Here is a 52,751-nt window from a genome sequence, read left to right as displayed (position 1 = left end):
GGGCACGCTCATCACCCACACATACGTCACAAGAGCCGGATATCCGGTGACCGCCCCGCTGGGGTCGGTACGGTCGGGGCGTGCCCCTCCACGACCTGACCGCGCTCGCGCAGGGTGGCGCCGTCCGCCGGGGCGAGGTGTCGCCGCTCGAGCTGGTCGAGCACTACGCCGACCGTGCCGACCGGGTGGGTGCGTTCGTCACGACCACCCACGACCGGGCGCGCGAGCACGCGCGCCGACTCACCGAGACGGGACGCCCCGCGGACGCAGGTCCGCTCTGGGGCGTCCCGACCGGCATCAAGGACCTCCACGCCACCGCGGGGGTCCGCACGACCTTCGGCTCGGCGGCGTACGACGACTTCGTCCCCGAGGAGTCCGACGACCTCGTGCTGGCCGTCGAGGCCGCGGGGATGCCGAGCCTGGGCAAGACGAACACCCCGGAGTTCGGCTCGCCCTGCTACACCGAGCCCGACGTCGCGCCGCCCGCGGTGACGCCCTGGGACACCACCCGCACCGCCGGCGGCTCGTCGGGCGGCTCCGCCGCAGCCGTCGCCGCCGGCCTGCTCCCCGTTGCGCCCGGCTCCGACGGCGGCGGGTCGATCCGGATCCCCGCCTCCTGCTGCGGGCTGGTCGGCCTCAAGCCGTCCCGCGGCCGGATCAGCGGCGCCCCGCGGTACGGCGATCCCGTCGGCCTCGCGACTGCCGGCACGCTCGCCCGCACGGTCCGCGACGCGGCGGCCCTGCTCGACGTGCTCGCCGGCCGTCGGGTCGGCGACCCGTTCTGGGCGCCGCCGCCCTCCGGCTCGTTCCTGGCCGCCTGCGACCGCCGACCCGGACGGCTCCGCGTTGCCCGCTTCGTCGCGCCGGTCATCGCCGACGTCGAGGTGCACCCGTCGTCGGTGACCGCGTGGGAGGACGCCTCGCGCCTGCTCGAGCGGCTCGGCCACGACGTCGAGGACGTCCCCGTCCCGATCCCGCGCGAGGCGGTCGCCGACTTCGAGACCTGCTGGGCCGTGCTCACCGCGCTGTCCGAGGCGCCACCCGGGCGCGAGGACAGGCTGCGCCCGCTGACCCGGTGGCTGAGCGCCCGCGGACATGCCGTCAGCGGTCCTGAGTTCGGGCTCGCGATCGCCCGCCTGCGCCAGCACGCCGCGGCCGCGCTCACCGCGCTGGCGGCGTACGACGTCATCCTGACGCCCACCCTCGCGATGCCGCCGGTCGAGGTCGGGGCGCTGCGCGAGGACGCCGACCCCGCACGGGACTTCGAGGCGCAGAAGGCGTTCACGCCGTGGACGTCGGCCTGGAACGTCACCGGGATGCCGGCGATGTCCCTGCCTCTGCACTGGACCGACGAGGGGCTCCCGGTCGGCGTGATGGTCGCCGCCCGGCCGGCCGAGGAGGAGCTGCTGCTCGCGCTCGCCGCGCAGGTCGAGGCCGCCGCGCCGTGGGTGGACAGGCACCCGCCCGGCTGGTGAAGTGGCGCCATGGGTGAGCTCACGCCGTACCTCTGCGTGGCCGACGCGCGTGCCGCGCTGCAGTGGTACGTCGACGTGCTCGGCGCCGCGGTCGTCCTCGAGCCGATCGTGATGGACGACGGGCGGATCGGCCACGTCGAGCTCGCGGTCGGCGGTGGCCGCTGGATGATGTCGGACGAGTTCGACTCGGCCGGCGTCGCGGCACCCGACACGTCCCGCGGATCGGCGGTCTCGCTGCACCTCGAGGTCGACGACGTGGACGCGCTCTGCGAGAGGGTCGTCGCGTCCGGCGTGACGCTCGACCGCGGGCCCGAGGACAGCCCGCCGGCCGGCCGGGTCGCGGTGTTCCGGGACCCCTTCGGGCACCGGTGGTTCCTCAACCAGCCCAGCCCCAGCTGACCGGGCACTTCGTTCCGGTCCGGTCCGTCGAGCGGGCACTTCGTTCCCGTCCAGTCGGCGTGCGTGACGGGGAGGAAGTGCCCGGTCAGTCGTCGCCGATCCCGCGCGCGTGGAGCGCGTCGCCGGACTCGTGGGCGCGGGCGACGACGCGGATCACGAAGGGGGAGAGGTACGCCCGCGGGTTGCGGTCGAGGCCGCGGGCGCGGGCCGCGTCGCGGGTCTCGCGGGCGATCGCGATGGTGCCGGGAAGGGCGCCGATCGTCAGCGCCACGGTCAGCGCGACCCGGTCGGGGTCGATGCCCAGGAACCGCAGCGGCCGCGCCCAGCGGGAGAGCGCGTCGACCATCTGGTTGACCGACGTGGTCGCGGTCAGCGAGAGCGCGGCGAGGCCGAGGCTGAGCAGGTCGAGGAACGTCTCCGCTGCCTTCTCCGCGCCGTACCACCACCACTGGAAGGCGCTCGCCACCACCGCGATCAGCAGCACGCCGCGGGCCGCCCGCCAGACGGACCGCAACGGGACCCGCGCCAGCGCGGCGAGCAGCAGCGTCACGACCAGGAAGACGGGGGCGGCCCGGACGTCGCGCACCACGACGATCGCCAGGCTGAGCACCGCGAGCCCCAGCACCTTGGCGCCGACCGGCAGCCGGTGCAGCAGTGTGTCGCCGGGCTGGTGGAGGCCGGCCATCAGGTCGCTCATCGGATCGCGTCCACGAGGTCGGTGTAGTGGGCGATCGCCGTGGCCGGCCGGCCGTCGGCGACGACGCGTGCGTCGTCGACCACGATCACCCGATCGCACCGGGCGGCGAGGTCGAGGTCATGGGTGACGAGCACCAGCTGCTGCTCGAGCCCGAGCAGGGCGTCACCGACGCGGCGGGTGTTGGCCCGGTCGAGCAGGGTCGTCGGCTCGTCGGCCACGACCACCGCCGGGGACGTGGCGAGCACGCCGGCCAGCGCCAGCAGCTGTCGCTGGCCGCCCGAGAGCGAGTGGACGGAGTCGTGCGCGTGGTCGGCGAGGCCGTTGGCGGCCAGCACCTCCATCGCCCGCTCGCGCCGCTCGTCGGCGTCCTTCACCGTGCGTCGCAGCGAGAGCTCGATGTCCTCCACGCAGGTCGGCATGACCAGCTGTGCGGCCGGGTCGGTGAAGCAGAAGCCCACGCGGCGGCGTACGGCGGCCCCGTCGCGCACCACGTCGAGCCCGTCGACGGTGACCCGGCCGGACGTCGGCCGGACGAGCCCGTTGAGCATCCGCGCCAGGGTGGACTTGCCGGAGCCGTTGGCGCCGATGACGCCGATCCGCCACTCGGTGAGCGCCAGCGTGGTGGGTGCGAGGATCTCCCGCTCGCCCCGTCCGGGCAGGGGGACCCGCACGGAGGCAGCGTCGAGGTGGATCTCCGGCAAGGTCAGTCGCGCTGCAGCAGCTGCGGGAACGCGCGGTGCACCTCGGCGGCGATCATCGCCACGAGCGAGGTCTTCACCAGGTCGCCGATCCAGAACGGCATGTCCCACGAGCCGGCCTCGCGCCACGAGACGTCGGCGTAGAGCTTCATGCCGACGATGCCCATCGTGTGGATGACCAGCACGCTGGCGGCCAGCGAGCAGAAGAAGACCACGATCGCGCGGGTGCGGCGCTCGCGGGCGACGTACTTCACGAGGAAGCCGCCGAGGGCTGCCGCGATCGGGAAGGACAGCAGGTAGCCGCCGCTGATCCCGGTGAAGACGCCGATGCCCGAGGAGTGCTCGGCGAAGACCGGGAGGCCGACGGCGCCGAGGGCGAGGTAGAGCGTGACGGCCGCGAAGCCGCGCATCGGCCCGAGGATGCAGCCGGCGAGCATGACGGTGAGGGTCTGGAGCGTGATGGGTACGCCGGCGCTGCCGACCGGGATCGCGCCGACGTAGGCGCTCGCGGAGATCAGGGCGGCGAAGGCCGCGATCAGCGCGATGTCGCGCGAGGGGGACGCGGAGCCCGAGGTGGTGGGGGTGGCCTCGGGCTGGGTGGTGGCAGTCATCGGGGGGTCCTTGCTGACAGAGCTTCGGTTGACCTGAACAGTGTTCAGGTTAGGGTGGTCACGAACAGGCCGTCAATGCCGTCCAGCCACCGGGAGGGTGCGTGCGCCACCGCCGCAGCGACGTGCTCGCGCACGCTGTCGCGCTGCTCGACACGCACGGTCTCTCGGCTCTGACCATGCGCCGCCTCGGCTCCGAGCTCGACGTGCAGCCGAGCGCGATCTACCACCACTTCGCCAGCAAGCAGGCCCTGCTCGCTGCCGTCGCCGACGAGATCCTGGCCCGCGGGGCCCGGCCGCGGACTGCCGACGAGTGGCCCGACCAGCTCCGCGAGGTGTGCTCCGAGCTGCGGCACGCGATGCTGGCCTGCACCGACGGGGCCGACGTGGTCGCCACGGTCTGGGCCTTCGGGCTGGGCGCGGCAGCGCCGGTGGCCGAGCTGGAGAAGATCCTCACCGACGCCGATGCTCCGGCGGAGCTGGTCGCGGTGGCCTCCCGCACGCTGGTCCACTACGTCTTCGGCCACGCCTTCGAGGAGCAGACCGCCCGCCAGGCCGTCAGCCTCGGGGCGGTCGACCGGTCGCTGGAGTCGCTGCCCGACTTCGACCTCGGCCTCGACCTGGTGATCGACGGCCTCCGCGCCCGCCTGTCCTGACCCTGGCCTGCCGCGGTAGTTAGGGACGTATTGGTAGGCCGACAGGGCGTTTCACCTACCAGAACGTCCCTAACTACCCCGGATCCAACGAGGCAGGTCTCAGGCGGAGGTGTCGACGTCCGCGCCGTGCAGCTCGGCGAGCAGCACGGCGCCGGCGAGGTCGAGCTTCGTCTTCCTGAGCGTGGCCGCGGTCAGGTCGACGCCGTCGAGGCTCGCGCCGCGGAGGTCGGCGCGGTCGAGGGTGGTCTCCCGCATCACGGCGCGATCGAGCCGGGCGCGCGTCAGCGTGGCGAGGCTCAGGTCGGACATCGACAGGTCGGCCTCGCGCAGGTCGAGGCCGGACAGGTCGAGCCGCGAGAGGTTCGTGCCCCGGATGGTCACGCCGAGCCACGAGCCGCCGAGGACGGTCAGCGGCCGCAGCACGCACTCGGCAAAGACGCTGCCGACCATCTTGCAGCCGTCGAGGGTCGCGTCGAAGAAGGACACCCGACGGAAGTCGCACCCCACGAACGCCGTCGCCGAGTGCGTCGAGGCGTTGAACCTGCCGCCGTGGAACGTGCACGACTCGAACGTCGCCCCGACCGTGGTCGCCTCGGAGAGGTCGACGTCGGTGAAGGTGCAGTCGGTGAACCGGGCGGCGCCGAGGTCCTCGGCGTACCAGTCCTCGCCACGGAAGTGCTGCCCGGTCGCGTCCATCGGCTCGCTCACGGCGGACACGCTAGCGAGGGCGTACGACGCTCAGGCGAGGAAGCCGCGGAGCAGAGCGGCCGACCCGGCGAGGTGCTCCTCGACGGCCGCCGCGGCGGCGTCGGCCTGCCCGGCCAGGATGGCCGTCACGAGCGTGCGGTGCTGCTCGTCGGAGTGGGCGATGTTGCGCTCCAGCAGCGGGATCTCGTCGAGCAGGCGGTTGAGCCGCATCCGGCTGTCGGCGACCAGGGTGACCAGCGAGCGCACGCCGGTGATCTCGGCGATCACCAGGTGCAGCCGCGAGTCGAGCCGGCGGTAGTCGGCCGGGTCGGCGCCGGTGACCTCCTCCAGCGCCCGCCAGAGCAGGTCGCGCTCGGGCGCGGGCAGCGTGCGCGAGGCGGCCAGGCGTGCGGCCCCGACCTCGAGCACCTCGCGGAGCGCGAGGACCTCCTCGAGGTCGGCGGCGTCGAGGGCGGGGGAGTCCTGCGGCTCGGGGTGCGGCAGCGCGTCGGCGACGAACGTGCCGCCGTAGCGCCCCCGCCGCGACACGACGTAGCCCGCCTCGCCCAGCGAGCGCAGCGCCTCGCGCACGGTGTCGCGGCTGACACCGAGCCGGACGGCCAGCTCGCGCTCCGAGGGCAGCGAGTCACCGGGCGCGACGACACCGAGGCGGATCGTCTGCAGCAGTCGCTGCACGGTGTCCTCGAAGGCGTTCCCCGGCCGGACGGGCCGGAAGAACGTCTCCTCCGCGAGGCGGGACTCGGTCATGGCAGTGGCCTAGAGGGGGGTGACGTACGCCGCGTGGATGCCGCCGTCGACCAGGAAGCTGGTCGCGGTGATGAAGGAGGCGTCGTCGCTGGCCAGGAACGCGACCGCAGCCGCGAGCTCCTCGGGCTCGGCGAAGCGGCCGACGGGGACGTGGATGAGGCGTCGCGCGGCCCGCTCGGGATCCTTGGCGAACAGCTCCTGCAGCAGCGGGGTGTTCACCGGTCCGGGGCACAGTGCGTTCACGCGGATGCCCTGGCGGGCGTACTGCACGCCGAGCTCGCGCGACATCGCCAGCACGCCGCCCTTGGACGCGGTGTAGGAGATCTGCGAGGTCGCCGAGCCCATCACCGCGACGAACGACGCGGTGTTGATGATCGAGCCGCGCTGCTGCGGCCCCATGTGGCGCAGCGCGGCGCGGCAGCAGAGGTAGACCGAGGTGAGGTTGACCAGCTGCACGCGGTCCCACGCGTCGAGGTCGGTCGACTCGATCAGGTCGTCCTCCGGCGGCGAGATGCCGGCGTTGTTGAAGGCGATGTCGACCGAGCCGTGCGACGACGCGACGGAGTCGAAGAGCGCGTCGACCTGCTCGCGGTCGGACACGTCGACGGCCACGAACGTGCCGCCGACCTCCTCGGCCGCGGCCTGCCCGGTCGCGGGATCGAGGTCGGCGACGACGACCCGCGCACCCTCCGCGGCGAGCCGGCGGGCCGAGGCCAGCCCGATGCCGGAGGCCCCGCCGGTGACCACGGCCACCCGGTCGCGCAGCCGCTGGGTGAGGTCGACGGGGGTGACGGTCATGAGGACTCCTCGGCTGGCTCGATGGCGATGAAGACGTTCTTGGTCTCGGTGAAGGACAGCGGCGCGTCGGGCCCGAGCTCGCGCCCGATCCCCGACTGCTTGAAGCCGCCGAACGGCGTGGCGTAGCGGACCGACGAGTGCGAGTTGACCGACAGGTTGCCGGCCTCGACCGCCCGGCTGACCCGGACGGCGCGGGACAGGTCGCGGGTCCAGATCGACCCCGACAGGCCGTACGCCGAGTCGTTGGCGAGCGCGATCGCGTCGGCCTCGTCCTCGAAGGGCAGCACCGCGACCACCGGGCCGAAGATCTCCTCGCGCGCCGTGCGGTCCTCACGCGACGGCGTCAGCACGGTCGGCGGGAACCAGAAGCCCGGCCCCTCGGGCGCGTGCCCGCGGAACGCCACCGGCGCGTCGTCGGGGACGTACGACGCCACCTTCTCCCAGTGCGAGCGCGAGACCAGCGGACCCATCTCGGTGTCGCGGTCACCCGGGTCGCCGACGCGCACGCCGGCGACCGCGGGCTCGAGCAGCTCCATGAACCGGTCGAGCACGCTCCGCTGGACGAGGATCCGGCTGCGCGCGCAGCAGTCCTGGCCGGCGTTGTCGAAGACGCCGTAGGGCGCGGTGGCGGCGGCCCTCTCGAGGTCGCTGTCGGCGAAGACGATGTTGGCGCTCTTGCCGCCGAGCTCGAGCGTCACCTGCTTGACCTGCGCGGCCGCGCGCGCCATCACCCGGGTGCCGGTCTCGGTCGAGCCGGTGAAGACGACCTTGCGCACGTCGGGGTGGTCGACGAGGCGCTCGCCGACGACCGACCCCTTGCCGGTGACGACCTGGAGCAGCCCCTCGGGCAGGCCCGCCTCGACGCCGAGCTCGGCCAGCCGGAGCGAGGTCAGGGGAGTCCACTCGGCGGGCTTCAGCACGACGGCGTTGCCGGCGGCGAGCGCCGGCGCGAAGCCCCACGACGCGATGGTCATCGGGAAGTTCCACGGCGTGACCACGCCGACGACGCCGATCGGCTCGGCGAAGGTGAGGTCGAGGCCGCCGGCGACCGGGATCTGCCGGCCGAAGAGCCGCTCGGGTGCCGCGGAGTAGTAGGTGAGCACGTCGCGGACGTGGCCGGCCTCCCACTCCGCCTGCGCGATCGGGTGGCCGGAGTTGGCGACCTCGAGGGCCGCGAGCTCCTCGACGTGCGCGTCCACCGCGGCCGCGAAGTCGCGGAGGGCTGCGCCGCGCTCGGCGGGCGCGAGCGCGGCCCACCGCCGCTGGGCCGACCGGGCCCGGGAGACGGCCTCGTCGACCGCCTCGGCCTCCAGCTCCGGGACGCTCGTCACCACCGACTCGTCGGCCGGGTTGACGACGTCGAACATCTGCGTGGTCACACCTTCTCCTCGATCTGCTCGCGCGCGGCGCGCACGAGGGACTCCATCAGACGCAGGTCGTCGAGGCTCTGCTCGGGGTGCCACTGGACACCGACGGCGAAGCCGTCGCCGTCGAGCTCGACGCCCTCGACCACCCCGTCCTCGGCGTGCGCCGTGGCGCGCAAGCCCTCAGGCAGCCGCTCCACGGCCTGGTGGTGGTAGCAGTGCACGGTGGCGTCGGAGCCGAGCGCGGTCGCGACCCGGCTGCCCTCGACGGTCCGCACCGTGTGCGCGGCGAACTCGCCCGGCCCGAGCTTGTGCGCCCGGGCGCCGGGCACGTCCGGGACGTGCTGCACGAGGGTGCCGCCCAGCGCGACCGTGAGGACCTGGGCGCCCCGGCAGATGCCCAGCAGCGGCAGCCCGCGGTCGAGCGCCGCCCGCGTCAGGGCGAGCTCCCAGTCGTCGCGGTCGGTCGCGGGCGGGTCGGCCGTGGCGTGCGGCGCCGCGTCGTAGCGGCGGGCGTCGACGTCGCGTCCGCCGGCCAGCACGAGCGCGTCGACCCGGTCGAGGACCGCACCGGCAGCGGCGTCGTCGGCGGCCGCGCCCGGCGGCGGGAGCAGCACGGGCACGCCGCCGGCGCGGGTCACCAGCTCGACGTACTGGTACTGGAGGTAGGCCGCCGGGACGTCCCACACGCCCTGCTGCGCCCGCTCGACGTACGTCGTCACGCCGACGACGGGACGACCGCTGGGCTCACATCCGCTCAAAGCACCGCACCCGCTCCCAGTCGGTCACCGCGGCGTCGTAGGCCCGCTGCTCGATGCGGGCGTTGTTGAGGTAGTGCTCGACGACCTCGTCGCCGAAGGCGGCCCGCGCCACGGCGGAGCCCTCGAACAGCTCGGCGGCCTCGCGCAGCGTGGTGGGCAGGCGGGCGACGTCGCTGGTGTAGGCGTTGCCCTCGTACGCCGCCTCGAGGGGGAGCTGCTGCTCGATGCCGTGCAGGCCGGCCGCGGCGATCGCGGCGATCGCGAGGTAGGGGTTCACGTCGCCGCCGGGCACGCGGTTCTCCAGGCGCATGCCGAGGCCGTGGCCGACGACGCGCAGCGCGCAGGTGCGGTTGTCCATGCCCCAGGCGACGGCGGTCGGGGCGAAGCTGCCCTCGACGTAGCGCTTGTAGGAGTTGATGTTGGGCGCGAAGAAGAGGGTCAGCTCGCGCAGGCACGCGATCTGGCCGGCGACCCAGTGCTCGAAGAGCTCGGACATGCCGTGCGGGCGCGACTCGTCGGCCATCACCGCGGAGCCGTCGGTGCCACGGACGGAGAGGTGGATGTGGCAGCTGTTGCCCTCGCGCTCGTCGTACTTCGCCATGAACGTCAGGCTCTTGCCGTGCGCGTCCGCGATCTCCTTGGCGCCGTTCTTGTAGATCGTGTGGTTGTCGCTGGTGACCAGGCCGTGGTCGTAGCGGAAGGCGATCTCCTGCTGCCCGAGGTTGCACTCGCCCTTGGAGCCCTCGCAGTACATCCCCGCGCCCTCCATGCCGCGGCGGATGTCGCGCAGCAGCGGCTCCATCCGCGTCGAGCCGAGCATCGCGTAGTCGATGTTGTAGTCGCTGCCCGGGCGCAGGCCGGCGTAGCGCTTGCCGAAGGCGTCGCGGAAGGTGTCGTCGAAGACCATGAACTCCAGCTCGGTCCCGGCGTACGGCACGAGCGACTGCTCGGCGAGCCGGTCGACCTGGCGCTTGAGGATGCTCCGCGGCGCCGCCTCGACGGGCGTCCCGTCGAACCACTCGAGGTCGGCCATCACCAGGGCGGTGCCCGGCAGCCACGGAGTGAGGCGGAGCGTGGAGAGGTCGGGGCGCATCACCATGTCTCCGTAGCCGCGGTCCCAGCCGGACATCGCGTAGCCGTCGACGGTGTTCATCTCGACGTCGACGGCGAGCAGGTAGTTGCAGCACTCGGCGCCGTGGGGCGCGACCTCCTCCATGAACAGCCGCGAGGAGACCCGCTTGCCGACCAGGCGGCCCTGCATGTCGGCGAAGGCGACCACGACGGTGTCGACCTCGTCGGCGTCGATGAGCGCCGCGAGCTCCTCGAGGGCGAGGAGCCCCTTCGTCCGCTCTGCCATGGGACCTCCTGCGCCGTGGGTTGTCGATGACTGCTGTGCGGGTCCAGTAAGGCGCCCATTGTCGTGGCGAGTCAACCATTGCGACCGCCGGGGAGGTGTTTCCTGCACGAAAACTCCGGTCCAAAGGTATTGCCGCCCTGCCATTGACAGGTCTAGCGTCCGGCCAGAGCCCCGTCATGCGACCCAGCCCTCCCCGTAGGCACAGCCCAGGAGCGTCCCGACATGAACCAGGAATCACGCAAGGTCTCCGGAGTGAGCTACCACCACGCGGAGGAGGGCTACTTCGACAAGCGCCAGCTCCAGCGTGCTGCCGGCTTCTGGGGGCTGTGGGGCATCGGCGTCGCCGCCGTCATCTCGGGCGACTTCTCGGGGTGGAACTTCGGCATCGGCGAGGCGGGCTGGGGCGGCCTGCTCGTCGCCAGCATCGTCATCGTGGTCATGTACTTCGGCATGCTCTTCTCCATCGGGGAGATGTCGGCCGCGATGCCGCACACCGGCGGCGCGTACTCCTTCGCCCGCTCCGCGATGGGTCCGTGGGGCGGCTTCGTGACCGGCCTGGCCGAGACGATCGAGTACGTCTTCACCACCGGCGTGATCGTGCTCTTCTCCGCGCAGTACCTCGACTCGATCACCGACGAGCTCTTCGGTCTCAGCGTCGGCGACAACCAGTGGATCTGGTGGATCGTGCTCTACGCCGTCTTCGTCGGGCTCAACTCCGCCGGCGCCGAGATCTCCTTCAAGTTCGCCATCGTCGTCGCGGTCGTCTCGATCGCGGTCCTGGTGCTCTTCGCGGTCCTCGCGATCGCCAACGGTGCGGTCGACTTCGGCCGCCTGATGGACATCGAGCCCGAGCCCGGCAACAGCGACTTCCTGCCCTTCGGCTGGAGCGGCGTGCTCTACGCGCTGCCGTTCGCGATGTGGTTCTTCCTCGGCATCGAGGAGCTCCCGCTGGCTGCGGAGGAGGCGCACTCGCCGCAGACCGACATCCCGCGCGCGGGCATCGTCGGGCTCATCACCCTGGTGGCGACGGGCGCGCTGGTCTTCGTGCTGAACCCGGCCGTCACCGGATCCGCGGCGCTGGGCGCGTCGGGCGAGCCGCTGCTCGACGGCTTCCGGGCCTTCCTGTCCGACGACCTCGCGGCACTGCTGTCGCTGTTCGCGCTGATCGGCCTGCTGGCCAGCCTGCAGGGGATCATGTTCGCCTACGGCCGCAACATGTACTCGCTGAGCCGGGCCGGCTACTACCCCAAGTCGCTGTCGATCACCGGGAGTCGCAGGACCCCGTGGGTCGCCCTCGTCGCCGGTGCCGTCTTCGGCTTCGTGGTCCTGCTGATCGTCGACATCCTGGCCCGCCGCGGCGGCGAGGCCGGTGAGCAGGCGACCGCGATCGTCCTCAACATCGCGGTGTGGGGTGCGGTGCTGGCCTACCTGCTGCAGATGGTGTCGTACGTCCTGCTGCGCCAGAAGTTCCCCAACGCCAAGCGCCCCTACGTCAGTCCGGTGGGCGTGCCCGGTGCCGTCGTCGCCGGCATCATCGCGGCCGTCACCTTCGTCGGCGTCTTCCTCAACCCCGACTTCCGGCCGGCGATCGTGGCCATCGCGGTGCTCTACGCCATCGGCCTGGCGATCTTCGGCACCGTCGGCCGCCACCGGTTGATCCTCTCCCCGGAGGAGGAGTACGCCGTGAGCCACGGCATGCACGGCGACCCCGAGGCCGAGGGCTACGGCGGCGCGGTCGAGGACGAGCTGCTCGCGGAGGACGACCGCGCCTGAGGTTCCCGGCCGATAGGGTCGTGCCCGTGATTGCGTCCCACCGACACCGCTTCATCTTCCTCAAGACCCGCAAGACCGCGGGCACGAGCGTGGAGATCGCGTTGTCCAAGGTGTGCGGGCCCGACGACATCATCACCGAGATCAGCCCCGAGGACGAGGCGCTGCGTCAGGCCGCGGGTGGCCGGGCGCCGCAGAACTTCGAGTCCCCGCCGCTGCCGCGCAAGGCGTACAACCACATGGGCGCCAAGCTGACCCGCGACCTGGTCGGCGCCGACGTCTTCGACTCCTACTTCACCTTCGCGATCGAGCGGAACCCGTGGGACGCGGTCGTCTCGCTCTACTTCTGGAAGTACAAGGACCGCCCCGAGCTGCCCGACTTCGAGACCTACGTCCAGGAGATCTGGATCGAGCAGCTGGCCAACAACCGCCGGCTCTACCGGATCCGCGGGAAGATGGCGCTGGACCGGGTGCTGCGCTACGAGAACCTCGCCGTCGAGCTCCAGGAGGTCTGGGACCACCTCGGCCTGCCCGGCGAGCCCGACCTGCCGCGGGCCAAGGGCAACGCCCGTCCCGCCGGCCACTACCGCGAGCTCTACACCGACGCCTCGCGCGAGCGGGTCGCGGCCGTCTTCGCGGACACCATCGAGGCCTTCGGCTACGAGTTCTGATGTTCACTCCCGGCGAGGTGATCTCGCGCCGCGAGGTGCTGCACGGCGACCTCTGGCTCTCCCACCCGGTGACCGTCGTCGCGGACGACGGCGAGGTGCTGGCGATCCGGCTCGACCCGGGGTCGCCGTTCACCTTCCACGACCACCCGTTCGGCGAGCACGCCTGGGCCGCGCACGACGCGTGGGGCGGCTCGATCGTGCTGCACTTGAGCCGCACCGACACGGCGTACGGCGCGTGGAAGTTCTTCGAGACCGACGGCACCTTCCGCTACTGGTACTTCAACTTCGAGCCGCCCATCGTGCGCGTGGACGGCGGCTACGAGGCCGACGACTTCGGTCTCGACCTCATCGTCTGGCCGGACGGCCGGCGCGAGTGGAAGGACGTCGAGGACCTCCACCACCAGCACGCCCAGGGACGGATCTCCCTCGAGACCGTCGGCGCGACGCTCGAGGCGGCGGCCGGGCTGGTGGACCTGCTTGACGAGGACCGCCGCTGGTGGTCCGACTGGGACGACTGGACGCCCTGACGTCAGCGTCGGCTCACGCCGGCGCCCGTACGACGTCCAGCAGGCGCTCGCACTCCGCGACCAGCCGCGCCCGCAGCGGAGCGCCGCGTTCCGCGAAGGACCGTTGCGCCTCGACGTAGGCCGCCTTGCCCTCCGCCGTCTCGATCCGCACCGGCTCGAAGCCGAGGTCGGCGAGGTCGTACGGCGCCGCCCGCATGTCGAGGACGCGGATCTCGCGCGCCAGCTCGAAGCAGTCGGCGACGAGGTCGCTGGGGACCATGGGGGAGAGCCGGAAGGCATGCTTGTAGAGGTCCATCCCGGCGTGGAGGCAGCCCGGCTGCTCGAAGGCCGGTCGGTCGTCACGGCCCGGCTGCAGCGTGTTGAGCGGTCGGGCGCTGGGGGTGAAGAACCGGAACGCGTCGAAGTGCGAGCAGCCGATCCGGTGGGACTCCACGACGGCGTCCGTGCCCTCCTGGCCGAGCCGCAGCGGCCAGTCGTGGCGCGTCCCGAAGTCGGCGGACCGGTGGACCATCGCCCACTCGTGCAGGCCGAAGCAGCCGAACTGGGGCGCCCGGTCGGTGGTGGCGGACAGCAGGGCGTGGAGCTGCTCGAGCAGCGGCCGCTGCGAGGCGACGTACTCCTCGGACACCGCGCAAGCCGCTGGTTGAGCAGGTCGCGCAGCGACCGTGTCGAAACCAAGGCCCGCATAGCCCTTGAGGCCGGCGTGGTCGTCGGCGCCCTCGAGCGCGACGCCGAAGCCGGGGTGCCAGCGCCGCAGCTGCGCGGGGCGCTGGGAGTAGTAGGTGAAGAGGAAGTCGTGCACCGGGTGCTTCACCTGCCCGGCCCGCCGGGCCAGGTGGGGCTCGACCAGCGCGTCGACGCGCGCGGCGTGGGCGTCGGCCAGAGGACGCCACTCGGCCGGGGACAGGACCTTCACCGAAACGAGGCTAGTCGGAGGCGACGCTCCGGCGGACACTGACGGGATGGACTCCGACCGCAGCGCGGGGCTCGACCGCGCCCACGCCCTGGCCCTCGAGTGGCTCGACTCGCTCGCCGAGCGCCCGGTGCCGCCGCGGCTGACGAGCGACGAGGTCGCCGCGCTGCTCGACCCGGTGCTGGCCGACGGACCCACGGACCCGGCGAAGGTGGTGGAGGAGCTCGCCACGGCCTGCGAGCCGGGGCTCACCGCGATCCCAGGCCCCCGCTTCTTCGGCTTCGTCATCGGCGGCACCCACCCCGCCGCCCTGGCCGCGGACTGGCTGGTCAGCGCCTGGGACCAGAACACCGGCCTCCGCATCCTCACCCCGGCGCACTCGGCGATCGAGGAGCTGACCGAGCGGTGGCTGCTCGACCTGCTGGGGCTGCCCACCGGCAGCGCGGTCGGCTTCGTGACCGGCGGGACGATGGCCAACTTCACCTGCCTCGCCGCGGCGCGCGACGACGTGCTGCGTCGCCACGGCTGGGACGTCGCGACGCGGGGCCTGGTCGACTCGCCGGGCGTGCGCGTCCTCGTCGGCGCCGAGCGCCACGACACCATCGACCTCGCGCTGCGCTACCTCGGGCTCGGCGCACCCGAGGTCGTGGCGGCCGACGACCAGGGGCGCATCGAGGCCGCCGCGCTGACCGCGGCCCTCGACGCGGGCGACGGACGTCCGACCATCGTCTGCCTGCAGGCGGGCAACGTGCACTCCGGCGCCTTCGACCCGTTCGTCGAGACGATCGCCGCCGCCCACGACGCCGGGGCCTGGGTCCACGTCGACGGTGCCTTCGGCCTCTTCGCCGCGGCATCCCCCTCCCTGCGCCACCTCGTGCAGGGCTACGAGGCCGCGGACTCCTGGGCCACCGACGCGCACAAGACCCTCAACGTCCCCTACGACTGCGGCCTCGCGATCGTCCGCGACCGGGCCGCCCTCCGCGCGGCGATGGGCATGCACGGCGACTACCTGATCTTCGACGCCGCCGGCGAGCCGATGGACAAGGTCCCCGAGATCAGCCGACGAGGGCGGGCCTTCCCGGTGTGGGCGGTGCTCCGGTCGCTGGGCCGCGACGGCGTCGCGGCGCTGGTCGACGGCTACTGCGAGCACGCGCGCGCCTTTGCCGACGGCATCGCGGCCATCGCGGGCGCCGAGGTGCTCAACGACGTCGCCTTCACCCAGGTGTGTGCCTCCTTCGGCGACGACGACGCGACCCGCGGTGTCGTCGACGCGATGCTCGCGGACGGTACGGCGTGGACGACCGGCTCGCGGTGGCGTGGTCGCGCGGTCCTGCGGGTGAGCGTGAGCAACTGGTCGACGACCGCCGCCGACGTGGAGGCCAGTCTCGATGCGCTGCGGCGTGCAGCCGCTCGATAGGGTCGGTGCATGCGCATCTGCAGGTTCAGCACCGGTGAGGAGCCCCGCTTCGGCGTGGTCACGGGCGAGGTCGACGACTACGGCCAGCCTGCCGAGGACTCGGTCGTGGTGGCGCTCGCCGGCGACCCGCTCTACGTCGGGATCAAGCTCCTCGAGGAGGAGCACAAGCTCAGCGACGTACGCCTCCTCGCGCCGATCATCCCGCGCAGCAAGGTCGTCGGCATCGGGCGCAACTACGCCGCGCACGCGGCGGAGATGGGCAACGACCTGCCGGAGGAGCCGCTGATGTTCCTCAAGCCCAACACCACGGTCGTCGGTCCGGGCGACCCGATCTTCTACCCGCCCCAGACCAGCAACCTCCACTACGAGGGCGAGCTCGCCGTCGTGATCGGCCGCATCTGCCGCGACGTGCCCGCCGAGCAGGCCACCGACGTGATCTTCGGCTACACCATCGGCAACGACGTGACCGCGCGAGACCTGCAGCGCTCCGACGTGCAGTTCACCCGCGCCAAGGGCTTCGACTCCTTCTGCCCGCTGGGCCCGTGGATCGAGACCGACCTCGACCCGCAGGCCTTCACCGACGGCCGCGAGGTGCAGACCTACCTCAACGGCGACCTCGTCCAGGACGGCTCGACCGCCGACATGATCTTCGACGTGCCGACCCTGGTCGCGCACGTCTCGTCCGTGATGACGCTGCTGCCCGGTGACGTCATCCTCACCGGCACCCCCGAAGGTGTCGGCCCCATGCAGGTCGGTGACGAGGTCGAGATCTCGATCGCCGGCATCGGCGCCCTGACCAACCCCGTCTCCAAGAGAGCCTGAGCACTTCGATGAGCACCCCTGTCCGCGTCCGCTTCTGTCCCTCGCCGACCGGCTCGCCGCACGTCGGCCTGGTCCGCACCGCCCTCTTCAACTGGGCCTTCGCGCGCCACCACGGCGGCCAGATCGTCTTCCGGATGGAGGACACCGACAAGGAGCGCAGCACCCAGGAGTCCTACGACGCGATCCTCGAGCTGTGGCGCTGGCTGGGCCTCGACTGGGACGAGGGCATCGAGGTCGGCGGCCCGCACGGCCCCTACAAGCAGAGCGAGCGCGGCGACATCTACCGCGACGTGCTCGAGCGCCTGCACGCGTCGTCGTACACCTACGACTGCTACTGCACCACCGAGGAGGTCGACGCGCGACGCAAGGCGTCGGGCTCCAAGATGCAGGGCTACGACGGCTTCTGCCGCGAGCTCTCCGAGGACCAGGTGGCCGCCTTCGAGGCCGAGGGCCGCAAGCCGGTCGTGCGCTTCCGGATGCCCGAGGGATCGATCACCTGGGACGACCTGGTCCGCGGCGACATCACCTTCGACACCGAGAACGTCCCCGACTACGCCCTCTCGCGCGCCAATGGCGACCCGCTCTACACCCTGGTCAACCCGATCGACGACGCGCTGATGGAGGTCACCCACGTCCTGCGCGGCGAGGACCTGCTCTCCAGCACCCCGCGCCAGCTCGCCCTCTTCGACGCGCTCGTGGACCTCGGCATCGCCAAGGAGGTGCCGGCCTACGGACACCTGCCCTACGTCATGGGCCAGGGCAACAAGAAGCTCTCCAAGCGCGACCCCGAGGCGCACGCGCTGGCGTACCGCGAGCAGGGGTTCCTGCCCGAGGGCCTGCTCAACTACCTCGCGCTCCTGGGCTGGTCGATCGCCGCCGACCGTGACGTCTTCTCGGTCGCGGAGATGGTCGAGGCGTTCGACATCAAGGACGTGAACCCCAACCCGGCGCGCTTCGACCTCAAGAAGGCCGAGGCGATCAACACCGCGCAGCTGCGGCTGCTCGGCCTCGACGACATCACCCACCGGGTGCTGCCGTTCCTCAAGGAGGCCGGCGTCGTCGGTGACCCGGTGAACGACGCCGACGCCCAGATGCTCGAGCTGGCGATGCCGCTGGTCGCCGAGCGGATCAACAAGCTCACCGAGGCCGCACCGATGCTCGGCTTCCTCTTCGTCGACGAGGCCGACTTCACGCGCGAGGAGGAGCTCGACGGCACCGCCAAGGACGTCGTCAAGGCGGCGTACGACGCGCTCGCCGGCCTCGACACGTGGAGCACCGCCGCCATCGACGAGGCCCTGCGCGCGAAGCTCATCGACGGCCTCGGCCTCAAGCCGCGCGTCGCCTTCGGCCCGGTCCGCATCGCGGTGAGCGGCAAGAAGGTCAGCCCGCCGCTCTTCGAGTCGATGGAGCTGCTGGGACGCGAGCGGTCGCTGGCGCGCCTCCACGACGCGATGTTCGACTGAGCCGGCCGGGACCCGACTGACCATGGCTGCCCCGCTCGCACCCGACTTCCGGCCGCAGTACCACGAGCTGCACCGCGTCGGACGCCCCGGCATCTGGCGCTCGCTGACCGGGTCGGTGCTGCTCCTGCTGCTGGTCTTCGTGCTGGTGCCGCTGGTCGCGGGCACCGCGATGTTCCTGCTGCTCCTCGCGGCAGGACGTACGACGGCCGAGGCCACGGCGACGCTGGACGTGACGGCGGAGGCCACACCGACCGGGCTGGCGCTGCTCAACATCGTGATCGCCGCCGCCATCCCCCTGACCTGGGCGATCACCTGGTGGCTGCACCGGCTCAAGCCGCGCTGGGTGTCGTCGGTCGCGCCGCGGATCCGCTGGCGCTACCTCGTCGCCTGCCTCGGCCTCTCCGTGGTGGCGCTGCTGGCCTCGCTCGGCGTCGGCCTGCTGCTGCCGCTCGCTCCGGGGGAGGCGCCGGTCGGCGAGGTCAACGACTTCACCTCCCGCACCCGCGACTTCATGCTGGTGATCCTGCTGCTGACGCCGTTGCAGGCGGCCGGCGAGGAGTACCTCTTCCGGGGCTACCTCACCCAGGCGTTCGGGTCGCTGGTGTGGTCGCGACGGGTCTCCCAGGTGCTCGCCGTGCTGGGGCCGGCGTTCATCTTCGCGCTGTTCCACGGGTTCTCGCAGGACGTCCCGGTGTTCTTCGACCGGTTCGCCTTCGGCGTCGTGGCCGGCATCCTGGTCATCCGGACCGGCGGCCTCGAGGCGGGCATCGCGATGCACGTGCTCAACAACTTCCTGGCCTTCGGGCTGGCGCTCGCCTTCGGCGACCTGACGTCCGCGCTGAACGCCACCGGCGGCAGCAGCTGGTGGATGATCCTCACCACGCTGACGCAGTCGTTGGTCTACCTCGGCCTCGCCTCGTGGGTGGCGCGGTCCATGGGACTGGTCAACACCGGGCCGCCCGTCGGGGGAGTGCTGCCCCCGCCGGAGGGCCGCCCCGAATTGGTCGGCCAGCCCCCTCGCGTGTAACGTTCGGGGTCGGTTCTGGAAGGTCTCCGGACAGGACCGCGTGGGAATCGGGACGTCCTCGCGATCGATCCGATACCCCCATGGGGTATGGTGTAATTGGCAACACGGCTGATTCTGGTTCAGTTGTTCTAGGTTCGAGTCCTAGTACCCCAGCGGATCCGAGGCCCTCGGGCTGACGATTTGGAGCGAGAACTCCGGCACCGCTAGAGTTTCGCTCCGTTGCTCGCGAGAGCAGCACCTGCAAGCCCCCGTTGTGTAGCGGCCTAGCACGCCGCCCTCTCAAGGCGGTAGCGCCGGTTCGAATCCGGTCGGGGGTACAGCACTGAGAAGCGGCCCTGACCAGCGGAAACGTTGGGAGGGGCCGTTTCTTCGTCTCCGGCCATGGGGCGCTCGGGCAACACCCGGGCCAATAGCAGAACCGGCCGGGGCAACGGCACGGAGCTGCGTACGGCGCTCCCGTGCGGCCTCACGGGCGCGGTCCATTGCGTCGCCGACCTCATCGAGCCGGTCCCGCCCCAGCATGGGCGGGTTGCGAATGTGGTCCGTGGACGCGAACTGTTCCGACGTGCAGCAGGACGCACCTCGGCCCGGCATCGCGAGATGCCGGGCCGAGGGTGACGACGCTGCGTGTCGAGCGTGGATCAGTTGCGCACGCGGAGCGACGTACGAGCCTCGTCGTCCGAGGTCTTCACCAGTCCGACGCGGCGTTGGTTGCCGGTGGGCAGCTGGAGCTTTCGCACGATCTTGTCGCCGGACTTCTTGCCTTTGACGCGGCGGAAGTCGCCCTTGACCTGCATGCAGGCGCTCTCGCTCGGCGCGAGGCCGTAGACACGGAACTGGACGCGCTCGCCGGCTCGGGCCTGCTTGCGCACGGAGACGATCCTGAACGCGTCGTCGCTCGCCGGGGCGAACTGCAGGCCGAGGATTGCCTGGGCAGTGGCGCGACGCCATTCGTCGCGTGCCTCGGCCGGGATGCCGGTGGTCGACGCGCCCTTGATGCGGTCCTTGCGGTAGGCCACAACTCCAGTGTCGCTGGTCAGCGCGGTGCGGCACTTGTACTTGTCGACCGGCTGGTTCTTGCGGACCCACAGTGCTGCCTTTTGGGCGGCGTCGGACTGACGCATCAGGCCGAGCGCGTAGCCACCCACGGCCGTCGTGTTCGTGTTGATCTGCGCGCGGTCACCGGAGCTGCGGATAGCGCCGCTGTTGCGCTGTCGATCGACCAGCCAGGCGCTGGCCTTGTCCAGAGCCGACCTGACCGCGGCGGACCTGTCGTGCGACTCGATCAGGTTGATCATCGCGAGCGCAGTGGCGTCGGGGTCGGCCTCGCTGCCAGGCGTGCCCTCGGTGCACGACTGGTTGGGTACGTTGGCCTTGTCGAAGTTGAGCCGGAAGTAGCCCGAGGCGCACTGCTGCTTGAGCAGGAAGTCGCGGGCGGCGGCCGCCTCGGCGGACCGGGCGAGCGTCAGCTCACGCACGGCGAAGGACTGACCGACGACGTTGGCGAAGTTGCCGGACTCCGACTTGTCGAAGATGCGGCCAGCGAACGCGGCAGCCTGCGGTTCCGTCGACGGGTCTGCCGGGACGTCGGCCGTGCGCTGCTCGAGGCGCGCGACAAGGTTCTTCCCGCCGTAGTCGACCGGGTTCTCACCAGCCGCGCGAGCGAAGGCTGCCGCCTTGCCGAGGGGTCCGGCGTAGGACTCGTTCGTGCCGTCGCCGACGTACTCGTCAACGCGAGGCTTGAACGCGGCGTTGATTGCTGCGACGCCGGACTCGTGGCCCGGCACGCTTCGCAGCGCTAGACCGGTGTCGAGGGTGAGACTCAAGTCAGGGCCGGAGGAGCCGACCATGAGCCCGTTGACCAGTTCGTCGGTGATCCAGTCCGCGGCGACATTCGATGGTGTGCTGTCCGTTCTTACCCCTGCCTTCGCACTGCGAAGAGCCGACGATGTGTCGGCCGTGGCTGGCGGAGCAATGAGCACTCCGGCACCGAGAGCAACAGTCGACAGAACGACGGCGGCAGATCGGATGGGTCGAATGCACTGATGCATTGCTGTCCTTCCCGCTTGCGCGGGGGCCTACGACAGCATGAGCCGTCAGTCCCCAAGTGATGCAAGCGTCTGGTTGGCGATGTGTGTGCTCGTGGGTGGTCACTTGGGCCCTCGAGCATGAAGTGCGCCCGCCGATTCCTCTCCGCCACCGCGTCTCGGCGCGCCCGTCAGAAGCTCGACCGATGCGGGGCCGGCAGCAGATGTGCGCTGTCCGCTCCACGAAATGGAGGCCTCGACCTGCGGAGCCTGGACGGACGGACCCTCTGTGATGAAAACCCCTGGACCGTGCGGATCGTGCGCGGTGGTCGCTCACTCTGCCGACGGAGCAGGCTCGAGATGGTGGTGTTGTTGCGCCTCCTGATGTCTGGCCTGGGAACTTCTGTCCCCCATCTAGGCACGCCGGATCTGCGGGGACAATGGTGGCGACGGAAGTGGCCGAGGGTCGTCAAGCAACTGTCATCAACCTGCAATCTGGCGGTTCGGTCAGGTGTCACAGGACGGCAGCGGCAAGTAGCGCACCCCCGACGTACGGCAGCTTCACGCCCACACCTCGCGAAACTGCTTCGAGGGCGCGGGTGCCCTCGACATCGGGCGGTTCAGTGCTGGTGCGCATCCTCGGCGTCGCCTCCCAGCGCCCGCAGCATCTCGCGGCCGCCGGTCCCAGCAGCACGCGCATCATCCGCGTCCCGTAGTACTTCCGGTAGATCACCAGGATCGGGACGATGATGAGGTCGGCAAGAGGAACGAGACCACGCCGCCGAAGCTGATCCCCGGCGAGCCTCCAGACGGGCGGCCAGCGTGCTCGGTGGCGTCTTCAACGGCGCGGTCGCACCACGAAGTGGATCCGACCGGAGTCGTCGGTCTCTGCGTCGAGGAGGTGGCCCTCGACGCGGGGCTCGGCCTCGCTGTCGAGGTAGAGACGCGCTCCGTCGCGCTCGACGACCCGGTCGCCGGGCTCGGGCTGCGACACGGTGCCCACCCCCAGGGTCTGCGAGCGGCGAGCTCGCGCGGCGATACGCAGGCCGGAGCGTCGCCCGGCCTTTTTGTGTGCGGTGACCCTTCGGACGACGCGGTGTGCGCGGGACGTCATGCTGATCATGTCTGCCTCCTTCGATGGGGGACACCCGTCCCGCTGAGCAGTTGCTTCCATCGAGACATGGCGCGACTCGGCGGACAAGGAAGTCGACACACGTGGAGCGCGATCGTCCGACGTGCGTCACGGGGCTGTCACGTGGTCGTCATGGATCCGGCGTGTCACAGCCGAGCCCCACTCCGTCGATGCCGTCGGCCGCTAGGCGATCGGGGAGCAAGGTCGCGTAGTCCTCGGCCGTGGCCGAGCCGGTCGCGAGGGCCCCACCGGGAAGGGGGAGGTCGACGGTCTCGCCCGACGTGACGAACCGGACGGCGTCCACACCCGGCGCAGAGGTGACCGACAGGACCACCTGCCCGACAGCGAGCGGGAGCCGCTCGGCGTCACCGATGGCCAGCGGGTCGAGCTCGACTTCGGCGGTGCGGTCGTCGACGCCGACGAGGGTCAGCTGGGCGGCCGGCGGGATGGCGGAGCCGAGTCGTGCGTCCCGGTCAGAGTCTCGCGGCGATGACGCAAGCGCCTCCAGCAGTCCACGCACGACGTCGATGGTGGTCTGCGCGCATGACAGGTCGACGGCCGCGGGGACCAGCACGCGGTCCGCGCGGGTCCAGAACACCATGGGCGCGTGGCGTGGAACCGTCGGGGCGTCGACGTCCGGACGCGTGGGCGACTCGCCCGCGTCGAGCAGCTCGTAGGGCACCGAGGCGTCGTCCACGACCTGGGTGCGCCCCTCATCGGGCAAGCCGCAGGCCGCGAGTCCCAACACCGTGACCAGCATCGTCGCCAGCATCGCCGTCCGGTGTCGGCGTGACAGGTCTCGGGAGGCTCGGCGATCCTGGTTCACCGGTCCGACCCCTGTCCTCGTGCGTCGATGCGCGGGAGCCGCACCACGAACTCCGCACCACCGGTGGGACGGTCCGCGCACCACACCTCACCGCCATGCTTACGGACGGCCTCCGCGACGATGCTGAGGCCGAGGCCGCTGCCCGTTCCCGCCTTGGCACCCCCGGCCCGGGCGAACCGCTCGAAGATCCGCTCGCGCTCGTCCTCGACGACGCCACCGCCACGATCTCGCACGTGGATGTCGACGTGTGCGCGGTCGGGCACCACGACGACGTCGACGAGGCCCTCCCCGTGCAGGTCGGCGTTGTCGAAGAGGTTGACCAGCGCCCGCACCATCTGCGGCCGGTCCACCCGCACGGAGGACCCGACCGTGCCCGTGCTGTCCGCGGCCATTGTGACGGGTCGTCCGCTGGCCACCAGCGCCTGCCGGACGAGCTCGTGGGACTCGGTGACCATCAGCGCTGCGTCGTCGATGCCCGACTCCAGCCGACCGAGGGCGAGCAGGTCCTCCAGGGCGCGACGGAAGCGGGCGAGCTCATCCGCCATCAGGTGCACGGCACGCTCGGTCTGCGGGTCGAGGTCGCGTGCTCGCTCGAGCAGAGCGAGGCTCGTGGTGAGGGTCGTGACCGGGGTGCGGAGCTCATGGCTCACGTCCGCGGCGAACCTCGCCTCGCGCTGGATCCGTGCCTGCAGCGCGTCGACCATCTGGTTGAAGGACTCGACGAGCTCGGACAGGTCCGGGTCGTCGGTGGCGCGGAGGCGTCGCAGCAGGTCACCTCCGGAGATGTCCGCCGCTGCGCCTGCGACGTCGCGGAGCGGCGAGAGCACGCGACGGCTGGCGGCGCGGCCGATCGCAGCGCCTGCCAGAGTCGTCAGCACAGCGCCGACGAGCAGAGCCACGGCCAGCGTGTGCAGAGTGGCGTCGAGCTCGGCCGCGACGGCGACCTCGTAGTACTCCGCGTCCACGGCGGGGAGCGGGATGCCGACGACGACGGCGTTCGGCTCGGTGCGTCCGGTCCACCCCAGTCCGACCGATCCGTCTGTGACAGCGGGTCGTACGACGGCGGTGAGTGCTTCCCCCGACTGGTCGAGGCTCGAGGAGTACCACTGGCCGTACCGATGGACGTACATCGCTGCGCCCGCGGGTGGTGCCACCGCGCCGAGCGCCTCGCTGACCCCGGTGCCGGCCGTGGCGAGGCCGTCGCGCACGAGCGCCGCGTCGGCGTACGCCTGCCTGAGCGCGGAGCGCTCGCGCTGCTCGAGCAGGAGGTGACGTGCGGAGACGTAGGTCCCGAGGGAGAGCGCCACGGAGAGCACCAACGCGCCCAGCGCGAAGGCTGCGGTCACAGACGACTGCAGCCCGGGACGGGCCGGTGCGCGGATCACCGCGCGTCGAGCCGGTAGCCGAGGCCTCGCACCGTCATGAGGGTGCGTGGATCGGCCGGCTCGAGCTCGAGCTTCTTGCGGAGTCGCCGGACGTGCACGTCGACGATGCGCTCGTCACCGAAGAACCCCCTGTCCCAGACGTGCTCGAGCAGCGCCGTCCTGGTCAGCACCCGGCCGATGTTGTCCGAGAGGACGCACAGCAGCTTGTACTCGGTCATCGTGAGGTGGATGTCGTGGTCGCCACGTCGGAGGTGTGCGGCGGCGCGGTCGAAGACGAGCGGCCCGGCCTCCGCGTCGAGCACCACGACCTCCCCAGCCTGGTCGCCGACGTGCGCGGCGTCCTCGTCCGGGACGGAGGTCCCCGCCGGCGCCAGGGCTGGACGGCGCAGCAGCGCGCGCAGTCGGGCCCGGACCTCCTCGACGTCGAACGGCTTGGTGACGTAGTCGTCGGCGCCGGCCTCGAGGGCGGCGACGATGTCCTCGACCCCGTCCCGCGCGCTGATCACCACGATGGGCGCGTGCGTCTGGGGACGTGCCCGTCGGATGAAGGTGAAGCCGTCGACACCTCCGAGCATCAGGTCGACCAGCATGATGTCGACACTGTCCTCGGCGACGATCGACAGTGCCGCCTCCGCGTCGCTGGCCTCCGAGACGTCGTAGCCGTCGTCCTCCAGCACCAGCCGCAGGGAAGTGCGCAGGGGGTCGTCGTCCTCGAGCAGCAGAACTCGTGTGGCCATGCGCTCCATCGAACCATCGTGACCGATGTTGGGCACCCAGCCGTGACCACGGTGCCGTTGTCACGGAACTGCAATGTGCCGAACCGACCGTCGTCATGTGCACCTGCCAAGGTCGGCGGATGCACGGTGGACGCACGGAAGGAGCATGGATGTCGACCACGCATGAGCTCGTGCCGCTCGGCAGTGGCTGGCTGATGCTGGCTGATGAGCAGGACGACGTCCGAGGCATGTCCGTCCTCGACGTGCGCGACCATCGCGTTGGTGAGGTCGAGGAGATCCTCCTCGACTCCGAGGCACGTCGCGCACGGCTCCTCGTGATCGCGTCGGGGGGTATCATGGGCCTCGAGCAGCACCATCGTCTGGTTCCGGTCGATGCAGTCTCCCGTGTTCGGGCGCACGTGCGCCTCGAGCGCAGCGACTTGCACGTCGAGTCGGGCTTCGACTACGACCCCGTGCCTCCCGGCCCCGTGGACTACGGCCCGGTCTACAGCTACTTCGGCTACACGCCGTTCTGGGAGGACGGATACAGGCCGCCGTACTTCCTCGACCGGCGTTGGTGAACCGCCGCGCTCCGGCGCGGCGGGTGTGGGGGGTGACGGAAGCCTTCCGGGACCAGGGAACCCGGAAGGCTTCCACCCGTACGTGACCGTTCGACGGTGGGCGTTGTGACGCACGACGCACAACCCGTGCGGCGTTCCGCGCGTCCCCACAGTGACTGGTCGTGAGGCCTGTTGTCCCGGTCCTCGACCCTCGGCCGATCGACCTCGCCGGTCGCGGGACCGGCACCACCCGAGACGTCGCCGCAGGCGACCAGGAAGGTTCTTGTTTCGTGTCGAGATCCGTTGTTCTCCTCCTCGCCCTGTGCCTCACAGGGGGCGCGCTCACCGCGCAGACCGTCGCAGCGACGGGCTCCGCGGCCGCCCCACGGGTGGCGTCGTCGAAGTCGGCCCAGGTGCAAGACGTCACCTCGGCGCGTGAGACGAGCACCGCGCGGTGGCGGAAGTGGCGCGCTCCGCGGGGGCCGTACTTCAACGACCCGCACCGGAAGAAGGGCCACTTCACGATCGAGCGGCAGGTGATCCGGACGATCCGTCACACGCCGAAGGGCTCGACGATCCGGATCGCGGTCTACTCCTTCGACCGGATGCCGGTCGCCAAGGCCCTCATCGCCGCCCACCGCCGCGGCGTCAAGGTCCAGATGCTGCTCAACGACCACCAGCACACGAAAGCCATGCGCGCGATCCGGGCGGAGATCGGCGCGAAGCGATCGGCGTCCAGCTTCATCTACCGGTGCAAGGCCGGATGTCGCAGCAAGGCCAACCGCTACAACAACATGCACACCAAGTTCTACTCGTTCTCCCAGGCGGGCAGGTCGAAGGACGTCATCGCGGTCGGCTCGGCCAATATGATGCTCAATGCTGACATCCACCAGTGGAACGACCTCTACTTCACCTCCGGCGACCACCGGCTTTTCCGGCAGTTCGTCTCGCTCTTCAACGACATGAGGAACGACTACGACGTGCGCCAGCCCCCGCGGGCCTTTTGCGGAACGCCCGCCGGCACGACCTGCGACGACGGCACCGACAAGCACACCGTGTGGGCGTTCCCGAAGCCGTCGGGTCCGAAGAACGACCTCGTGCTCGACATGCTCGGCAAGGTCCAGTGCCTCACGCCTGACGGTGCTGGTGGTGTCACCCGGACCCGCCTGGTCCTGTCCATGCACACGATGCGCGGGCGGCGTGGCGACTACCTCGCTGCCGCGATCCGCCAGAAGTACGCCGAGGGCTGCCGATTCCGTGTCAGCTACGGCCTCATCGGCTACCACACCAAGAAGATCCTGGGCGCGCCCACGAGGCGCGGCAGGATCCCGCTGCGGTCGACGGGGCTGGACCGCAACCCTGACGACAACTACGACCTCAACAAGGACGGCAAGGACGACCTGATCCTGAGCTACTACAGCCATCAGAAGTACTTCGTGATCCAGGGCACGTACAACGGCGTGCCGAACACGAGCATGGTGCTGACCGGCTCTGCGAACTGGGCCAGCCTCAGCCCGGGGAACGACGAGACGTGGTTCACCATCCGCGGCAAGAAGGTCGCGCGCAAGTACGTCCGGAACTTCAACTACCAGTGGCGCAAGAAGCGCAACTCCCGTAATGCCTACACCACGACGTACGCCAACTTCCGCGTCGCGCGGATGGTGCCAGGCAGGGACGGTGTCCTGCGCAGGAAGTTCGTGACGGAGCGGCGTCGGGTCCTCACGATCGAGCCCGACCGCTACCAGCCGGGCCCCTACTGGGAGTCCGACTGACAGCGCGTCACGCGAGACTCCGCTCGCAGCACCGAGAAACGGCCCCTCCCAGCGGAGACGCTGGGAGGGGCCGCTTCTACATCGTGTCCGGGGCGCTCGGGCAGCACTCGGGCAACAGCAGGACCGTGTCGGCGACGTCCGAAGTGGATTGCTGAAGCGAAGACATGGTGGGGCCTCCTCGGTGGTGCGGTCGGATGCGGTGGTGGCCCAGAGCTGGGTCAGGAGCGACGCAGGAGGCGGACACGCAGACGGTGCAGCTGCGGCATGAGGCCGTAGATGACGATCGGCACGGCGACGGTGGCGAGCACGAAGGTGCGCAGCACCGGGTGGAGGTCGGCGAGCGAGTCGCCGAGCAGGAGGTTGAGCACGGTCAGGGTGGGGAAGACCGCCACCCAGATCATCAGAGCGAGCTGGTGCTTGGTCGGCGCGCCCACCTTGGGCGTGGGGGCGATCTCAGGGGTGGTGCTGGTCATGGTCGTTCCTTCGAAGGTGTCGTGCGGGTGGGTGGTGTGGGGAGGGTCAGGCGGTGTAGCCGAGGTGGTACGCGGTGATGGCTTGGTGGACGTCGTCGTCGACGAGATCGGCGTTGATGGCGATCGCGGCAGCCGAGCCGGCGCCGGCGGCAGTGATGACCTGGGCTCGGGGGTCGACGACGTTGCCGGCGGCCCACACGCCCGGGACGCTGGTGCGGCCGGTGGTGTCGACGGTGACCCAACCGTCGTCGTTGGTGGCGCACCCGAGGTCGGTGAGGAACCCGCTGCGGGGAACGAAGCACGGTGGGACGAACAGGGCGTCGCGTGGCACCGTCGGCCCGTCGGCCATGCACACGCCGCGGAGCCGGTCGTCGTCGATGACGAGGCGTGCGATGGTGCCTTCGACGATGCCGATGGCGCGCGCGACGAGACCGGCGCGTTCGGCGGCCGTCAGCAGCCCCGGTGGGGTGAAGTAGACGAGGTCGTGGGTCCATTGCCGCACGATCTGGGCGTAGCGCACCGCGCCGGGGGTGCCGCCGATGACGCCGAGCTGACGGTCGAGGACCTCGCGACCGTGGCAGTACGGACAGTGGAGGACGTCGCGGGCCCACCTCTCCGCGAGACCAGGCACGTCGGGCAGCTCGTCGGTGAGCCCGGTGGTGACCAGGAGACGCCTGGCGCGGATGCGGCTGCTGGAGGCGAGGAGGACCCAGAAGCCGTTGCTGCCGTCGGGGACGACGTCGGCGACGGTGCCGTGCAGCAGGTGGCCGCCGTATCCGGTGACCTCGTCACGCCCCTTGGCGAGCAGCTCCGACGGCGGCATCCCGTCGCGGGAGAGGAACCCGTGCATGTGGGCCGCGGGGGCGTTGCGGGGGGTGCCGTCGTCGATCACGACGACGTTGCGGTCAGCCCGGGCGAGGACCAGGGCCGCGGAGAGGCCGGCGGCGCCACCGCCGATGATGGCTACGTCGAAGGAGTTCATGCCACGAGCGTGGACCGGCCTCCGCCCCGGTCCAATCAATGTTGCCGTTGTCGGGAATCGGCCGGTGCAATGGACGCATGAGGACCACCCGTGAGCACGACGCCACCGAACCCACCGCCGGTCCACCCGGAGCGGGGGCAGCGGCGGTCGGAGCTGTGGACCGCGCGCTGGCGGACGTGCCGGCTCGGCTGAGGGCCGTTCGTACCCGGCGCGGCATGACGTTGACGGGGGTCGCGGAGCAGACCGGGATCTCGAAGAGCACGCTGTCGCGGTTGGAGACGGGGCAGCGGCGCCCGACGCTGGAGCTGCTGCTGGCGTTGTCGGTCACCTACCGGGTACCGCTGGACGATCTCGTGGCGGCACCAGAGGTGGGCGACCCGCGTATCCGGCTGCGACCGGGGCAGGTCAAGGGCCGCACCGTCATCCCGCTGAGCCGCGAGCCGGGCAGCATGCAGGCGTGGAAGATCGTCATCCCGACCACCAAGGTCGACCCGGACCTGCGCGCCCATGACGGCCACGAGTGGATCTACGTGCTGTCGGGGCGCGTCCGGCTGGTGCTGGGCGACGACGATCAGGTGCTCGAGCCCGGCGAGGTCGCAGAGTTCGACACCACCGTGCCGCACTGGTTCGGCAGCACCGGGCAGGCGCCGGCGGAGATGCTGAGCATCTTCGGGCGCCCCGGTGAACGCATGCGCCTCCGACTTCCTGGCTCATAGCTCCGTCGCCAGCAGGGGCAGGCCACCGACCCCGGGCGGGATCCCGGGGTCGGTGGCGCTCCTGCGGCACCGCGCGGACGCACGACGTCAGCTGGACACCAGCTGCTCGGCGCGTCCCGTCCGCTGCTGCTCCTCGGCGTCGGGTTCGTCCGGGTTGTCTGCGACTTCGATGGTGACGACCGGCAGCGCCCGGTCGAGCCACCTCGGCAGCCACCAGTTCGCGTCACCGAGCAGCGACATGGTCGCCGGGACCAGGAGCATGCGCACCACGGTCGCGTCGACGAGGATGGCGGTGGCCAGGCCGAGGCCCAGCATCTTCAGCGAAGGCACCGGGCTGGCGACGAAGCTGAGGAAGACCGCGACCATGATCAGCGCGGCCGAGGTGATGATGCGACCGGTCCCGGCCAGGCCGCGAGCCACCGACTCGGCGTTGTCGCCGGTCCTGGCGTACTCCTCCCGGATCCTGGAGAGGAGGAACACCTCGTAGTCCATCGAGAGCCCGAAGAGGATCGGGAACATGATGACGACGATGATCGAGGTGATGGGAGTGGGTCCTTCCAGGCCGAGGAGCTCGGCGCCCCAGCCCCACTGGAAGACGGCGACCATGACGCCGTAGGCAGCGCCGATCGAGAGCAGGTTCATCACGGCTGCCTTCAGCGGGACGAGCACCGACCGGAACACCAGCATGAGCAGCAGGAAGGACACGGCGATGACGGTGCCGACGAAGACGGGCAGCGTCTTGGCCAACTGGCTGTTGAGGTCGTCGGTGACTGCCGTGATGCCGGTGACGTAGACGTTGCCAGGGATGACGGACCGGACCTCCTCGATGGTGTCCGAGGTCGCCGCGGCGGCGGGGCTGCTGGTCGGTAGGGCGTTGAGCACGACCGTGTCGCCGCCGGCGGAGGTCTGCGGCTCGCCGACCGAGGCGATACCGGGGACGGCGGCGATCGTCTCGACGAGGCTGTCCACGCCCTGGTCGCCGTCGGGCGCGGACCGCTGGTCGATCACGACCGTGAGGGGAGCGTTGAAGCCGATGCCGAAACCCTCGGTCAGCAGGTCGTACGCCTGGCGGTGTGTGGTCTCCGCCGGGGCGTCGCCGGCTGCGGGGAACGCGGTCTGCATCGAGAGCGCGGGGGTGGCGATCGCGAGCACGGCGGTGACGGCACCGAGGAGGTAGGGCCACGGGCGTCGCGAGACGTGATGACCGAAGCGCCACCAGCGGCTGCCTTCGGCCCGAGTGGCGGGCCGGTGGCGTCGCAGGATGCGGCCTGCGTCGATCTTGTCGCCGAGAAGGGTCAGCAGGGCGGGCAGGAGCGTCACCGCGGCGGCGACGGCGCTGAGCACCATGAGGGAGGTGGCCAGGCCGATGGAGGTGATGATGCCGAGGCCCGTGATGGCCAGTGCGGTCGTCGCGACGATCACGGTGCCGCCGGCGAAGACGACCGCGGTTCCCGAGGTGGCCATGGCGCCGGTCAGGGCTCGGGCGTTGTCCTGTCCGGCGGCCCTGCCCTCGCGGTAGCGCGCAACTACGAACAGTGCGTAGTCGACTCCCACACCCAAGCCGACGAGCCCGGCGACCGGAATGGCTGAGACCGAGACGCTCATCGTGCTGGCCAGCCACATGATGGCGCCGATGGCGGCGCCGACCGAGATCAGCGAGAGCCCGATGGGGATGACGGCGGCGACGGCCGTGCCGAAGACCACGATGAGGACGAGGAGTGCGATGAGCAGGCCGATGCCCACGTGAGCGGAGTTCTCCTCTGTGGAATTGAGGAAGACGGCGTCGCCGCCGAGCTCGACCTGGAGGTCGGCGGGTGCGGCTGCCCCGGAGACGTCCTCGGAGAGCACCGCGAAGGCGGGCTTGCCGATCTCGCGCTCCGGTGCGTCGAGGGTGAGGGTGGCGAATCCGATTCGTCCGTCGTCGGAGATGGTGCCGGCGGTGAACGGGTCGGCCACTGCTTGGACGTGGGCGATGGTCGAGACCTCGGTCAGGACGTCGTCGATGGCGTCACGGTGATCGGTCAGCGTGGTGCCGTCGCGGGCGGCCAGCACCACCATGGCGGAGCCCTTGGCTGCCTCGGGGAAGCTCTCGTCGAGGAGCTCGAGCGCCTTGGCGCTCTGGCTGCCGGGTGCGGAGAAGTCGTCGACGAACGTGCCGCCGGCCGAGATGGCGACGGCGAAGATGGCGCCGGTGACGGCGAGCCACGCGGTGATGGTGCGCCACGGGTGGCGTGCACTGGCGGAGGCGATGGCTCGGGTGAGCTTGTCCATGGTCGTGCCTTTCACAGTCGGGTGCCGGACGGCATGCCCGGAACGTAGGCAGCGACGATGTGAGCGCGGCTCACCACACGTGGTGAAGCAGGTGGTGAACCTTCACCGCACCCCGCGGATGGGGAGCACCGCGGCGGCTGCGAGGACGGCGCAGGTGCCCGCGACGGCGTACAGGACTCCGTAGCTGTTGTCGCTGGCGCCGAGGATGGCGGGCGCTACGGCTGGGGCCAGGGCGTAGGGCAGGGCGTTGGCGATGTTGAACAGGCCCATGTCGCGGGCGGAGTTCGCCGGGTCGGGGAGCACGTCGGCGACGAGGGCGAGGTCGACGGCCATGTAGGTGCCGAACCCCAGTCCGCTGATGGCCATGCCGATGAGGAAGCCGGTGAACGTGTGCGAGGCGGCGACGACGAACAGGGCGGCACCGTAGGTCAGGGCCGCGACGACGACGAACACCTTGCGCCTGCCGGTGCGGTCCGAGAACCGCCCGGCCGTGAGCGAGGCGACGACGAGCACAGCGGACTGGACCGACGTGGCGACGAAGACCTGGTGTGGTACCTGCGACTCGCTCGTGCCGACGTGCTCGAGGAGGTAGAACGCCTGGTAGGTCGTCAAGAACGCGTACGCGCCGATGAAGAGGAACCGGCCGGCGAACGCCCACGCGAAGTCGGGGTCGCGGCGCGGGTGCGCGGCGAAAGCGGTGAGCAGGTCGCGCACGGCCCACGGCCTGGCGTTGCGAGGGTCCAGGCGCCGGTCGTTGAGCTTGGCGGCGAACCCGAGGACGAGCACGGCGCCGATGACGCAGGGCGTCAAGAACATCGCGGCCTGGTTGCCTTCGACGAGCTGCACGAGGAACGTGCCCAGCACGGCGGCGACGGGCACGGTGATGCCCAGCACCCCCGAGACGGTGCCTCGCTGGGTCAGCGGCACCTGGTCGGGCAACACCGCGACGAGCGCTGCTTGCAAGGCGTTGAAGCACAGCTGCGCCAGGCACCACCCGGCCAGGACCGTCGCGACGTTCGCGGCGGCGGCGACCACGCCGATACCGAGAACGCCGCCGGCGAGCCCGCCAACCATCCACGGTCGGCGCATGCCGTGCCGTGAGGACGTGCGGTCGCTGAGTCGCCCGAAGACGGGCGCGGAGAAGACGGTGAGCAGACCGCCCACTCCCGTGACCAGCGCCAGGCTCGCGGGTGCCTGTTCGGGTCCCACGAGCGAGCGGATCTTCAAGGCGAGGGTCACCAGCAGCGGGGCGATGAGCATCAGCGCGACACTCATGTACGCCAGCGCGTACGTCGTGACGAACGGCACCCCCACCGGCGCGGGCGTGGCGTCTCCCGTGCGAACGGGCGAGCCGATCGCGTCGCGCATCTCGCTCTCCTCTGCAGCAGGCTCGGCGGGTTGGGGCAGCGAAGGCGTGCTTTCCACGCTACGGCCGTCATGGGGCCGCGGCAGACCGGTCTGTACCAGAGAGTTCGTCTGCTTCCGGCGTGGGAGGAAGATGTTGTCTCTGCCGCGCTTCGGACGCGCGGCTTCACCGGCGCGTCGAGCGCCCGCACGAGGAGCCGGGGATGGCCCACCCACTGATCGAGACGAAGCTGTACCTGCCGTCCCCGCGCGCAGGTCTGGTCGCCCGTCCGCGCCTGCGTCAGCGCCTGGGTGCCGGTCTCACCGCTCGGTTGCTCCTGGTGTCGGCGCCGGCGGGGTTCGGCAAGACGACGCTGCTGGTGGACTGGTTGGCGTCGTTGGAAACCGGCGACGACGCGAGCGTGCGCGCTGCGTGGTTGTCACTCGATCCGGGGGACAACGACCCCGCCAGGTTCTGGCGGTACCTGGTCGCCGCGCTGCGCACGGCGTTGCCCGGTGTCGCTGAGGACGCCCTCGCGCTGCTGAGTGACTCCCAGACACCACCGGTGGAGACGTTGCTGACCGCTGTGGTGAACGACGTTGCCGCCTCCCGGGCGGAGGTGGTCCTGCTGCTCGACGACTACCACGTCATCGACTCACCTGCCGTGCACGACGGCATGGCCTTCCTCCTCGCGCACCTTCCCCAGCGGCTCCACCTGGTACTGGCCAGCCGCGTCGACCCGCCGCTGCCGTTGGCGCGGCTGAGAGCGCGGGGCGAGCTCGTCGAGATACGCGCGGCCGACCTCCGCTTCACCGCCCAGGAAGCCTCCGCGTACCTCAACGACGTCATGGGGATCGGCCTGGCACCTCACGACGTGCAGGCGTTGGAGGGGCGAACCGAGGGCTGGATCGCAGCGCTCCAGCTCGCCGCGCTGTCCATGACCGGGCGCGACGACGTCCACGAGTTCATCGCCGGGTTCACCGGTGACGACAGGTACGTCGTGGACTACCTGGTCGAGGAGGTGCTGCAACGACTGCCCGCCGACCTCCAGCAGTTCCTGCACCACACGTCCATCCTGGACCGGATGACCGCCGCCCTGTGTGACGCCGTCACCGGACGGAGCGGCGGGCGTGCCGACCTGGAACGGTTGGACCGCGACAACCTGTTCGTGGTCGCGTTGGATGATCGGCGGCACTGGTACCGCTACCACCACCTGTTCGCCGACGTCCTACGCGGGCGGCTGCTCGACGAGGACCCGGCGCTGGTGCTCGAGCTGCACCGCAGGGCCGCCGCCTGGCACGAGGCGCACGGCGACATCGCAGACGCCATCGGGCACAGCCTGGCGGGTGCCGACCATGACCGAGCGGCCGTCCTGATCGAGTCGGTGATGCCCGCCCTGCGCCGCGACCGCCGTGAGGCGACGCTGCGCGGCTGGATGGAAGCACTCGCCGACCCGGTGCTGCGAACCCGGCCCGTGCTGGCGAACGCGTTGGCGGGGACGCGGATGTCGACCGGCGTCTTCGAAGGAGTCGAAGAGCTGCTGGTCGCGACCGAGCAGTCACTGAGAGGCGCAGCGGGACCCGGTGGTGTGCCTGTCTTCGTCGACGCCGATGAGTACCGGCGTCTGCCCGCGGACGTGGCCGTTCACCGCTCTGGCCTGGCGCTGGAGCGCGGCGACGTCGAGGCGACTGTCGAGCACTCCCGTCGTGCCCTCGAGCAGGCTCAGGACAGTGATCACGTGGTCCGCGGCGCGGCGCTGGCGCTCGGCGGTCTGGCGGCGTGGACCACCGGCGACGTGCACGGCGCCCACGACGCCTACACCGCCTGCCTCGTCGAATTCGAAGCGATCGACTACGTCCCCGACGTGCTGGGGTGCTCGGTCGCCCTCGGCGACATGGAGGTCGCCCTCGGACGCCCGCGCCAGGCGGTTCGCACGTACCGGGCGGCGCTCGACCTTGCCGACCGCCATCACAGGCCCATCCTGCGTGGCCGCCCCGACATGCACGTCGGCATCGCCGCACGACACCTCGAGGCGGGCGACCTCGCGGCAGCCCGCCGCGAGCTGGACCACGCCCGCGACCTGCCAGAGCACGGCGGGCTTCCCCAGTTCGCGTACCGCTCACGCGTCGTTGCTGCCTCGCTTCGCGAGGCCGATGGAGACGTGAGCGCCGCCATCGACCTGCTGGACGAGGCGGAACGCCGCTACGTCGCCGACTTCCTGCCGAACGTGACTCCGGTCGCAGCCGTCCGCGCCCGCACCTGGGCGCGACACGGTTTCATCGACCACGCACTGGAGTGGGTCGACCACGTCGAGATCTCACTCGAGGACGCGCCGACGTACCTGCGCGAGTACGAGCACCTCACCCTGATCAAGGTTCTCCTCTCTGCTCACCAGCAGGGTCGCCGGGGAGCAGACCTCGCCGCCGCCGCAGCCGCCCTGGACTGGCTTCTCGCCGCCGCCCGCAGCGCCGGGCGCGCAGGATCCGTCATCGAGATCGAGGTGACGCGCGCGTTGGTGCTGCACGAGGCCGGAGACTCCGAGGGGGCCGTCGACGCCCTCATCGCCGCGCTGGACCTGGCTGAACCCGAGGGCTACGTCCGCACCTTCACCATCGAGGGGGACCCGATGGCGCGTCTGCTCGCGACGACCGTGCAGCGCAGGCCCTCGCCCTACGTCACGCGACTTCGAGCAGCGTTCGTTCCCACCGCGCCACCACCTGTCGGCTCCGCGCCGATGAGAAGTGCGCCAGTGCTCGTCGACGCGTTGAGCGGCCGCGAACACGACGTGCTCCGTCTGCTCAACACGGAGCTGAACGGCCCAGACATCGCCCGCGAGCTCGTGGTGTCGCTCAACACCGTGCGCACTCACACCAAGAACCTCTACATGAAGCTCGGAGTGACGAGCCGCCGCGCCGCCGTCGCACGCGCGAAGGAGCTCGACCTGATCTGACCCTGCATGCCGCCCCGGCGTGTGCCGAGGCGCTCCGGGGTGCTGGGGTCCCGAAATCTCACCACCGCGTTCACCACCTGTGGTGAGGCCCGCTCACCACGTCGGCTCCTAGCGTCCGCGACATGGACGAACCGCGCACGTCGACCAGGCCGGATCCCGGCGCTGGGTGCTACATCATCCGGATCCAGGGCCGCCTCGAGCACCGCTGGAGCGCCTGGTTCGACGGCATGACCCTGACCCCGGAGACCGACGGCACCACCGTCCTTCGCGGAGCAGTCAGCGACCAGGCGGCCCTGCACGGACTCATCCAGAAGGTCCGCGACCTCGGCCTCACGCTGCTCGAAGTCACCCTCGAGGACGATGCCGCATGCCCAGGGTCGACGTCGGAGCCGCAGCCATGAGCACCACACCCACCATCGCGCCGCACCGCGTTCCCACGCGCCGCCGTGTTCCGACCTGGCGGGTGCCGCTGGCCCTGGTCGCGTTGTCGTTGATCCCTGTCATCGCCGGATCGGTTCGCCTCACCGATCTGTCGACCGGCTCAACGTACATGCCCCGAGACGCTCACCACCCGGACATGCCGGTCGCGCTCATCGTCCACATCGTCACCGCCACCGTGTACTCGCTGCTCGGCGCCTTCCAGTTCTCGGAAGGGGTGCGCCTCCGCCACCCACGGTGGCATCGAGCAGCCGGTCGAGTGCTCGTCCCCATGGGTCTCGCAGTCGCACTTTCTGCGTTGTGGCTCACGCTCGTTTACCCGACCGAGGCGAACACCGGGCCCGTGCTGTTCTGGTCGCGCCTGCTGGTCGCGCTGGCCATGGTCGCCTGCCTCGTCCTGGGGCTCCGCGCCGTCCTTGCCCGGAGGTTCAGGACCCATCGCGCCTGGATGGTCCGCGCCTACGCTCTGGGCCTCGGTGCCGGCACCCAGGTCGTCACCATCGGCATCGCCGAAGCGACGCTCGGGACGAGCACCGCCGTGATCGACACCGCGACCGCGGCCGGCTGGGCCGTCAACCTCGCCGTCGCCGAGCTCATCGTTCGTCGTCCGAGCCGGCGCCGCAGCCGGAGGTCGTCATGACGTACCTCGCCACGACGAGACTGGATGTGCGTCGCTTCGCCGCCGACGACGTCGCGGCGTTCACCGCCTACCGCGCCGACCCGGACGTGGCGCGCTACCAGAGCTGGGACACCTTCACCCACGCCCACGGAACAGCGCTGGTCGAGGCGATGCAGGAACGTGAGCTAGGTGCGCCCGGTGAGTGGTTCCAGCTCGCGCTCGAGGACCGGGACCGTCGCGTCCTCGTCGGCGACGTCGCGTGCAAGGTGAACGCCGACGAGACGCGCGAGATGGAGATCGGGTTCACCCTCGCCCGCGCCGAGCAAGGCCGTGGCTACGCGACCGAAGCCCTCAACGCACTCCTCGACCACGGGTTCGGTCCCATGCACCTGCACCGCTTTACCGCGATCACCGACGCACGCAACACCGCAGCAGCCGCCCTCCTGAACCGCGTCGGCATGCGCCAAGAGGCCCACTTCGTCGACAACGTCTTCTTCAAGGGCGAATGGGGCAGCGAGCTGCTGTTCGCCAAGCTCGCCCGCGAGCACCGACCGGCGCCTCGGCTGCCCACCACAACTGACCCCGCCTCGTACCCGTACCCCAGCCACCCCCCAGGAGGAATCCGATGATCACCGTTGAGCACGTCACCAAGACCTACGGCGCCTTCACTGCCGTCGACGACGTCAGCTTCACCGCCCGCCCGGGCCGCGTCACCGGGTTCCTCGGACCCAACGGCGCCGGCAAGTCCACCACGCTGCGCATCGTCACCGGCCTGACCCCGCCGACGCGCGGTACGGCGCACGTCGCCGGCCGGAACTTCTCAGACCTCCCGAACCCGGGCCTCGAGGTCGGCGTCCTCCTGGACGCCTCCGCCCAGCACGCCGGCCGCACGGGACGCGAGATCCTCCGACTCAGCCAACAGATGATGGGGCTGCCCCGCAGCCGGGTCGACGAGATGCTCGACCTCGTCAGCCTCACATCCGCAGAGGCCGGGCGCCGGCTGCGTGACTACTCCCTCGGCATGCGGCAGCGACTCGGCATCGCCCACGCCCTGCTGGGGGACCCCGACGTCCTCATCCTCGACGAACCCGCCAACGGCCTCGACCCGGCCGGCATCCGGTGGATGCGCGACCTGCTCCGTACCTACGCCGACCGCGGTTCGACCGTCCTGCTGTCATCGCACCTGCTGCACGAGATCGAGGTGATCGCCGACGACCTCGTCGTCATCGGCAACGGCCGCATCGTTGCTTCCGGAACCAAGGACGAGCTCCTCGCCAGCACCGGCACCCATGTGCGGACCCGCGACACCGGCGCCCTTCAAGTCACGCTCGCGGCCGCCGACGTGTCCTCGACCCTGACCTCACCCGGCGTCGTGCGAGTCGACGCCGATCCCGAAGCGGTGGGCCAGCTCGCCGCCGCGGCCGGTATTGCGCTCATCGAGCTTCGCCCTGCCGAGACAGCAGGCCTCGAGGAGATGTTCCTCGAGCTCACCGCCGACACCCAACGAGAAGGAGCAGCGGCATGACCACCCACACGCTCAACACCACCGCCAACGCGACGGCCACCACGACCAACACCCAGCAGGCCCCTGCCCGCGCCCGGCGAATCCCGATGCGTCGCATCGTCGCCGTCGAGCTGCGCAAGTCCTTCGACACCCGTGCTGGGCTGTGGCTGCTCGCCAGCGTCGCGGGGGCGTCATTGCTCACCACCGGTGCGGTCATCGCCTGGGGACCGGACGAGGACTTCACCTACGCCACGTTCACCACGACCATCGCGTTCCCGATGTCCGTCATCTTGCCGATCATCGCCGCGCTCGCGGTCACGGCTGAGTGGACGCAACGCAGCGGGCTGACCACCTTCACCATCGTCCCGCACCGCAGCCGCATCATGACTGCAAAGGCGATCGGCCTGGCACTCGTCGCCGTGCCCGCCACCGCGTTGGCCTTCATCGTCGGCGCCGGCGGCAACGTCGTCGCATCCTGGATCTCGGGCAACGACACCGTCTGGGACCAAGACCTGGTCGCAGTGCCGTACGTGCTGCTCTCCCTGACGCTCACACTGGCCATGGGCATGGTCTGCGGCACCCTCATCCGCAACTCCGCAGGAGCCATCGTGGCGTTCTTCATCTTCTCGTTCGTCATCCCACCACTGCTGAGCCTGCTCGCGATGACTCAGGACTGGTTCCACGACCTCCAGCCGTGGGTCGACCTCGACTACCAGCTCACCGCCCTGCTCCGTGGGTCCTTCGACACCGAGCAGTGGTCCCAGCTGGCCGCCACCACCGGCATCTGGCTGGTCCTCCCGGCCGTGGTGGGCATGTGGACTCTCGTCCGGTCGGAGGTGAAGTGACATGGCCACCAGACACCGGCCGTCGCCCCACGAGCAGCTCACTTCGGCGGAGACTCCGGCCACGATGCGTGCGGTGGTGCAGGACCGCTACGGCGGCCCCGATGTGCTCGCCGTCGCCGACGTCCCCCGCCCGGTGGCCGGTGAGGGCGAGGTGCTGGTGCGTGTCGAAGCCGCTTCGGTCAACGCCCGGGACTGGCACATCATGCGCGGCGAACCCCGGGTTGCTCGGTTGATGGGCCGCTCCATCTTCGGGTGGCGGGCACCAAAGGTGCGGGTGCGTGGCACCGACTACGCCGGCGTCATCGAGGCCGTCGGTCCTCAGGTGCAGGACTGGGCGGTCGGGGACCGGGTGTTCGGGGAGGCAAGTGCCACGCTCGCCGAGTTCGTCGCAGCACCCGTGACGGCAATGGCGCGGATCCCGAACGGCGTCACCATGGAGCAAGCAGCGGCAGTCCCGCTGGCCGCGACGACCGCCTGGGAGTGCCTGCGCGCCGCCAACGCAGCACCGAATGCCAGGACGCTGATCGTCGGTGCCTCGGGTGGGGTAGGCACCTTCCTCATCCAGCTCGCCCGATCCCTGGGCTTGCACGTGACCGCGGTGTGCAGCGCCCGCAACGCCGAACAAGCCAGAGCTCTCGGTGCCAGCAAGGTCATCGACTACGCCCAGGAGGACTTCACCCAGCTCGAAGCGGCCTACGACCTGGTCATCGACCTGGTCGGCAACCGGCCGCTGGCTGAGCTGCAGCGCGTGGCGACGCCCGCTGGGAGCGTGGTCCTGTCGGGCGGGAGAGTGCCGGGCGAAGGCCGGATCGTGGGGGCTGTGGCGCTGCTCATCCGAGCCCAGGTTGCCCGGCGCCGCGGTGGCCCTCTGCTACACACGCCACAAGCCGTGCCCACGCACGGGTCGCTGGAAGTCCTTGCCGACCTCATGAGAGCGGGCGTCCTGCGCGCGCAGATCGAGCGGACCTTCGACCTCGAGGGCGCCGCCACGGCGCTGGAGCACCTCGAGACGGAGCACGCTCGCGCAAAGGTCCTCGTTGTGTGCCGGCGGTGAGAGCGCTTGCGTGAGGAACCGTCGGACGTGTGACTCGACTGACCCACCTCACGATGCCCACCCGCGGGCATCGACAGGCACGGGCGCCCGGGAGCGGCTCGTCGCGGCAGATCGTCGGTCGGCGGGCTCATGCGTCATGCCACAGACCCGAAGGTCGGGGTCAACGAACCTGCGACCTTCATCGACTTCCAACAGTGTCCGAGGAGGCCAAGATCCTCTCTCAAGGCGGTAGCGCCGGTTCGAATCCGGTCGGGGGTACAGCAACCGAAGGGCCCGGTCACCAGACCGGGCCCTTCGTCGTGCGTGGGGACCAACGCCTCTGGTGGTCGCCGGCCCGCCGATCGACGATGGGTGTGAGGGTGGGCAGCCGAAGGAGGAGATGGCGATGACGCAGCACGATGCGCGCGTGGCCGACGCGCCCGAGATGATCCAGGTCTACCTGCAGCCGGACCGCGGTTCCTCGTGGAGGAGCGCGCTGCTCAGCGCGGTGATCGGTGCCGGCGGTGGACCGCTCTACCGCTTCGTGGCCGCCTCTCCCGACCGCCGCCACGAGGCGGCCGAGCACACCGCGACGGGGCAGCGCTTCGCGCTCCGCCCGTTCCAGGACCTCGACACCGCGGCGGACGACGAGTGGGCCGACCTCGCCCGCAAGAGCCTGGCCGAGCTCGACGCCGAGCTGCAGCGGGCGGGCTGGCACCAGCTCGACGACCGCGGCTCGCACTGGTGGTCCGTGCGCTACTCGCGCTGAGAGCCCACCAGGGCGCGACGCCGGGTGTCGCCGGGTTCGGGTGATCCTTCCGACCCGGTCGACCGGGACCATCGCAGCATGGGTGCTCACGCGGGTCCGAGCCGGCGGGGCCGGTCCCCGTGGCTGCGCGCGCTCGTCCTCGTGGCCATCGTCCTCGTGTGCGGGTGGCTGGCCTCGACCTTCCTGGGATCGATCGACTGGGCGTCGGTCGGGGCGGCGATCGGCAGGCTGACCGTCTGGCAGGGGCTCGTGCTGCTGGCGGTGCTGCTCGTGCGGCAGACGCTCAACGCCTTCCCGCTCGCGCTGTTCATCGACGGCCTCGGCGCGGCCCGGGCGCTGCTCAACGACCTCGTCGCCTCGCTCATGGCCGTCGTGGCGCCGCCGCCGGGCGACATCGTCGTACGGGTGGCGATGTTCCGCGCGTGGGGCATCGAGCCCTCCCGCGGGCTCGCCGGCGCCACCATGAACATGGTCGCCTTCTACGTGAACCGCTTCGCAGCACCCCTCATCGGCCTGCCGGTGCTGCTCGTCCTGGGCGCCGGCACCCCTCCGGTCACGGGCGCACTGGTCAGCGTCGCCGTGGCGGTCGTGATGACCGTGCTCGTCTCGCTGGCCGTACGCCGTGGGGAGTTCGCCGCCCGGCTGGGACTGGTGTCCGCGAACATCGTGCGGCGCGTGCGCCCGTCGGTGGACCCCGAGGCGTGGGTCCGCTCGGCCACCGGTTTCCAGGAGCACGTCGGGGCCGGCTACCGTCGCGCCTTCCCCCGCTCGCTGCTCGCCTTGAGCGCCATGGTGCTCGCGGACGCCTGCATCCTACTGCTCGCGATCAGGTTCGTCGGAGTGCCGGCCGATCAGGTGCCGGCGTACGAGGTGATCGGCATCTTCTTCCTGGCGTACCCGCTGACCCTCCCACCGATGATGGGGCTGGGCATCTACGACGTGGTGCTGCTCGGTGCGTGCATGGAGATCGGCGGCGACGTGCTCGAGCCGCAGCTGGTGGCGGCGCTCACGGTGTGGCGGGCGGTGACGATCCTCGGACCGGTGGTGCTCGGCGGGGTCGTCGCCCTGGTGTGGCGACGACGCCTGGTCGACGCCGGTGCGGACGCCTCGTGACCGGGCAGGCGGGACCGGCCGATGCGCGGCCGTGGACGGCCGCGCGCCGCGCCGACGTGGTCGACCTCTTCGTCTACGTCGTCGTCCTGAACCTGGCCGTGGAGCACGTGCCGTCCGTCCTCAGCGAGGGCTTCACGCTCTCATTGCTGACGGCCGCGCTGCTCAAGATCACCCTGGAGCTGGTGATCCGCGCCAAGGCGGCGGCCGTGGGGAGGTTCCGGGCCGCCACGAGCCTGCTGGGGAGGGTGGTGTCCGCGCTGGGGGTCTGGGGGCTGGCGGTCGGGAGCAAGCTGGTGGTGCTCTGGCTCATCGACCTCGCGTTCGGCGGCGCGGTCAGCCTGGGCGGCTTCGTGTCCGTCACCCTGCTCGTCCTGGCGCTGCTGATGTCGCGCCGAGCGGTCCGGTGGCTGCTCCGCGAGCCACTGGATCCGGACGAGGTCTAGTCAGCGGATCTCGAAGAAGAGCCCTGTGCCGCCCCGGGTCACGACCAGCAGGTGCTCGTGCAGCTCGGCGTTGTCGCTGGGCCCGTCGAGCAGTGCCAGGACCGCTCGCTCGGTCTTCCGGGCCGCACCGGCGCACCGGCCGCGCTGGACCGTGGCGTTCGAGAACACCAGCGCCGCCCCGTCGACCTGCACGGTGACGCGTCCGCTGCGGCACCCGGTGAAGAGGCGCGCCAGCCCGTCCGCCCCCACGTCGAGGCGTGGCCGGCGGGTGTTGACGGGGAGGCGGGAGACGGCGCCCTCCGAGACGGTGCCGATGACGGTCCAGGTGCGCCCGAGCAGGGCCGAGAGGTCCTCCGGCGCCTCCGTCCCCAGCTCCATGGTGATGTCGTCGGCCGCCACCGTCAGCGCGTCGCCCTCCAGCGTGGCGTCGACGCCGCCGCGGAACAGGTCGGTGAGCCACTGGTCCTGTGCCTCGCGCTCGGGGTCGCACGCCATCAGGGTGGTGGCCGGCTCGGCGCTCCAGGCGAGCGTCGTCCCGTCGACCTCGAACGGCCCGAAGACGGTGTTGCACCCGGCCCACACCGACATCGTCCCGCCCTCGAAGCCGACCTCGACGCTCGTGCCGGCCACCAGCTCCCGGCCCTCGACCGTCGTCGAGGCGTACGACGTCCCCTCCAGCGCCGCGGCGTCGAGGCCCGCGGGTGCGGGCGACTCCGACGAGGAGGGCGCATCGGACGACGTGGAGGGGGTGTCGGACGAGCCGTCGTCGGGGTCGTCGGCGCACGCCGCGAGCCCGCCGGCGAGCAGCAGCGCAGCGCCCCCGCGGACGACCCCCGAGACCCAGGTGGCGCATGTCTGCCGTCCTACTCGGCGAAGACCTCGCGGAGGGCGGCCTCCTGGTCGTCGCTGAGGTTGGTGAACATCAGCTCCGGGCGTCGGTCGGCGAAGGCGTCGCGCACCCGGTCCACGACCTCGTCCGCGGACAGCACGAAGAGCGCCGAGGTGCCGGGGGAGACCTCCGCGCGCACCTTCTCGATGAACCGGTCGTCGATGCCGACGTCGCGCAGCGAGCCCGCCAGCGCCCCGGACGCGGCGCCGATGGCGGCACCGAGGAGGGGCATGAAGAAGATCAGCCCGAAGAGCATGCCCCAGAAGGCGCCGCCCAACGCCCCGGCACCGGTCAGGTCGTGGAGCTGACGCGTCCGCGGACGCTTCCGTCCTTCCTCCCAGCTCACGGTGGCCGCGTCGAGGACCGTGATCAGGTGCTGCTGCGACAGGTCGCCCAGGAGCTTGGTCGCGTCGTCCGCGCCACCCGCCGTGTCGAACTTCCACACCGTGAGAGTGCCCATGCGCGTGTCCCTTCTCCGTCCGGCCTCGCGTGCCACTCGCTCCAGCCGAGTCTGCTGGCTGCCCGGACGGGCGGCCTCCCCCGATCCGGGGGACACGTGCCGTCGCGGCTGCAAGGCGACCTCGCTGCCCAGCGCACGTGCGCCGCCCGGCCAGGCCGCGCTCTGGCGGCCGGGCATCGCCCGGATCGGGGGACCCGTCGGGGGTGGGTTGCGTCGGAGGATCGGCGCATGCGGGCCTGTGAGGCGGCGCAGGACGCGGGTGCCCTCGCACCCTCGGACACGGCCAAGGAGCTGACATGACCACGACCGGGCAGGAGATCCACGCCGCGGAGAGCAGCCCCGTCCAGAAGATGACGTTGCCAACCCTCACCGCGATGGTGATCGGCGGCATGGTCGGGGCGGGCGTGTTCTCCCTGCCGGCCCGCTTCGGCGTGGCCACGGGCATCCTCGGCTCGCTGATCGCGTGGGCGATCGCGGGGACCGGCATGCTGATGCTGGCCTTCGTCTTCCAGAACCTCGCGCTCCGCAAGCCCGAGCTCGACGCCGGCGTCTTCATCTACGCCAAGGCCGGCTTCGGCGACTACGCCGGCTTCAACTCCGCGATCGGGTTCTGGGCGAGCGCGGTCGCGGGCAACACCTTCTACTGGGTCTTCATGACGGCCACGGTCGGCGCGTTCTTCGACGGCTTCGGCGACGGCGACACCTTCCTCGCGGTGGCGATCAGCACCGCCGGGGTGTGGACCTTCCACTACCTCGTCGCGCGCGGCGTCCGGGACGCGGCGGTGATCAACCGGATCGTCACGATCTTCAAGATCATCCCGATCCTGGTCTTCATCGTCGTGCTGTTCGTGAACTTCGACGCCGGCGTCTTCTCCGACAACTGGACCGCCTACGGCTACGGCGACCTCGGTGGCCTCGACGAGCAGATCCGCAACACGATGCTGATCACCACCTTCGTCTTCATCGGGATCGAGGGAGCGAGCGTCTACTCCCGCTACGCGCAGAAGCGCGAGGACGTCGGCCGGGCCACCATCATGGGCTTCCTCAGCGTGCTGTCGATCTTCGCGCTCGTCACGCTCTCGAGCTACTCCGTCGTACCGCAGCCCGAGCTCGCCGCCACGCGTCAGCCCTCGATGGTCGGCGTCTTCCAGTCGGTCGTGGGGGACTGGGGCGAGGTCTTCATCAGCGTCGCGGTGATCGTGTCCGTCCTGGGCGCCTACCTCGCCTGGACCCTGATGGCGGCCGAGGTCATGTACATCCCGGCCCGGCAGGACGACCTGCCGGAGTTCCTCGGCCGCGAGAACGAGGCGGGCACACCCATCACGGCCCTGGTGGTGACCTCGCTCGGCGTGCAGGCGCTGCTGGCACTGACGCTCTTCGTCTCCGACGCCCTCAACTTCATGCTCGACCTGTCCACCTGCCTGGCGCTGCTGCCCTACCTGCTGGCGGCGGCGTACGCCCTCAAGCTCGGGCTCACCGGCGAGACGTACGAGGGCGTGGCGGCGGGCACCCGGCGCAAGGAGACGATCGTCGCGGGCGTCGCCACGGCGTACACGATCTTCCTCTTCGACGCCGCCGGCATGAAGTTCGTGCTGCTCATGACCGTGCTGCTCGCGCCGGCCTCGCTGCTCTACATCAAGGCGCGCAGCGAGCACGGCCGGCGGATCTTCAGCCCGACCGAGATGGCGCTCTTCGCCCTCATCGTGGCCGGCGGCGTGATCGGCGTCGTCGGGCTCTGGACCGGTCGGATCTCCCTCTGAACACCCAGGAAAGGAAGCGCGCTCATGACCAGTCATCACACGTCGGGAGGCGACTCCGCCGGCAGCGGCGTCGCGTCCCAGTACGGCGTGCACTCCGAGGTCGGCCGGCTGCGCAAGGTGCTCGTGTGCTCGCCGGGCCTCGCGCACCGGCGGCTCACGCCCACCAACTCCGACTCGTTGCTCTTCGACGACGTCATGTGGGTCGACAACGCCGAGCGCGACCATGCCGACTTCGTCTCGGAGCTCGAGGCCCGTGGCGTCGAGGTCGTGGAGCTCCACGACCTGCTCGCCCAGACGATGGCGGTCCCGAGGGCGAGGGACTGGCTCCTGGAGCGCAAGATCACCGCCAACCAGGTGGGCCACGGGCTCGTCGACGAGACGCGTGCCTATCTGGGCACCCTCGACGAGCGCCGCCTCGCCGAGCTGCTGATCGGGGGACTGGCGACCAGTGACCTGCCCGACGACTTCCGGTCCGGCTTCGTCGCGCTGGCACGCGAGTCGACGGGCGCCCGCGAGTACCTCATGCAGCCGTTGCCCAACACCCTCTACACCCGCGACACCACCTGCTGGCTCTACGGCGGCCTGACCATGAACCCGCTCTACTGGCCGGCCCGGCACGACGAGACGCTGCTCTACAAGGCGATCTACGAGTTCCACCCCGACTACGTGGGGTCGACCGTGTGGTGGGGCGACCCGGAGCTCGACTGGGGCCTGGCGACCATCGAGGGCGGCGACGTGATGCCGATCGGCAACGCGACCGTCCTGGTCGGCATGAGCGAGCGGACCTCGCGCCAGGCCATCACCCAGGTCGCACGAGCACTCTTCGAGCAGGGCACTGCCGAACGCGTGGTCGTCGCCGGGATGCCCAGCCTGCGCGCAGCCATGCACCTCGACACCGTCTTCACCTTCGCCGACCGTGACGTGGTGACCTACTTCCCGGGCATCGTCGACGGCATCCACTCGTTCTCGCTGCGTCCCAGCGACAACGAGCACGGCATCGAGGTCACCGACGAGGGCGACCGCGCGTTCGTGGACGTGGTCGCCGAGTCGCTGGGCCTGTCGAAGCTGCGTGCGCTGGAGACGGGCGGCGACGTCTATGCGTCCGAGCGCCAGCAGTGGGACAGCGGCAACAACGCCGTCGCGGTCGAGCCCGGGGTGGTGTTCACCTACGACCGGAACACCTACACCAACGCCCTGCTGCGGGACGCGGGCGTGGAGGTGATCCCGATCGTGGGGGCCGAGCTCGGTCGGGGACGGGGCGGCGGGCACTGCATGACGTGCCCCATCGCGCGGGACCCGGTCGACTACTGAAGCGAGCGTCGCTGGGGCGCCGGCTCGAGCAGGCCGCGGTCGCGCCCGACCTGGAGCGCCTCGGCGCGTCGCTCGACGCCGAGCTTGCGGTAGATCGACGCGAGGTGGGTCTTCACCGTGTTCTCGGTGACGAACAGCGCCCGCCCGATGTCGCTGTACGAGCCGCCGAGGGCGAGCTGCTCGAAGACCTCGGCCTCGCGCGGCGTCAGGTCGGTGAGGAGCGGGGCCGCCGCCGGGTCGGCGGGCGGTCCGTACGTGCGCGTCCGGGCTCCAGGCGAGCCGGTCCGCGAGGCGTCGAGGAGCGGACGCCGCCGGTCGGTGTAGGCGAGCTCGTAGGACGTCATCGCGGCCAGTGCCTCGGCGGCGTAGGGATGGGCGTCGGTGCGGCGCGCCTCGTGGTAGAGGAGGTCGAGGAAGGAGTCACCGGCCCTGAGGGCGGCCGTGAGCACGTAGAGGTGCCGGTGCGTGGCGAGGGTGCTGAGCAGGTGGGGCAGCGACGTCCGGCCGGCGCCCGGGTCGCCCGCGAGCAGGAGCAGGGTGAACCGCACCACCTCCACCCCGGAGCGGGTGACCAGGTTGGGGCACGGGTGGCGGGCCAGGTCGTCCAGGTCGGCGACCGCCTCGGTCACGCGTCCGCCGAACGCCGTGCGGATGGCGGAGAACAGCCGGGCCTCCGCAGGGCAGCCCAGCTCGTGCAGGCGGGCGATCATCTCGTCCAGGCCGTCGTCGTCGCCGGTGGCGGCGGCGAGCTGGGCACGCGTGCTGTCGACGAGGGCGCGGGCGAAGCCGGGGACGGGATCGGGCACCTCCATCGGTCCCGCGAGCACGCGCTCCGCCTCGTGCAACCGGCCGTCCTCGATGAGGAGGCGCGCCCGGACGACCGCGCCCAGCACAGCGACCAGCGGGTCGACCGGAGCCGAGGGCGGCAGGCCGAGCTCCAGGTCGGTGGCCGCCCGGTCGAGGTCGAGGGACTGGAGCTCGGCCCAGGCCAGAGCCAGGCGGGCGCGGCAGGTGGAGACCGCGTCCCCCACCTCGCTCGCGACGGCACGCTCCAGGCACTCGGACGCCTGGGCGAGCGCCGACTGCGTCGCGCCGCGCGAAGCGTCCAGGAGGGCGCACTGCCCCAGCGCCTGCACGGTCAACCGGTCGTAGCCCAGCGACCGCGCCATGACCAGCGCGTCCCGGGTGTGGCGCAGCGCGGCGTCGAGGTCGCCCTGCCAGGCCTCGGCCTCACCCAGCTCGAGCAGGGTCGCACTGGTCCGGGCGATCGACAGAGGGGAGGTCGCGGTGGCCTCGAGCACGGCGTGGGCGCCGGCGACGGCGGCGTCGAGGTCGGTCCAGCCCCGGCGCGCGCGCCAGAGCTCGACCCGCGCGACGTCGGCCCGCAGCTCGGGGTCCGCGGCGTCGCCGGCCTCGGCCAGGGCGACCTCCGCCCTCGCCCCGAGCGCGAGCGCCTCGGCGATCTCGCCGGTCTGCATCCGGCACAGTGCCTCCACGCCGAGCAGGTGCGGGTGGGCGGCGCGGCACCCCGGCGACAGGTGGCGCAACGCGTCGTCGACGGCGTCGGTCCGTCCTGTGGCGAGCAGCTCGGGTCCCAGGTCGACCACGAGGTCGGCCACGAGGTCCTCCTCGCCGCTCAGGACGGCATGGCGCAGGGCGTCCGCCGGGTGGCCCGCCGCGCGGGCGAGCGCCGCGCCGCGCAGGTGCACGTCGCCGTTGGACCGCCGGGCGTCCGCGAGGTCCTGGCGGCGCAGCGCCTCGACGAGCAGCGGGTGCAGCCGCCACACCAGGGCGCCGCCGTCGCGGTCGGCGTACGCCGTCACCAGCAGCCCGTCGCGGGCGAGCGCGGTGAGGCGCTCACCGGCATCGGGGTGCTCCGACAGGGCCGCGGCGGACTCGGCCGTCACGTCGGTCTCGTGGCAGATCGCGCCGAGCACCTGCCGGGTGGCCTCGGAGAGGCCCTCGAGGGACTCGCTCAGCAGGTAGTCCAGCACCGGCTGCTCCGTGGACCGCATCATCAGGTGGGCGGTCCGGGGGATCGTCCGCGGCGTCGAGCGCGCGCGCAGCCAGGATCAGGGCCGCCGCCCAGCCCTTGGTGTGCTCCTGCAGCTGGGTGACGTCGGCCGCGGTCGCCCGTGGGGCGTGCGAGCGAACCAGGTCGCCTGCATCGTCGTCGTCGAAGCAGAGCTGGCCGGCACGGACCATCACGAGCTGTCCCGCCAGGTCGAGGGGGACGAGGGGGAGCGGCAGGTCCCGCCGGGTCAGCAGCACGAGCCGCAGCAGCTCGGGCGCCGTCGCCAGCAGCCGGCCGAGCAGCCCGACGCTGTCCGGGGGGAGGTGGTGCGCGTCGTCGATGACGATCGGCGCCGGCTGCGTGCCGGGTGTGGCGTGCGCCCGCAGCGTCTCGGCGACCTCATCGGGAGCCTCGTCGTACGTCCGGCGCACCTCGTCCAGGGCCTCCGCGGGCACTCCCGCCGCCGAGGCGAGGGCCGGCAGCAGCGTGCCGGCGTCGGTGGCGATGACCCAGAGGACCGGCTGCCCGGACGCACGGCGGGCGTGCACCCAGTCGGCCGCGAGGACGGTCTTGCCGGACCCTGCCGGCGCGACCACGAGTGTCAGCGCGACCGCACGGTCGAGGAGGCCGGTCAGGCGCGGGCGGGAGACGAGGCTGGCCGGCGGGGTCGGGGGGTGGTGGGAGGGCGCGCGCACGGGTCCGCCCGCGCGCGGATCCCAGGCCATGTCCACCTCCCCGTGGACACCCGATCGGGGCGGCACCCTGGGACAGGTGCGTGATGGCGCCGACACGGGCGTCGACCGTCTTTCAGTGTTGATCCCGGTGACCCGGACGTCAAGCGAGCCGGTCGCCCTCCGCGGGTGACGCGCGGGCGCTGCTTCGGGGTCAGGCTTGACCCGACGCCCGTCAGCGAGGTGCGCGATGAACCGATACCTGATCCGTGTGCAGGGAGCACTCTCCCGGGAGCTCACCGAGAGCTTCCCGTCGCTCGAGGCCGTGCCCGTTCCGCCGGGGACCGTCCTGCACGGGCCGCTCGCCGACCAGGCCGCACTGGCGGCCGTGCTCGCGCACCTCGACATGGTGGGGGTCGAGATCCTCGAGGTGCTGCAGGTGCCGCCGGCGTCGAGCGCCGACGGTCGGATCGGCCTCACCGGAATCGGGTGAGGGAGGTGCCGCCGGCGACGGACGGTCACGCGCCGCCGACGGGTGACCGCGTCCGCGACCGCATCCGCGCACTGATGCGCCGCACGCGCCTGCTCCCCGCCGGGCTCGCGTTCGCCGTCGTCTTCGTCTGCCTCTCGCTGACGCCGTCGCTGCTCCCGCGCCCACCGCTGTTCCAGGGAGTGGTCAGCGGGGTGGCAGCGGCCTCGGGATACGGCTTCGGCGTCTTCGTCGCGTGGTGCTGGAGAGGGCTGCGCGACCGCCCGCGCGAACCCTGGCCGGAAGCCGCCCGGTGGGCGCTCCTGGCCGGAGGGTTGCTGGCGTGCACGACGAGCCTCGTCCTGGGCGTCCGGTGGCAGGGACAGGCCCATCGTCTGGCCGGGACGGAGCCCACGCCGGTCTCGTTCCTGCTCCTGTCGCCGCTGGTGGCGCTCGTCGTCGCCGGCCTGCTCCTCGGGGTCGCTCGCGGGAGCCGGGTGGCCACCCGCCGGGTCGTGAGGCTGCTCGAGCGGCGCGTCAAGCCGTCCGTCGCGCGCGTGGTGGGCGTCGTGCTCGTCGCCTTCGTGGCGTGGTCCCTCCTCAGCGGCGTGGCCGCCGACGCGGGGTTGCGCGCGCTCGACGCGTCGTTCGCCATCCGCGACCTGGAGACCCCGCGGGGTGTCGTACGCCCGGACACCCCGCTCCGCTCGGGCAGCGAGGAGTCCCTCGTCGACTGGGACCAGCTCGGTCGGGAGGGGCGCGCCTTCGTGGGCGGTGGACCCACCGCGGAGCAGATCGAGGACCTCACCGGGCGCCCTGCCGTCGAGCCGGTCCGGGTCTACGCCGGGCTCGGCAACGCCGAGGACGCCGAGGAGCGCGCCGCCCTCGCCGTGGCCGACCTGGAGCGCGCCGGTGGCTTCGACCGGGGGCACTTGCTCGTCGTCACCACGACCGGCACCGGGTGGGTCGAGCCCAGCGCCGCGAGCGGCTTCGAGTACGTCACCGGCGGCGACTCCGCGATCGTCGGGATGCAGTACTCGCACCTGGCGTCCTGGCTGTCCTTCCTCGTCGACGCTGCTCGCGCCCGGGAGGCCGGGCGGGCCCTCTTCGACGCCGTCTACGCGCGCTGGTCGACGCTGCCGGTCGACGACCGCCCGGAGCTCTACGTCTTCGGTGAGAGCCTCGGCTCGTTCGGGGCCGAGGCGGCGTTCAGCGGGGAGTTCGACCTCGCCAACCGGACCTCGGGGGCCCTCCTGGTGGGACCACCGAACTTCAACCCGCTCTACCGCGACTTCATCGAGGACCGGGACGACGGCTCGAGGGAGGTCGAGCCGGTCTACCGCGCCGGACGGATCATCCGGTTCACCACCCGCGCCGAGCGCCCCCAGCCGGAGGGAGAGCCGTGGCCGGGGAGCCGGGTGCTCTACCTCCAGCACGCGTCCGACCCGGTCACCTGGTGGAGCCCCGACCTGGTGCTGACCCGGCCGGACTGGCTCGAGGAGGCCCGCGGGGACGACGTGCCCGACGGAATGCGCTGGATGCCGTTCATCACCTTCCTCCAGCTCTCGGCGGACCTGGCGGGCGCCTTCTCGACGCAGCCTGCCCACGGGCACAACTTCTCGGGCGAGCATGCCGCCGCCTGGGTCAACGTCGTCCAGCCGGACGGATGGTCGAGCGACATCACCGAGCGGCTGCGGCAGGAGCTCGCCCGCTACCCCTGAGCCGTCACCCCTGAGTCATGGCCTCCGCGGTGCGCTCGCGGCGGCGGACCACCAGGCCGACGGCGAGGAGGACCGCGCCCCAGACCAGCGCGACGAGCCCGAGCAGCCACGCCAGCCCCACCGCCGAGCGTCCGGGGTTGGCCACGAACAGCAGCCCGAGGACGACGTCGACGGCCCCGCTGGCGAACAGGCCGATCCGGGACTGGTCCCCGGGCTGCAGCACGGCGACGACGCCCTCGAGCAGGCCGCGTGCGATCAGCCAGACGCCGATGACCCAGGTGAGCGTGACGGCGGTGAGGCCGGGGTCGGTCACGGCGATCGTGCCGGCGACGATCGCCACGAGGCCCATCACGGCAAGGGCCGGCCGCACGGGGGAGCGCGGCGAGCGGAACGCCTGGACGAGGGTCACCACGCCGTCCGCGAGCGCCCACACGCCCCACAGGAGCACCAGCGCGGTCGCCGTCGACAGCGGGAAGAGCATCGCGACCAGGCCGAAGAGCACGGCCAGGACGCCGCGCAGCACCAGGTGGGTCCAGCCCAGGTCCCAGATCCTCCGCGCCACCTCGACCTCCCGCGTCCACCGGCTCCCACTGAACGCTAGAGCGCCGGGGGGGGGGGGGGGGGGGGGGGGGGGGGGGGGGGGGGGGGGGGGGGGGGGG

Annotated in this window: 51 protein-coding genes and 2 tRNA genes; 29 read left to right on the top strand and 24 right to left on the bottom strand. The window is 71.4% G+C overall.

Features of this window, described 5'->3' with window-relative positions; translation table 11 throughout:
* The first annotated feature begins 80 nt into the window (after positions 1–80).
* Together ACE3QY_RS21335 and ACE3QY_RS21330 are read left to right on the top strand one after the other, a co-directional pair.
* Positions 81–1,475, top strand: coding sequence for an amidase (locus tag ACE3QY_RS21335; protein ID WP_374458076.1), 1,395 nt, complete (start codon positions 81–83; stop codon positions 1,473–1,475).
* A 9-nt stretch (positions 1,476–1,484) separates the two neighbouring features.
* Positions 1,485–1,874 carry a VOC family protein gene (locus ACE3QY_RS21330; RefSeq protein ID WP_374458075.1) on the top strand — a complete coding sequence of 130 codons (390 nt, stop codon included), beginning with the start codon at positions 1,485–1,487 and terminating at the stop codon, positions 1,872–1,874.
* 85 nt (positions 1,875–1,959) lie between these two features.
* Here the strand turns inward: ACE3QY_RS21330 and ACE3QY_RS21325 are convergent, their stop codons facing one another.
* Genes ACE3QY_RS21325 through ACE3QY_RS21315 form a run of 3 tightly spaced genes read right to left on the bottom strand, consistent with a single transcriptional unit; the run spans position 1,960 to position 3,880 of the window.
* Positions 1,960–2,571, bottom strand: a complete 612-nt coding sequence (locus tag ACE3QY_RS21325; protein WP_374458074.1) for an energy-coupling factor transporter transmembrane protein EcfT — start codon at positions 2,569–2,571, stop codon at positions 1,960–1,962.
* Positions 2,568–3,242 (bottom strand): energy-coupling factor ABC transporter ATP-binding protein, encoded by a 675-nt coding sequence (locus ACE3QY_RS21320; protein ID WP_374458073.1) that lies wholly within the window; start codon positions 3,240–3,242, stop codon positions 2,568–2,570. Before ACE3QY_RS21320 ends, ACE3QY_RS21325 begins: the two co-directional genes overlap by 4 nt.
* Before the next feature lie 32 nt (positions 3,243–3,274).
* Complete coding sequence (locus ACE3QY_RS21315; RefSeq protein WP_374458072.1) at positions 3,275–3,880, bottom strand: biotin transporter BioY; 606 nt, start codon at positions 3,878–3,880, stop codon at positions 3,275–3,277.
* 101 nt (positions 3,881–3,981) lie between these two features.
* Here ACE3QY_RS21315 and ACE3QY_RS21310 point away from each other — a divergent pair, with 101 nt between their 5' ends.
* Complete coding sequence (locus tag ACE3QY_RS21310; RefSeq protein ID WP_374458071.1) at positions 3,982–4,533, top strand: TetR family transcriptional regulator; 552 nt, start codon at positions 3,982–3,984, stop codon at positions 4,531–4,533.
* A gap of 99 nt (positions 4,534–4,632) precedes the next feature.
* Here the strand turns inward: ACE3QY_RS21310 and ACE3QY_RS21305 are convergent, their stop codons facing one another.
* Genes ACE3QY_RS21305 through ACE3QY_RS21280 form a run of 6 tightly spaced genes read right to left on the bottom strand, consistent with a single transcriptional unit; the run spans position 4,633 to position 10,268 of the window.
* Positions 4,633–5,241, bottom strand: a complete 609-nt coding sequence (locus ACE3QY_RS21305; protein WP_374458070.1) for a pentapeptide repeat-containing protein — start codon at positions 5,239–5,241, stop codon at positions 4,633–4,635.
* 30 nt (positions 5,242–5,271) lie between these two features.
* Positions 5,272–5,988, bottom strand: coding sequence for a FadR/GntR family transcriptional regulator (locus ACE3QY_RS21300; RefSeq protein ID WP_374458069.1), 717 nt, complete (start codon positions 5,986–5,988; stop codon positions 5,272–5,274).
* Positions 5,989–5,997: 9 nt separating this feature from the next.
* A complete protein-coding gene (locus tag ACE3QY_RS21295) occupies positions 5,998–6,786 on the bottom strand; it encodes a 3-oxoacyl-ACP reductase (protein ID WP_374458068.1) in 789 nt (262 codons plus the stop codon).
* Positions 6,783–8,153, bottom strand: coding sequence for an aldehyde dehydrogenase (locus ACE3QY_RS21290; protein ID WP_374458079.1), 1,371 nt, complete (start codon positions 8,151–8,153; stop codon positions 6,783–6,785). The genes ACE3QY_RS21295 and ACE3QY_RS21290 overlap by 4 nt, the downstream gene beginning before the upstream one ends.
* Before the next feature lie 8 nt (positions 8,154–8,161).
* Entirely contained in the window at positions 8,162–8,872 is a 711-nt protein-coding gene (locus tag ACE3QY_RS21285; protein WP_374458067.1) for a gamma-glutamyl-gamma-aminobutyrate hydrolase family protein, read from the bottom strand.
* 25 nt (positions 8,873–8,897) lie between these two features.
* Positions 8,898–10,268, bottom strand: a complete 1,371-nt coding sequence (locus ACE3QY_RS21280) for a glutamine synthetase family protein (protein ID WP_374458066.1) — start codon at positions 10,266–10,268, stop codon at positions 8,898–8,900.
* 222 nt (positions 10,269–10,490) lie between these two features.
* Here ACE3QY_RS21280 and ACE3QY_RS21275 point away from each other — a divergent pair, with 222 nt between their 5' ends.
* From ACE3QY_RS21275 to ACE3QY_RS21265, 3 genes are read left to right on the top strand one after another with little or no spacing between them, the layout of a single operon-like run.
* Positions 10,491–12,041: an amino acid permease gene (locus ACE3QY_RS21275; protein ID WP_374458065.1), complete on the top strand. Its 1,551-nt coding sequence runs from the start codon at positions 10,491–10,493 to the stop codon at positions 12,039–12,041.
* 26 nt (positions 12,042–12,067) lie between these two features.
* Entirely contained in the window at positions 12,068–12,709 is a 642-nt protein-coding gene (locus tag ACE3QY_RS21270) for a hypothetical protein (protein WP_374458064.1), read from the top strand.
* Complete coding sequence (locus tag ACE3QY_RS21265; protein WP_374458063.1) at positions 12,709–13,236, top strand: DUF402 domain-containing protein; 528 nt, start codon at positions 12,709–12,711, stop codon at positions 13,234–13,236. Before ACE3QY_RS21270 ends, ACE3QY_RS21265 begins: the two co-directional genes overlap by 1 nt.
* Positions 13,237–13,249: 13 nt before the next feature.
* Here ACE3QY_RS21265 and ACE3QY_RS21260 read toward each other — a convergent pair whose 3' ends face one another.
* Positions 13,250–14,152, bottom strand: coding sequence for a 3-methyladenine DNA glycosylase (locus ACE3QY_RS21260; RefSeq protein ID WP_374458062.1), 903 nt, complete (start codon positions 14,150–14,152; stop codon positions 13,250–13,252).
* A 46-nt stretch (positions 14,153–14,198) separates the two neighbouring features.
* On the opposite strand from ACE3QY_RS21260, the gene ACE3QY_RS21255 reads away from it, so the two are divergent.
* The 6 genes from ACE3QY_RS21255 to ACE3QY_RS21230 all read left to right on the top strand — a co-directional run bounded on the left by ACE3QY_RS21255 (position 14,199) and on the right by ACE3QY_RS21230 (position 19,195).
* Positions 14,199–15,566, top strand: a complete 1,368-nt coding sequence (locus ACE3QY_RS21255) for an aspartate aminotransferase family protein (RefSeq protein WP_374458061.1) — start codon at positions 14,199–14,201, stop codon at positions 15,564–15,566.
* Between the two features lie 9 nt (positions 15,567–15,575).
* Complete coding sequence (locus ACE3QY_RS21250; protein WP_374458060.1) at positions 15,576–16,388, top strand: fumarylacetoacetate hydrolase family protein; 813 nt, start codon at positions 15,576–15,578, stop codon at positions 16,386–16,388.
* 8 nt (positions 16,389–16,396) lie between these two features.
* Positions 16,397–17,851 (top strand): glutamate--tRNA ligase, encoded by a 1,455-nt coding sequence (gltX, locus tag ACE3QY_RS21245; protein ID WP_374458059.1) that lies wholly within the window; start codon positions 16,397–16,399, stop codon positions 17,849–17,851.
* A gap of 22 nt (positions 17,852–17,873) precedes the next feature.
* Entirely contained in the window at positions 17,874–18,878 is a 1,005-nt protein-coding gene (locus ACE3QY_RS21240) for a lysostaphin resistance A-like protein (protein ID WP_374458058.1), read from the top strand.
* A gap of 81 nt (positions 18,879–18,959) precedes the next feature.
* Positions 18,960–19,031: transfer RNA gene (locus ACE3QY_RS21235), tRNA-Gln, on the top strand.
* A gap of 91 nt (positions 19,032–19,122) precedes the next feature.
* Positions 19,123–19,195: transfer RNA gene (locus ACE3QY_RS21230), tRNA-Glu, on the top strand.
* Between the two features lie 324 nt (positions 19,196–19,519).
* Here the strand turns inward: ACE3QY_RS21230 and ACE3QY_RS21225 are convergent.
* The 5 genes from ACE3QY_RS21225 to ACE3QY_RS21205 form a co-directional block, all read right to left on the bottom strand.
* The gene (locus tag ACE3QY_RS21225; protein ID WP_374458057.1) at positions 19,520–20,860 is read right to left on the bottom strand and encodes a hypothetical protein; all 1,341 of its coding nucleotides are present in this window, start codon (positions 20,858–20,860) and stop codon (positions 19,520–19,522) included.
* 883 nt (positions 20,861–21,743) lie between these two features.
* Positions 21,744–21,899, bottom strand: a complete 156-nt coding sequence (locus ACE3QY_RS21220; protein ID WP_374458056.1) for a hypothetical protein — start codon at positions 21,897–21,899, stop codon at positions 21,744–21,746.
* A gap of 268 nt (positions 21,900–22,167) precedes the next feature.
* Positions 22,168–22,797 (bottom strand): GerMN domain-containing protein, encoded by a 630-nt coding sequence (locus tag ACE3QY_RS21215; protein WP_374458055.1) that lies wholly within the window; start codon positions 22,795–22,797, stop codon positions 22,168–22,170.
* Between the two features lie 62 nt (positions 22,798–22,859).
* Positions 22,860–24,209 carry an ATP-binding protein gene (locus ACE3QY_RS21210; RefSeq protein ID WP_374458054.1) on the bottom strand — a complete coding sequence of 450 codons (1,350 nt, stop codon included), beginning with the start codon at positions 24,207–24,209 and terminating at the stop codon, positions 22,860–22,862.
* Positions 24,210–24,244: 35 nt separating this feature from the next.
* On the bottom strand, positions 24,245–24,985 hold the full coding sequence (locus ACE3QY_RS21205; RefSeq protein WP_374458053.1) for a response regulator transcription factor: 741 nt from the start codon (positions 24,983–24,985) through the stop codon (positions 24,245–24,247).
* A 149-nt stretch (positions 24,986–25,134) separates the two neighbouring features.
* Here ACE3QY_RS21205 and ACE3QY_RS21200 point away from each other — a divergent pair, with 149 nt between their 5' ends.
* Together ACE3QY_RS21200 and ACE3QY_RS21195 are read left to right on the top strand one after the other, a co-directional pair.
* Positions 25,135–25,545: a PRC-barrel domain-containing protein gene (locus ACE3QY_RS21200; protein WP_374458052.1), complete on the top strand. Its 411-nt coding sequence runs from the start codon at positions 25,135–25,137 to the stop codon at positions 25,543–25,545.
* 161 nt (positions 25,546–25,706) lie between these two features.
* Positions 25,707–27,296: a phospholipase D-like domain-containing protein gene (locus ACE3QY_RS21195; RefSeq protein WP_374458051.1), complete on the top strand. Its 1,590-nt coding sequence runs from the start codon at positions 25,707–25,709 to the stop codon at positions 27,294–27,296.
* A 218-nt stretch (positions 27,297–27,514) separates the two neighbouring features.
* Here the strand turns inward: ACE3QY_RS21195 and ACE3QY_RS21190 are convergent, their stop codons facing one another.
* Both ACE3QY_RS21190 and ACE3QY_RS21185 read right to left on the bottom strand, forming a co-directional pair.
* Positions 27,515–27,769, bottom strand: coding sequence for a hypothetical protein (locus tag ACE3QY_RS21190; protein WP_374458050.1), 255 nt, complete (start codon positions 27,767–27,769; stop codon positions 27,515–27,517).
* Between the two features lie 46 nt (positions 27,770–27,815).
* Positions 27,816–28,751, bottom strand: coding sequence for an NAD(P)/FAD-dependent oxidoreductase (locus ACE3QY_RS21185; RefSeq protein WP_374458049.1), 936 nt, complete (start codon positions 28,749–28,751; stop codon positions 27,816–27,818).
* Between the two features lie 77 nt (positions 28,752–28,828).
* Between ACE3QY_RS21185 and ACE3QY_RS21180 the strand changes: the two genes are divergently transcribed.
* Positions 28,829–29,467 (top strand): helix-turn-helix domain-containing protein, encoded by a 639-nt coding sequence (locus ACE3QY_RS21180; RefSeq protein ID WP_374458048.1) that lies wholly within the window; start codon positions 28,829–28,831, stop codon positions 29,465–29,467.
* Positions 29,468–29,554: 87 nt separating this feature from the next.
* Here the strand turns inward: ACE3QY_RS21180 and ACE3QY_RS21175 are convergent, their stop codons facing one another.
* Together ACE3QY_RS21175 and ACE3QY_RS21170 are read right to left on the bottom strand one after the other, a co-directional pair.
* On the bottom strand, positions 29,555–31,738 hold the full coding sequence (locus ACE3QY_RS21175) for an MMPL family transporter (protein ID WP_374458047.1): 2,184 nt from the start codon (positions 31,736–31,738) through the stop codon (positions 29,555–29,557).
* A 102-nt stretch (positions 31,739–31,840) separates the two neighbouring features.
* A complete protein-coding gene (locus ACE3QY_RS21170; protein ID WP_374458046.1) occupies positions 31,841–33,106 on the bottom strand; it encodes an MFS transporter in 1,266 nt (421 codons plus the stop codon).
* Positions 33,107–33,306: 200 nt separating this feature from the next.
* Between ACE3QY_RS21170 and ACE3QY_RS21165 the strand changes: the two genes are divergently transcribed.
* The 10 genes from ACE3QY_RS21165 (at position 33,307) to ACE3QY_RS21120 (ending at position 42,797) form a co-directional block, all read left to right on the top strand.
* Positions 33,307–36,033 carry a LuxR C-terminal-related transcriptional regulator gene (locus tag ACE3QY_RS21165; protein ID WP_374458045.1) on the top strand — a complete coding sequence of 909 codons (2,727 nt, stop codon included), beginning with the start codon at positions 33,307–33,309 and terminating at the stop codon, positions 36,031–36,033.
* A gap of 122 nt (positions 36,034–36,155) precedes the next feature.
* A complete protein-coding gene (locus tag ACE3QY_RS21160) occupies positions 36,156–36,434 on the top strand; it encodes a hypothetical protein (protein WP_374458044.1) in 279 nt (92 codons plus the stop codon).
* The gene (locus ACE3QY_RS21155; protein ID WP_374458043.1) at positions 36,431–37,111 is read left to right on the top strand and encodes a DUF2306 domain-containing protein; all 681 of its coding nucleotides are present in this window, start codon (positions 36,431–36,433) and stop codon (positions 37,109–37,111) included. Before ACE3QY_RS21160 ends, ACE3QY_RS21155 begins: the two co-directional genes overlap by 4 nt.
* Positions 37,108–37,719, top strand: coding sequence for a GNAT family N-acetyltransferase (locus ACE3QY_RS21150; RefSeq protein WP_374458042.1), 612 nt, complete (start codon positions 37,108–37,110; stop codon positions 37,717–37,719). The genes ACE3QY_RS21155 and ACE3QY_RS21150 overlap by 4 nt, the downstream gene beginning before the upstream one ends.
* On the top strand, positions 37,716–38,615 hold the full coding sequence (locus tag ACE3QY_RS21145) for an ABC transporter ATP-binding protein (protein WP_374458041.1): 900 nt from the start codon (positions 37,716–37,718) through the stop codon (positions 38,613–38,615). Before ACE3QY_RS21150 ends, ACE3QY_RS21145 begins: the two co-directional genes overlap by 4 nt.
* Positions 38,612–39,439 (top strand): ABC transporter permease subunit, encoded by an 828-nt coding sequence (locus ACE3QY_RS21140; RefSeq protein WP_374458040.1) that lies wholly within the window; start codon positions 38,612–38,614, stop codon positions 39,437–39,439. The genes ACE3QY_RS21145 and ACE3QY_RS21140 overlap by 4 nt, the downstream gene beginning before the upstream one ends.
* 1 nt (position 39,440) lies before the next feature.
* Positions 39,441–40,493, top strand: coding sequence for an NAD(P)-dependent alcohol dehydrogenase (locus ACE3QY_RS21135; protein ID WP_374458039.1), 1,053 nt, complete (start codon positions 39,441–39,443; stop codon positions 40,491–40,493).
* Positions 40,494–40,878: 385 nt separating this feature from the next.
* The gene (locus ACE3QY_RS21130) at positions 40,879–41,241 is read left to right on the top strand and encodes a hypothetical protein (RefSeq protein WP_374458038.1); all 363 of its coding nucleotides are present in this window, start codon (positions 40,879–40,881) and stop codon (positions 41,239–41,241) included.
* Positions 41,242–41,319: 78 nt separating this feature from the next.
* Positions 41,320–42,354, top strand: coding sequence for a hypothetical protein (locus tag ACE3QY_RS21125; protein ID WP_374458036.1), 1,035 nt, complete (start codon positions 41,320–41,322; stop codon positions 42,352–42,354).
* Complete coding sequence (locus ACE3QY_RS21120) at positions 42,351–42,797, top strand: hypothetical protein (protein ID WP_374458035.1); 447 nt, start codon at positions 42,351–42,353, stop codon at positions 42,795–42,797. The genes ACE3QY_RS21125 and ACE3QY_RS21120 overlap by 4 nt, the downstream gene beginning before the upstream one ends.
* Here the strand turns inward: ACE3QY_RS21120 and ACE3QY_RS21115 are convergent, their stop codons facing one another.
* Positions 42,798–43,475: an META domain-containing protein gene (locus tag ACE3QY_RS21115; RefSeq protein ID WP_374458078.1), complete on the bottom strand. Its 678-nt coding sequence runs from the start codon at positions 43,473–43,475 to the stop codon at positions 42,798–42,800.
* A gap of 185 nt (positions 43,476–43,660) precedes the next feature.
* Positions 43,661–44,146, bottom strand: a complete 486-nt coding sequence (locus ACE3QY_RS21110) for a DUF1269 domain-containing protein (protein WP_374458034.1) — start codon at positions 44,144–44,146, stop codon at positions 43,661–43,663.
* 296 nt (positions 44,147–44,442) lie between these two features.
* Between ACE3QY_RS21110 and ACE3QY_RS21105 the strand changes: the two genes are divergently transcribed.
* Together ACE3QY_RS21105 and ACE3QY_RS21100 are read left to right on the top strand one after the other, a co-directional pair.
* Positions 44,443–45,906, top strand: a complete 1,464-nt coding sequence (locus tag ACE3QY_RS21105; protein WP_374458033.1) for a basic amino acid/polyamine antiporter — start codon at positions 44,443–44,445, stop codon at positions 45,904–45,906.
* A gap of 24 nt (positions 45,907–45,930) precedes the next feature.
* Complete coding sequence (locus tag ACE3QY_RS21100) at positions 45,931–47,217, top strand: arginine deiminase (protein ID WP_374458032.1); 1,287 nt, start codon at positions 45,931–45,933, stop codon at positions 47,215–47,217.
* Here the strand turns inward: ACE3QY_RS21100 and ACE3QY_RS21095 are convergent.
* Both ACE3QY_RS21095 and ACE3QY_RS21090 read right to left on the bottom strand, forming a co-directional pair.
* Positions 47,211–47,561, bottom strand: a complete 351-nt coding sequence (locus ACE3QY_RS21095; RefSeq protein ID WP_374458077.1) for a response regulator transcription factor — start codon at positions 47,559–47,561, stop codon at positions 47,211–47,213. The two genes, ACE3QY_RS21100 and ACE3QY_RS21095, sit on opposite strands and share 7 nt — an antisense overlap.
* Positions 47,562–49,074: 1,513 nt before the next feature.
* Entirely contained in the window at positions 49,075–49,956 is an 882-nt protein-coding gene (locus tag ACE3QY_RS21090; RefSeq protein ID WP_374458031.1) for an AAA family ATPase, read from the bottom strand.
* A gap of 196 nt (positions 49,957–50,152) precedes the next feature.
* Here ACE3QY_RS21090 and ACE3QY_RS21085 point away from each other — a divergent pair, with 196 nt between their 5' ends.
* Together ACE3QY_RS21085 and ACE3QY_RS21080 are read left to right on the top strand one after the other, a co-directional pair.
* Entirely contained in the window at positions 50,153–50,395 is a 243-nt protein-coding gene (locus ACE3QY_RS21085; protein WP_374458030.1) for a hypothetical protein, read from the top strand.
* Between the two features lie 74 nt (positions 50,396–50,469).
* Positions 50,470–52,092: an alpha/beta hydrolase gene (locus ACE3QY_RS21080; protein ID WP_374458029.1), complete on the top strand. Its 1,623-nt coding sequence runs from the start codon at positions 50,470–50,472 to the stop codon at positions 52,090–52,092.
* 4 nt (positions 52,093–52,096) lie between these two features.
* On the opposite strand, the gene ACE3QY_RS21075 is transcribed toward ACE3QY_RS21080, so the two are convergent.
* Positions 52,097–52,654: an HdeD family acid-resistance protein gene (locus ACE3QY_RS21075; protein WP_374458028.1), complete on the bottom strand. Its 558-nt coding sequence runs from the start codon at positions 52,652–52,654 to the stop codon at positions 52,097–52,099.
* Positions 52,655–52,751 lie beyond the last annotated feature (97 nt).

This window comes from Nocardioides sp. (assembly GCF_041913365.1).
GTDB lineage: Bacteria > Actinomycetota > Actinomycetes > Propionibacteriales > Nocardioidaceae > Nocardioides.
Note: the sequence above shows the minus strand (reverse complement) of the source record. Positions and strands in the feature narration are given on the sequence as shown.

Bases quoted from the DNA above. Each gene is read 5' to 3' on its own strand.
- ACE3QY_RS21150 (WP_374458042.1), top strand. From the start codon at position 37,108: ATGACGTACCTCGCCACGACGAGACTGGATGTGCGTCGCTTCGCCGCC.
- ACE3QY_RS21090 (WP_374458031.1), bottom strand. From the start codon at position 49,956: ATGGCCTGGGATCCGCGCGCGGGCGGACCCGTGCGCGCGCCCTCCCAC.
- ACE3QY_RS21200 (WP_374458052.1), top strand. From the start codon at position 25,135: ATGTCGACCACGCATGAGCTCGTGCCGCTCGGCAGTGGCTGGCTGATG.
- ACE3QY_RS21185 (WP_374458049.1), bottom strand. From the start codon at position 28,751: ATGAACTCCTTCGACGTAGCCATCATCGGCGGTGGCGCCGCCGGCCTC.
- ACE3QY_RS21080 (WP_374458029.1), top strand. From the start codon at position 50,470: ATGCGCCGCACGCGCCTGCTCCCCGCCGGGCTCGCGTTCGCCGTCGTC.
- ACE3QY_RS21250 (WP_374458060.1), top strand. From the start codon at position 15,576: ATGCGCATCTGCAGGTTCAGCACCGGTGAGGAGCCCCGCTTCGGCGTG.
- gltX (WP_374458059.1), top strand. From the start codon at position 16,397: ATGAGCACCCCTGTCCGCGTCCGCTTCTGTCCCTCGCCGACCGGCTCG.
- ACE3QY_RS21325 (WP_374458074.1), bottom strand. From the start codon at position 2,571: ATGAGCGACCTGATGGCCGGCCTCCACCAGCCCGGCGACACACTGCTG.
- ACE3QY_RS21125 (WP_374458036.1), top strand. From the start codon at position 41,320: ATGGGTGCTCACGCGGGTCCGAGCCGGCGGGGCCGGTCCCCGTGGCTG.
- ACE3QY_RS21140 (WP_374458040.1), top strand. From the start codon at position 38,612: ATGACCACCCACACGCTCAACACCACCGCCAACGCGACGGCCACCACG.
- ACE3QY_RS21255 (WP_374458061.1), top strand. From the start codon at position 14,199: ATGGACTCCGACCGCAGCGCGGGGCTCGACCGCGCCCACGCCCTGGCC.
- ACE3QY_RS21175 (WP_374458047.1), bottom strand. From the start codon at position 31,738: ATGGACAAGCTCACCCGAGCCATCGCCTCCGCCAGTGCACGCCACCCG.
- ACE3QY_RS21300 (WP_374458069.1), bottom strand. From the start codon at position 5,988: ATGACCGAGTCCCGCCTCGCGGAGGAGACGTTCTTCCGGCCCGTCCGG.
- ACE3QY_RS21130 (WP_374458038.1), top strand. From the start codon at position 40,879: ATGACGCAGCACGATGCGCGCGTGGCCGACGCGCCCGAGATGATCCAG.
- ACE3QY_RS21160 (WP_374458044.1), top strand. From the start codon at position 36,156: ATGGACGAACCGCGCACGTCGACCAGGCCGGATCCCGGCGCTGGGTGC.
- ACE3QY_RS21145 (WP_374458041.1), top strand. From the start codon at position 37,716: ATGATCACCGTTGAGCACGTCACCAAGACCTACGGCGCCTTCACTGCC.
- ACE3QY_RS21165 (WP_374458045.1), top strand. From the start codon at position 33,307: ATGGCCCACCCACTGATCGAGACGAAGCTGTACCTGCCGTCCCCGCGC.
- ACE3QY_RS21275 (WP_374458065.1), top strand. From the start codon at position 10,491: ATGAACCAGGAATCACGCAAGGTCTCCGGAGTGAGCTACCACCACGCG.
- ACE3QY_RS21205 (WP_374458053.1), bottom strand. From the start codon at position 24,985: ATGGCCACACGAGTTCTGCTGCTCGAGGACGACGACCCCCTGCGCACT.
- ACE3QY_RS21100 (WP_374458032.1), top strand. From the start codon at position 45,931: ATGACCAGTCATCACACGTCGGGAGGCGACTCCGCCGGCAGCGGCGTC.
- ACE3QY_RS21315 (WP_374458072.1), bottom strand. From the start codon at position 3,880: ATGACTGCCACCACCCAGCCCGAGGCCACCCCCACCACCTCGGGCTCC.
- ACE3QY_RS21295 (WP_374458068.1), bottom strand. From the start codon at position 6,786: ATGACCGTCACCCCCGTCGACCTCACCCAGCGGCTGCGCGACCGGGTG.
- ACE3QY_RS21290 (WP_374458079.1), bottom strand. From the start codon at position 8,153: ATGTTCGACGTCGTCAACCCGGCCGACGAGTCGGTGGTGACGAGCGTC.
- ACE3QY_RS21105 (WP_374458033.1), top strand. From the start codon at position 44,443: ATGACCACGACCGGGCAGGAGATCCACGCCGCGGAGAGCAGCCCCGTC.
- ACE3QY_RS21330 (WP_374458075.1), top strand. From the start codon at position 1,485: ATGGGTGAGCTCACGCCGTACCTCTGCGTGGCCGACGCGCGTGCCGCG.
- ACE3QY_RS21155 (WP_374458043.1), top strand. From the start codon at position 36,431: ATGAGCACCACACCCACCATCGCGCCGCACCGCGTTCCCACGCGCCGC.
- ACE3QY_RS21085 (WP_374458030.1), top strand. From the start codon at position 50,153: ATGAACCGATACCTGATCCGTGTGCAGGGAGCACTCTCCCGGGAGCTC.
- ACE3QY_RS21170 (WP_374458046.1), bottom strand. From the start codon at position 33,106: ATGCGCGACGCGATCGGCTCGCCCGTTCGCACGGGAGACGCCACGCCC.
- ACE3QY_RS21240 (WP_374458058.1), top strand. From the start codon at position 17,874: ATGGCTGCCCCGCTCGCACCCGACTTCCGGCCGCAGTACCACGAGCTG.
- ACE3QY_RS21135 (WP_374458039.1), top strand. From the start codon at position 39,441: ATGGCCACCAGACACCGGCCGTCGCCCCACGAGCAGCTCACTTCGGCG.
- ACE3QY_RS21180 (WP_374458048.1), top strand. From the start codon at position 28,829: ATGAGGACCACCCGTGAGCACGACGCCACCGAACCCACCGCCGGTCCA.
- ACE3QY_RS21215 (WP_374458055.1), bottom strand. From the start codon at position 22,797: ATGCTGGTCACGGTGTTGGGACTCGCGGCCTGCGGCTTGCCCGATGAG.
- ACE3QY_RS21280 (WP_374458066.1), bottom strand. From the start codon at position 10,268: ATGGCAGAGCGGACGAAGGGGCTCCTCGCCCTCGAGGAGCTCGCGGCG.
- ACE3QY_RS21190 (WP_374458050.1), bottom strand. From the start codon at position 27,769: ATGACCAGCACCACCCCTGAGATCGCCCCCACGCCCAAGGTGGGCGCG.
- ACE3QY_RS21095 (WP_374458077.1), bottom strand. From the start codon at position 47,561: ATGACGTCCTACGAGCTCGCCTACACCGACCGGCGGCGTCCGCTCCTC.
- ACE3QY_RS21110 (WP_374458034.1), bottom strand. From the start codon at position 44,146: ATGGGCACTCTCACGGTGTGGAAGTTCGACACGGCGGGTGGCGCGGAC.
- ACE3QY_RS21265 (WP_374458063.1), top strand. From the start codon at position 12,709: ATGTTCACTCCCGGCGAGGTGATCTCGCGCCGCGAGGTGCTGCACGGC.